We start from the raw sequence: 57,671 nt of genomic DNA on the forward strand, positions 1-57,671 counted from the left end.
CGACGCGTCATCCCGCGTCTGGGCCGAGGAGTTCCAGGGATTCGACGAGCCGACGATGCTCGCCTCCGGCGTCAGCGGCGCGAAATCGGGCATCGGGGCGATCGACGTTCCGATGGCGCCCGACGTCGCCCGGAGGCTGTCCGACCGCGCCGCCGAGCTGCGCGTCACGCTGAACACCGTGGTCCAAGGCGCTTGGGCGGTCCTGTTGGGACAGTTGACCGGCCGACGGGATGTCGCCTTCGGGGCCACGGTGGCGGGCCGGCCGCCCACACTGGCCGGCGCGGAGTCCATGGTCGGGATGTTCCTCAACACGGTGCCGGTGCGGGTGCGGTGGCAGCCGGGCGACACGCTCGCCGAACTGATGGCCGGCTTGCAGCAGCGGCAGAGCACGCTGCTCGAAGACCACCACCATCCGCTGGCCGACATCCAGCGGGCCACCGGGCTACCCGCGCTGTTCGACACCTACGTCGCCTTCGAGTCCTTCCCGCTCGACGGCGCCGGCATGGAGGCGGCGAGCGAGGAGGCCGGAATCGCCTTCACCGGGCTGGACCTCTTCGTCACGACGCACTACCCGCTGACCGTGTTGGCCCTACCCGGCAACGACTCCCTCCGGCTCGTGCTGCACCACCAACTCGCAGCGTTCGACCACGACACCGCCGCGTCCATCGCCAAACGATTCGCAGCGGTGTTGGCGGAGCTTGCTTCCGACCCGCAGCGACGGGTCGACGGGGTCGACCTGCTCACGCCCTTGGAGCGGAGCCGGCTGCTGCCAGCGGTCGGTGAGCCGGCAGCAGGGGAGACGATCCCTGACCGGTTCGAGCGGCAGGCCAGCGCGACGCCGGACGCCGTGGCGCTGGTCACCGAGGACGGTGAACTCACCTTCGGTGAACTCAACGACCGGGCGAATCGGTCGGCGCACGGCCTGATCGCGCTCGGCATCGGGCCGGGGTCGCTGGTGGCGGTCGCGTTGCCGCGAACGGCCGACCTGATCGTGACGTTGCTGGGAGTGCTCAAGTCCGGCGCCGGGTACCTGCCGGTCGACCCGGCGTACCCGAGCTCTCGGCTGGCGGACATCATCCGCGACGCCGGCCCGTCCCTCACCGTCGCCGATGCGTCGACCCGGGACGTGCTGCCCGACAACGACGTCCCCCTGCTGCCCCCGGCCCGGATCGCTGGCCGTCACGCGCACGACCCCGTCGACACGGACCGGATTCGGCCGCTCAGCCCGGACGACGTCGCCTACGCGATGTACACCTCCGGGTCGACCGGCCGCCCGAAGGGCGTGCTGATCACGCACCGAAACGTGACCAACTGCGTGCCGGGACTCGTGGCCAGCCTGGGAGTGCCGCCGGGTTCGCGGATGCTGGCGGCGACGTCGGTCAACTTCGACGTGTCGGTCTTCGAGATCTTCTCGACGCTCTGCACCGGCGGCACCGTCGAGCTGGTTCGGGACGTGTCGGTTCTCGGACTTCGGGGCGGCTGGTCGGGCGGCGTCATCAGCTCGGTGCCGACGGTCTTCGGCGAGCTGCTGGACGAGCTGGCGGGCTCGATCGACGTGCGGACCCTGGTGTTCGCCGGCGAGGCGCTGCCCGGCTCGCTGGTGCGGCGAGTCCGGAACGCGATCCCCGGGGTCCGAGTGGTCAACGGCTACGGGCAGAGCGAAACCTTCTACGCCACCACCTTCTCCCTCGCCGCCGCGGACGGCTGGGACGGCGCCGTGCTGCCGATCGGCACGCCGTTGGACAACGTGCGTGCCTACGTGCTCGGCCCCGGCCTCGCCCCGGTGCCACCGGGAGTGGCCGGGGAGCTGTACGTCGCCGGGGCCTCGGTAGGTCGCGGCTACCACCGTCGTCCGGATCTGACCGCAGACCGGTTCGTCGCGGATCCCTTCGGGCCGCCCGGATCCCGGATGTACCGCACGGGCGACCGCGCCCGCTGGCGCCCCGACGGTCCGCTGGAATACCTGGGGCGGGACGACACGCAGGTGAAGATCCGCGGTGTCCGCGTCGAGCCCGCCGAGGTCGAGGCCGTGCTGGCCGCGCATCCCGACGTCAGCCAGGCGATCGTCCTGGCCCGCGCGGGCCGCGGCGCGAGCACGGCCAAGCGATTGGTGGCCTACGTCGTCGCCGGCGGCCCGGTGGACGGCCTGCGGGAGTTCGTGTCCGAGCGGCTGCCGGACGTCATGGTGCCGTCGGCATTCGTCGAGTTGGACGGCTTTCCCTTGCTGCCCAACGGAAAGCTGGACCGCAAGGCGCTGCCGGAGCCGGCGGCCGCCCACCGCGGGTACCGCGCGCCGCGGACCCCGGGCGAGGACGTGCTGTGCGGCCTGTACGCCGAGGTGCTCGGCCTGGACCGGGTCGGCGTCGACGACGACTTCTTCGAGCTGGGCGGACATTCGCTGGTGGCGATCCGCCTGGTCAGCCGGCTGCGGGCGACGCTCGGCGTCGAGGTGCCGATCCGGACCGTGTTCCGGCACCGCACGGTCGCCGAGCTGGCCCGCGAACTCGACACCGCCGCGGCCGCCGCGAGCCGGCCACGCCTGCGCAAGATGACCGACCGAGGAGTGGAATCGCCGTGATCCCCCTGTCCTTCGCGCAGCGCCGGCTGTGGTTCATCGACCGCTTCGACGGGCCGTCGGCGACCTACAACCTGCCCTTCCTGCTGCGGCTCACCGGCCCGCTCGACGTGGCCGCGCTGACCCTCGCGGTACGTGATGTCGTCGCGCGGCACGAGAGCCTGCGCACGGTGCTCGTCGAAGACGAGTCCGGCGTTCCGGAGCAGAAGGTGCTGCCGGTCGATCCGTCGCTGCCGACCGTGCCGGTCGTCGACGTGCAGCCGCAGGATGTGGACGCCGTGGTGGCCGAGGCGGCGGACTACCGGTTCACCCTGTCCAGGGAAGCCCCGGTCCGGGCGTTCCTGCTGCGTTCCGGACCGGAGCAGCATGTGTTGGTTCTGGTGCTCCACCACATCGCGGCCGACGGCGAGTCGATGGCGCCACTGGGCCGCGACCTGGCCGCGGCCTACACCGCGCGGTTGCGTTCGACCGCTCCCGAGTGGCCGGAACTGGCCGTCCAGTACACGGACTACACGCTGTGGCAACGGGAACTGCTCGGCGACGACCAGGATCCGGGCAGCGTGCTGGCCACCCAGCTCCGGCACTGGCGTGACGAACTCGCCGGCGCGCCCGCCCAACTGCCGCTGCCGACGGACCGGCCGCGTCCATCGTCCGCGAGCCACCGGGGCGACCTGGTCGAGTTCGTGGTCCCCGGCGACCTGCTGACCGAGGTGACGGAGCTGGCCCGTTCGCGGGGCGCTACGGCGGCGATGGCGATGCAGGCCGCGCTGGCCGCCCTGCTGTGCCTGCTCGGCGGCGGCATGGACATCCCCATCGGTTCCACGATCGCCGGTCGCGGTGAGGAGGGACTCGCCGACCTCGTCGGGTTCTTCGTGAACACGTGGGTGCTGCGGGCCGACCTGTCCGGGAACCCGTCGGCGGAGACGCTGATCGACCGGGTCCGCGACAAGGCGCTCGGCGCGTACGACAACCAGGACCTGCCCTTCGAACGGCTCGTGGAGGCCCTGAACCCGGAGCGGTCGCGCGCGTACCACCCGCTGTTCCAGGTGATGTTCACCTGGCAGACCGCCCCGGGACTCGACCTCGACATGCCGGACGTCGCCGCGCGGCTGGAGCCGGTGTGGACGCGGACCGCGAAGTTCGACCTGGAGTTCAACTTCTCCCCGGATCCCGGCGACGGCCTGCGGTGCAGCCTGGAGTACGCCACCGACCTGTTCGACCGCGGCACCGTGGCGGACATCTGCGCACGGTTCCTGCACGTCCTGCGCGGGTTCGCGGCCGATCCAGGCGCGTCGGTGAACGTCATCGACGTGCTCACGCCGGCGGAGCGAATCATGTTGGCCGGCGTGAACGACACGGCGGCACCGACGCCGGATCTGACCGCAGCGGGCGTGGTCGAACGGCAGGTCGCGGTGACGCCGGAGGCTGTCGCGGTCGAGTGCGCTGGCACCTCGCTGACCTATCGGGAGCTCAATGCCCGCGCGAACCGGCTGGCGCATGCGCTGGTTGCTCACGGTGCCGGCCCGGAGGCCCTGATCGGCCTCGCCCTGCCGCGCTCGGCCGATCTGGTGGTGGCACTGCTGGGGATCCTCAAGGCGGGGGCCGCGTACGTTCCGATCGACCCTCGGTATCCCAGCCGTCGCCTCGACCAGATCCTCGACGATGCTCGGCCCCAGTTCGTGCTGATCGACGCCGAGGCCCAGCCGGTGCTCCCGAACGACATTCCGGTGCTGCTGCTCGACGACGTCGACCTGACTGGCGCCGACCCAGGTGCGCCGGCGGGCGGCCCGGGGCCGGACAACCTTGCCTATGTGATGTACACGTCCGGCTCGACCGGAACCCCGAAGGGAGTCGGGATCACGCATCGCGGCGTGGTCAACGGGATCACGCGGCTGGCCGCCGCCGTCCCGGTCCGGCCGCGGGCGAAGGTCCTGGCAGGGGCTTCGGTCAACTTCGACGTGTCGGTGTTCGAGATCGTCACGCCGCTGAGTGTCGGCGGGACCGTCGAGGTCGTCCGGGACGTGCTGGAGCTCGCGGAGCGGGACAGCTGGTCGGGCGGGGTGATCCACTCCGTGCCGTCGGTGTTCGCGGAGCTGGTGGACCAGATCGCCGGTCGCACCGCGGTGGACGTCCTGGTGTTCGCCGGTGAGGCACTGCCCCCGGCGCTGGTGACAAGAGTGCGCGATGCGTTCCCCGGCGTCCGTGTTGTCAACGCCTACGGCCAGAGCGAGAGCTTCTACGCCACCGCGTTCGCCGTTCCCGACACGGCCACATCAGACCTCGACGCAAGCACGCCGATCGGCACGCCGCTGGGCAACATGCGGACCTACGTGCTCGGACCAGGGCTGCGACCGGTGCCGCCGGGTGTGGTGGGCGAGCTGTACGTTGCCGGCGAGGTCGGGCGGGGCTACCACGGCCGCGCCGGGATGACCGCCGAGCGCTTCGTGGCCGATCCGCTCGGACCGGCCGGATCCCGCATGTATCGCACCGGCGACCTCGCGCGCTGGACCGCCGACGGCCAGCTCCAGTACGTCGGCCGGGACGATCAGCAGCTCAAGATCCGTGGACAGCGGATCGAGGTGGCCGAAGTCGAGGCGGTTCTCACCACGCACCCCGGTGTGGCCCAGGCGGTGGTGGCCGCGCGCCCAGGACCTGGCGGCACGCGGCTGGTCGGCTATGTGCTGCCGAGCTCGGCCGCCCGCATCGGCACCGTGGCCAGCCTCGGCGAACTCGACCTCGACCTGACAGCCGGTGTGTCCGCCGCCGAGCTGCGGACCTTCGCGGCGGAGCGGCTGCCGGAGTTCATGGTGCCGGCCGCGTTCGTGATGTTGAACCGGCTTCCGTTGGCGCCCAACGGCAAGCTCGACCGCGCGGCGCTGCCGGACCCGGAGTACCGCAACGCGGCCTACCGCGCGCCGCTGACGACCGAGGAGCAGGTCCTCGCCGACGTCTACGCGGAGGTTCTCGGCCTGCACGAGGTGGGCGTCGACGACGACTTCTTCGCGGTCGGCGGGGACAGCATCCGGTCGATCCAGGTCGTGGCGCGGGCCCGGGCGCGAGGCGTCGAGGTGACCCCCAGGGAGATCTTCCAGTGCCGCACCGTCGCTGAGCTGGCGGCGGTGGTGGCCGGCCGCGCCGACACGTCGCCGGCGCCGGAACCGGAGGGGTCCGGCGTGGGCTGGATGCCGCTGCTGCCGGTGGCCCGGTACCTGACCGAACTGGGCGGCGGCATCAACCGGTTCTCCATGTCGATGGTGCTCGACCTGCCGGACGGCATCGACGAGGACGGGCTCGTCGCGACCATCGGCGCCGTGGTGGACCGCCACGACATCCTCCGGTCCCGCCTGGAGTCCAACGGCCTGCGGGCCGACCCGCCCGGGTCGGTCGACGTCCGGACCTTGATCCGCCGGATACCCCTCCGGGGTAACTGGGAGGAACTGGCGGCCGTCGAGCTGGACGCCGCGACGGGGCGCCTCGACCCCGCGGCCGGTCGTATGGCCCAGTTCGTCTGGTTCGACCCGGGCCGCCTGCTGGTGGTCCTGCATCACTTCGTGGTCGACGGCGTGTCCTGGCGAATCCTGTTGCCGGACTTCGCGCAGGCCTGGGAGCAGGTGCGTGCCGGGCGGACCCCGGTGCTGCCGGACGTCCTGACGTCGGCCCGCCGTTGGACGGACGCACTGATGGACGCGTCGAAGGAGCGCGTGGCGGAACTGCCGTTCTGGCGCTCCGTGCTGGACGGCCCCGACCCGCTGCTCGGCTTGCGAGAACTGGATCCCACGGTGGACGTGACGTCCACTGTGGAGCATCTCTGGGTGCGGCTGCCGGCATCCGTGACCGACGTTCTGCTCACCCGAGTGCCGGCGGTGTTCCACAGCGGCGTGAACGACGGGCTGCTGGCCGCGCTGGCGCTGGCAGTGACCAGGTGGCGGCGGGTGCGAGGCGAGTCCGAACCGTCGGTGCTCGTGCGAATGGAGGGACACGGTCGCGAGGAAGGCATCGTTCCCGGCGCGGACCTTTCCCGCACCGTCGGCTGGTTCACGAGCATGTTCCCGGTCCGACTGCGCACGACACTCACGGACCTGGACGAGGCGTTCGCCGGCGGTCCCGCCGCGGGCCGGCTGGTGAAGTCGGTCAAGGAGCAGCTTCTCGCCGTGCCGGACAAGGGCATCGGCTACGGGCTGCTGCGCTACCTGAACGACGACACCGCCGCGATCCTCGGTGGCTACCCGACCGGGCAGATCGCCTTCAACTACCTGGGCCGTTTCTCGGCCACCGACATGCCGACCGAGCTGCGGGGCCTGGGCTGGACGGAGACCCCCGGCTGCTCAGAACTGGTCGCGCGTCCGGACGAGGACATGCCCGCGCTGTCGACGCTGGACGTCAACGCGCTGGTCACCGACACCGAACAGGGCCCGCAGCTGGAGGCCAGGCTGTCCTTCCCGACCGGCGTCCTCGCCCGGGAGGAGGTCCAGGAGATCGCCGACCTGTGGTGCGCGGCGCTCGCCGGGCTGGCCCGGCACGCGGTCGAACCGGACGCCGGCGGGCTGACCCCGTCGGACGTCACGCTGGTGTCGGTCGGGCAGAGCGAACTGGACGCGTGGGAGAAGCGGTATCCCCGAGTGGTCGACGTGTGGCCACTGACCGCGTTGCAGTCCGGGTTGCTGTTCCACGCGATGCTGGCCGACGCGAAGTTCGACGCGTACCACATGCAGTTGGTGTTCCACCTGTCCGGAACCGTGGATCCGGCCCGGATGCGCGCCGCCGGCCAGGCGATCCTCGACCGGTACGCCAACCTGCGCGTCGCGTTCGCGGCCAACGCCGCCGGTGATCATGTGCAGGTGGTGCCGGACCGGGCCGCGCTGCCCTGGCGGCACCTCGACCTGAGCGACCAGGGCCCCGAAGCGGTCGACCGGTTCCTGGTCGACGACCGCAACGCGCATTTCGACCTGGCCAGCCCGCCGCTCGTGCGGATGTCTCTCGTCACGTGCGGCCCCGAGCGTTCCGAGCTGGTCGTCACCGCCCACCACGTGCTGTTCGACGGCTGGTCGGTGCCGCTGCTCATGCGGGACCTGTTGCAGCTCTACGGATCGAGCGGTGACGCGGCCGCGCTGCCCCGGGCGCGGGGATACCGGGACTTTCTCGGCTGGCTGGCCCGGCAGGACCGCGACGCGGCCACCCGGGCCTGGCTCAGCGAGTTGGACGGGATCGACGAGCCCACACTGCTCGCCGGCGGGTCGGAGGCCGGTTCGGACAGCGGCGACATCGGACAGGTCGACGTGCCGCTGACGGCATCGACCGCCGAGGGACTGGCCCGGCGCGCCGCCGAACTCGGCGTCACGGTGAACACCGTCGTGCAGGGCGCGTGGGCGCTGGTGCTGGGCGGGCTGACCGGCCGCCAGGATGTGGTCTTCGGCGCTACGGTGTCCGGCCGTCCCGCCGATCTGTCCGATGTGGACTCCATGGTCGGGCTGTTCGTCAACACCGTTCCGGTCCGAGTGCGGTGCGCGCCGGAGCAGTCGATCGGCGGGTTGCTGCGTGAGCTCCAGGACCGACAGGCCGCGCTGTTGGACCACCACCACGTCGGGCTGACCGAGATCCACCGGGCCACCGGACTGACCGTGCTGTTCGACACGGTGGTCGTGTTCGAGTCCTTCCCGGTCGACCACGTCGGCATCAGCACCGCGAACACCGCGGCCGGCGTGGCGATCACCGGCCTCACCCCGTACAGCGGCACGCACTACCCGCTGACCGTCACCGCGGACGCGGACCCGAACCCGCGAATTGCCCTGCAGTATCAGCACGATGTCTTCGAGCACGAGTTCGTGCTGGAGATCGCGGACCGGCTGTGCCGCGTCCTGGAGCAGTTCGTCGCCGATCCCGACCGCCGGGTGGCACAGGTCGACGTCCTGGCGGTCGCCGAGCGGGAGTTGGCAGTGGCCGGGTGGAACGCGACCGCGCACGCCGTCCCGCCCGCCACGCTACATGCCGCATTCGAGGCGCAGGTGCGGCTGGGCGCCGGACAGGTCGCGTTGATCTTCGATGCGGAAACGCTGACCTACGGCGAATTCAACGCTCGGGCCAACAGGTTCGCCCACTGGCTGATCGACCGCGGCGTCGGCCCCGGCGCGGTCGTCGGAGTTCGGCTGCCGCGGTCGTTCGACCTGCTGGTGGCGATCTACGGTGTGGTGAAGGCGGGCGCGGCCTTCCTGCCGATGGAGGTCGATCTCCCGCCGGAGCGGGTGGCCTGGATGGTCGAGGACGCGTCGCCGGCACTGGTGATCGAAAGCGTCCCGGACGTGTCGGCCCACCCCGACGAGGATCCGGCTGTCCCGATGTCGGCCGACCACGCCGCGTACATCATCTACACCTCCGGGTCGACGGGCCGGCCCAAGGGCGTGGCGGTCCCGCACCGGTCGATCATGAACCGGATCCGATGGGGACAGGGCCGCTACGGAATGAGCGGCAGCGATCGGATGCTGCTGAAGACCTCCGTCGGCTTCGACGTGTCCGTGCCGGAGTTGTTCTGGCCGCTCCAGGTCGGCGCTGCCCTGGTGATCGCCCGCCCGGACGGGCACAAGGACCCGGCGTACCTGGCCCGGCTGATCCAGGAGCGGGACATCACCGACGTCGACTTCGCGCCGTCCACATTGGCCACCTTCCTGGCCGAGCCGTCGGCCGCCGAATGCCGGACCCTCCGGCGGATCGAGGCTGCCGGCGAGGCGTTGTCGACCGAGCTGGCCCAGCGCTGTGCGACCGTGTTGCCACAGGTCGAGCTGCACAACCTCTACGGCCCGACCGAAGCCGCCGTCGAGGTGACGGCCTGGCAGTACCAGCCTGAGCTCGACGCCACCGGCGCCGGCGTGCCGATCGGGACGCCGGTGTGGAACACGCAGGTGTACGTGCTGGATGCGGCGTTGCGTCCGGTGCCGCCGGGGGTGCGGGGCGAGCTGTACCTGGCCGGCGTCCAGCTGGCCTGGGGTTACGTGCGACGGTCCGGGCTGACCGCCGAACGGTTCGTGGCCAACCCGTTCACGCCCGGGGAGCGCATGTACCGGACCGGGGACGTGGTCGCCTGGCGGCAGGACGGCGCGCTGACCTACCTGGGACGCGTCGACTTCCAGGTGAAGGTCCGCGGGTTCCGGATCGAGCCGGGCGAGATCGAGACCATGCTGATGGCGCATCCGCACGTCACCCAGGCCACTGTCATCGCCCGCGAGGACCAGCCGGGCGACCAGCGGCTCGTCGCTTATGTCGTGCCCGACGTCGACGACTCGGACGGCGGCGCGGACGAGCAGGTCGACGAGTGGAAGCAGGTGTACGACCAGACGTACGCCGACGCCACGCCGGCCGCCTGGGGCGAGGACTTCACCGGCTGGAACTCCAGCTACACCGGCGAACCGATCCCGACGGCGCAGATGCGTGACTGGCGGGACGCCGCGGTGAGCCACGTCCTCCGATGGTCGCCGCGCCGTGTTCTGGAGCTCGGTGTCGGATCAGGGCTGCTCCTGGCCCACCTGGTGCCGGCTGTGGACGAGTACTGGGGCACCGACTTCTCCGCACCCGTGCTCGACGAGTTGCGCCGGCAGGTGGACCGCGCCGGGTGGTCGGATCGGGTTCGGCTGCGGTGCCAGCCCGCCGACGACACGTCCGGACTGCCGGCCGAGGGCTTCGACACGGTCGTGCTGAACTCGGTGGCGCAGTACTTCCCGGACGCCCGCTACCTGGACCGCGTGCTGACGCGGGCGCTGGAGGTCCTCGCTCCGGGCGGTCGCGTGGTGATCGGCGACGTGCGCTACCTGGGATCGCTGCGCGCGCTGCGGGCCGCCGTGCACCGCGCCCACAACCCGGCCGCGACGCCGGCCACGGTACGGGCCGTGGTGGAACAATCCCTGTTGACGGAGAAGGAACTTCTGCTCGACCCGGAGTGGTTCGTGCGTTGGGCCGCCCAGCACGACGACGTGCAGGTCGACGTCCGGCTGAAGCCCGGCCGGGCGCACAACGAGCTGACCCGCCACCGCTACGAGGTCGTGCTGCACAAGGCGCCCGCCGCACGGCGGGATCTGGCGAACTTGCCCGTGGTGGTGTGGGGGTGGCAGGCCGACTCCCTCGACGGGCTGGCGAAAATCTGCCGTGAGAGCGGACCGGTCCGTGTCACCCGCATGCCCAACGCACGCCTGGCGGCGGAACTCGACGCCGCCACAGCCCTGGCGGTCGATCCGCAGGATCTCCAGGACTGGGCCGACGGTCTTGGTTGGGGAGTGGCGGCCACCTGGGCCACCGGCTCCGTCGAGCACTTCGACGCCGTCGTGCTCCCGGACGGCCCCGTGGCCGGCCAGGTGGTCACCGGAGTCTTCACGCCGTCGGACCGCGCCGACCGCACGCTCGTCAACGCGCCGACCGGCGCCCGTCGGATCGGGTCGCTGATCTCCGGCCTGCGCGGCTACCTCCAGCAGCGGCTGCCGGAGTACATGACGTTGTCGGCCGTCGTGCCGATCGCCGAGGTTCCGTTGACCGCCAGCGGAAAGGTGGACCGGCGCGCGCTGCCGGTGCCCGACTACGCCGCCACGTCGACCGGACGTCCACCACGAAACACAGGGGAGCGGGTCCTGTGCGAGCTGATGGCCGAGGTGCTGGGTCTGGACCGGGTCGGCATCGACGACGACTTCTTCGCCATGGGCGGCCATTCGCTGCTGGCCACCCGTTTCGTCAGCCGGGTGCGAACGTCGCTCGGCGTCGAACTGCCCATCAGGGTGCTGTTCGAGCACCCGACCGTCGCCGAGCTGGCGAACGCCGTCGAGGACGGCGCCCGCCCGGCACGGCCCCGGGTCCGCAGGATGGATAGGAGCGGTCACTAAATGATCCCGTTGTCCTTCGCGCAGCGCCGGCTGTGGTTCGTCGACCGCTTCGAGGGCCCGTCCGCGCTGTACAACCTCCCGTTCGTGCTGCGCATGACCGGCGAGCTCGACCTGACGGCCCTGCACGCCGCGATCCGGGACGTCGTGGCCCGGCACGAGAGCCTGCGCACGGTGATCGGCCAGGACGAGGGCGGCAATCCCTTCCAACGGGTGCTGCCGATCACGGAGGTGGCGCTGGAGCTGCCCGTGGTGGACGTCGCGGCGGACGGGGTGCGGGACGCGGTCACCGCCGCCGCCGTCCACCGGTTCGACTTGGCCGCCGAGATTCCCCTGCGCGCCACGGTGTTCCGGTGTGGCCCCGACGAACACGTGCTGGCGCTGGTGATCCACCACATCGCCACCGACGGCGAGTCGATGGCGCCGCTGGCGCGGGATCTGGCCACCGCGTACGCCGCTCGTCGGGACGGCGTGGCGCCGGCGTGGCCGGAACTGCCTGTGCAGTACGTGGACTACGCGCTGTGGCAACGGGAACTGCTCGGCGACGAGGACGACCCGGACAGCCTGCTTGCCGCGCAGGTGCGGTACTGGCGGACGGAGCTGGACGGCGTGCCGCAGCCGCTGCCGCTGCCCACCGATCGACCCCGGCCGCCGGTGGCCGGCCGACGCGGCGACATCGTGGAATTCTCGTTCGACCGGGAACTGATGACCGCGGTGGAGAAGCTGGCGCGGGAACGCGGCGCCACCGCGTCGATGGTGCTCCAGGCGGCGCTCGCGGTGCTGCTGCACCAGATGGGCAGCGGCGAGGACATCCCGATCGGGTCGCCGATCGCCGGCCGCACCGACGACGACCTCGCCGACCTCGTCGGGTTCTTCGTCAACACCTGGGTGCTGCGCGCCGACCTGTCCGGGAACCCGACCTTCGAGCAGGTGCTGGACCAGGTACGGGGCAAGGCGCTCGCCGCGTACGACAACCAGGACGCACCGTTCGAGCGGCTGGTGGAGCTGGTCAACCCGGCACGGTCCACCGCATGTCACCCGCTGTTCCAGGTGATGTTCGCGTGGCAGAACCTCGTGCGGGAGGACTTCGAGCTCCGCGGGTTGCGCGTCACGCTCGAGCAGGCCGCCACCGGCACGGCCAAGTTCGACCTCTTCGTCAACATGGCCGACATCCCCGGTCTGGGGGTGGTCGGCCACCTGGAGTACGCGACCGACCTGTTCGACCGCGGCACGGTCGAGAAGCTCGCCGCGCGGTTCACCGCCGTCGTACGGCAGGTGGTGGCCGGACCGAGCCGTCGCATCGGACTGGTGGACGTGCTGGTTCCCGGCGAACGCGAACTCCTGCTGACCCGGCTGAACGACACCGCCGCGCCCACACCGGAAGCCACCATCCCCGAGCTCTTCGAACGGCAGGCGACCGCGACGCCGGACGCCGTCGCACTCGTCGTCGGCGGCGAATCGTTGACGTATCGGGAATTGAACGCACGCGCCGACCGCCTGGCTCGGGAGCTCGCCCGGCGGGGAGCCGGACCGGAGTCCGTCGTCGGCCTCGCGCTGCCGCGCTGCACCGACCTGGTGGTGGCGCTGCTGGGCATCCTCAAGGCCGGCGCGGGTTACCTCCCCATCGATCCGCGTTACCCGAGCGGACGGCTGGCCCACATCCTCGCCGACGCGGGTCCGTCGCTGGTCGTCACCAACGCGGATGCCGCGGCCGTGCTGCCCCAGGACGACACACCGCGGCTGATGGTCGACGGGCTGGACCACACCGATCCGACGAGCCACGTCGCCCGGCCGAGGCCGGATCACGTCGCCTTCCTCATGTACACGTCGGGCTCCACCGGCCTGCCGAAGGGCGTGGCCATCACCCACCGCAACGTCGTGAACGGTGTGCTGCGGCTGATCGGGGTGACCGGCGCCGGCCCGAAGTCCCGGATGCTCGCGGGCACCTCGATCAACTTCGACGTGTCCGTCTTCGAGATCCTCAGCACGCTGTTCACCGGCGGCGCGGTCGAACTGCTGCGCGACGTGCTCGCGCTCGGCGAGCGTCCGACGTGGACCGGCACGGTGATCAGCTCCGTGCCGTCGGTGTTCGCCGAGCTGTTGGACCAGATTCCCGGTGAGATCGAGGCCGACACGGTGGTCTTCGGCGGTGACGCGCTGTCGGCCGCGCTGGTGCGGCGAGTGCGCGAGCGCGTCCCCGGAATCCGGGTGATCAACCCGTACGGGCAGAGCGAGAGCTTCTACGCCACCACGTTCACCGTGCCCGATGACTGGACCGGAACGGGTCGGGTGCCGATCGGCGCCCCGCTGGGCAACATGCGGACCTATGTGCTGGGACCCGGGCTCGTGCCGGTGCCACCCGGCGTGGTCGGCGAGCTGTACGTGGCGGGCGCGGTCGGTCGCGGATACCACGGTCGGCCGGGATTGACCGCGGACCGGTTCGTCGCGGACCCGTTCGGACCGGCGGGCGACCGGATGTACCGCACCGGAGACCTGGTCCGATGGACATCCGGGCACCAGCTCGAGTACGTGGGCCGCGACGACGCCCAGCTGAAGATCCGCGGTTTCCGGATCGAACCGGGCGAGGTGGAGGCCGCGCTCGTCGCGCATCCCCGCGTGGCGGAGGCGATCACCGTCGTCCGCTCACGGCGCGGCACCGCGCAGCTGGTCGGGTACGTGGTTCCGGTCGACACCGGTGCGGGACGCGGCAGCGCCGACGGCCTCAATCCCGGTGCGTGGGTGTCGGCGACGGAGCTGCGGCGGTTCGTCAGCGGCCGGCTCCCGGAGTTCATGGTGCCGGCGGCGTTCGTGGTCATCGACCGGATGCCGCTGGACCCGAACGGGAAGGTGGACCGGTCCGCGCTGCCCGAACCGGACGTCACCGCCACGGAGTACCGTGGCCCCCGCTCGCCGCTCGAGGAGCACCTGACCGCGGTGTACGCGGAGGTTCTCGGCCTGGACCGGGTGGGCGTCGACGACGACTTCTTCGCCGTCGGCGGGGACAGCATTCGGTCGATCCAGGTGGTGGCGCGGGCCCGGGCGCGCGGCGTCGAGGTCACCCCACGAGAGATCTTCGAATGCCGCACGGTGGCAGAACTGGCCGCTCGCGTGGACGGCCGGGCCACCACCGGCGTGCTGGCCGAGCTGGACGGTGGTGGCGTGGGATGGGCGCCGCTCCTCCCGGCCGCGCGATACCTGACCGAGTTCGGCGGCGGGATCGACCGGTTCGCGATGTCGGTCGTTGTCGACCTGCCGGCCGGCATCGACCACGCTGGCATCGTCGCCACGCTCGGTGCGGTGATGGACCGGCACGACGTGCTCCGTTCTCGGTTGTTGTCGGGTCCGGACGAAGGCCTCGTGGTGGGGCCGCCGGGGTCGGTCGACGTCGCCGAGCTTGTGCGCCGGGTGGGCTGTCACGGTAGGTGGGACGACGAGTGGCTGCGAGTCGCCCGGGCGGAGCTGGACGCGGCGACGAAGCGACTCGACCCGGCCGCCGGCCTGATGGCGCAGTTCGTCTGGTTCGATCCGGCTGAAGCCGGTGCGGGCCGGTTGCTGCTGGTGGTGCACCACTTCGCCGTGGACGGGGTGTCGTGGCGCATCCTGCTGCCGGATCTCGCGGCCGCGTGGGATCAGGTTCGGGTCGGTCGTTCGCCGGTGCTGCCACCGGTGGCGACGTCGGCCCGGCGCTGGGCGCACGCCCTGGCCGACCAGGCCCGATCGGCCGAACGGGTCGCCGAGCTGCCACTGTGGAAGTCCATTGTGGACGCACCGGATCCGCCGCTGGGCTCGCGTCCACTGGATCCCACGGTGGACGTGATGTCCACGGTGGAGCACCGGTGGGTCGAGCTGCCGGTGTCGACGACCGAGGCCCTCCTGACGACGCTGCCGACGGCGTTCCATGGCGGGGTTGACGACGGTCTGCTGGCCGGGCTGGCGCTGGCTGTGACCGCCTGGCGCCGGCGGCGAGGGGTGCACGAGCCCGCGGTCCTGGTCCGGCTGGAGGGCCACGGTCGCGCCGAGGACATCATGCCGGGTGCGGACCTGTCCCGGACGGTCGGCTGGTTCACCAGCATGTTCCCGGTCCGACTGGACATCGAGGACGCCGACCTCGACGACGCGTTGGCCGGCGGCGGCGCCGCGGACGCGATCGTCAAGTCGGTCAAGGAGCAGCTGCGCGCGTTGCCGGACAAGGGAATCGGGTACGGGCTGCTGCGGCATCTCAACGAGGACACCGCGTCCGTGCTGGGCGACCGGCCCGATGGCCAGATCGCGTTCAACTACCTCGGGCGCTTCTCCGCCGCGGACATGCCCGAGCACCTGCGAGGCCTGGGCTGGACCGAGGCCGCCGACACCGCCGACTGGATCTCGGTGCCGGACCCGGACCTGCCGGCGATGGCGACCATCGAGATCAATGCGCTGGTCGACGACGCCCGGGACGGGCCACGCCTGCGCGCGTTGTTCGGCGCGCCCACCGGCGTGCTCGCACCGGACGAGGTGCGGGAGCTCGCCGAGCTGTGGCTGATCGCGCTCGAAGCGCTGGCCCGGCGCGTCTGCGAGGCCGGTTCGGGCGGCCTGACCCCGTCGGACGTCCCGCTGGTGGCCGTGCGTCAACGGGAGATCGAAGCGTGGGAGAAGCGCTACCCAGGGCTGACCGATGTGTGGCCGCTGACTCCGTTGCAGTCCGGCCTGCTGTTCCACACGACGCTGGCTGGTGCGACGTCGGACGCGTATCACGAGCAGTTGGTGCTGCACGTGTCCGGACACATCGACCCGGACCGGATGCGTCTGGCCGGGCAGGCGCTGCTCGACCGGCACGCGAGCCTGCGGGTCGCGTTCGTGCCCAACGCCATGGGCGACCTCGTGCAGCTCGTCGTCGACGACGTTCGACTGCCATGGCGTGGCGTCGACCTGAGCGAGTTGTCCCCGGAGGACCGGACGGCGGCGTTCGAGCGGCTGCTCGCACGGGACCGGGAGGCCCACTTCGATCCGGCCGAACCGCCGCTGGTGCGGATGAGCCTGGTGCGGCTGGAGCCTGAAAGGTCCGAGCTGGTGTTCACGGCTCACCACGCGTTGTTCGACGGCTGGTCGATCCCGCTGATGATGCGCGATCTGCTGGACCTGTACGCGAACGGCGCGGACGGTCACGCGCTGCCGCCCGCCCGCCAGTTCGGCGATTTCCTCACCTGGTTGTCCGAACAGGACGGTTCCGCGTCGACCCGGGCGTGGGCTGACGAGTTGGACGGCGTCGACGAGCCGACGTTGCTCGCGCAGGATGCGGCGGGGGAGGAGAAACTCGCCGGCTTCGACGTTCCGGTGCCGGTCGAGCTGTCCCGCCGGCTGACTCGGCGGGCCGCCGAACTCGGCGTCACGCTGAACACCATCGTGCAGGGGAGCTGGGCCGTCGTGCTGGCCGGGCTCGCCGGACGTCAGGACGTCGTGTTCGGGAACACGGTGTCCGGCCGGCCGGCGGCGGTGCCCGGTGTGGACGCCGTGGTCGGACTGTTCATCAACACGCTGCCCGTGCGGGTGCGGTTCACCGCGTGGGACACGCTCCGACAGATGCTGAATCGGTTGCAGGACCGACAGAGCGCGTTGCTGGACCACCATCATGTCGGGCTGGCCGACATCCAGCGCGCAGTCGGCCTCACCTCGCTGTTCGACACCGTCGTCGTGTTCGAGTCCTACCCGTTCGATCAGGCCGGCATCGACGACGCCGGAGCCGAGGCGGGCATTCGGATCACCGGCATCGGCTCGACCAACGGCACCCACTATCCGCTGGGCGTGGCGGTCGGCGCCGACCCCGACATCCAGGCGGCGGTGCAGTACCAGGAAAACCTGTTCGACCAGGACTTCGTACGAGACATCGCCGAGCGCTTCGTGGAGGTCCTACGGCAGGTGGCGGACGATCCCGACCTGCCGATCGGGCGGGTGGACGCCGCGGCCCGACGGGGCCTGCCGCCGGCCGTGCACGACCCCGCGCCGCAGGTGCCCGAGGACACGATCGCGGCACTGTTCGAACGGCAGGTGGCCGCGACCCCGGACGCCACGGCCGTCGTCTTCGAGGACCGCGTTCTGACCTACCGCGAGCTCGACGAGCAGGCGAACGGGCTGGCGCACACCCTGATCGGACGCGGGGTGGGGCCAGAGTCCGTGGTGGCGGTGTCGCTGCGGCGGTCGCCCGAACTCGTCGTCGCCCTGCTGGCCGTCGCGAAGGCGGGTGGCGCATACCTCCCGGTGGACCACACCTATCCGGCAGCGCGCATCGCTTTCGTGCTCAAGGACTCTGCCGCCGGACTGGCGATTGTGGACGACGAAACCGAAGCGGCGATCGCCCAGAACTCGATCGCCACCTTGAGGGTTGAAGAGTCCCTAGTGGATGGTGAACCGGTGGCAAGTGCCGCGACGCTGGACAACACCGCCTACGTCATCTACACGTCCGGCTCCACCGGCCGGCCGAAGGGCGTGGCGGTGACCCACCGCGGCGTGGCCGCGCTGGCCGCCGCGCACGTCGAACGGCTCGCGGTGACGCCGGAAAGCCGCATGCTGCAACTCGCCTCGCCGAGCTTCGACGTCTCACTGTGCGAGCTGTTCACCGCGCTGCTGTCCGGCGCCGCCGTTGTGTTGGCCGACCTCGACCGACTGGCACCGGGGACTCCGCTGGCCGGGGTCATCGAGGCACACCGCGTGACCCACGCGATGATCCCGCCGGCGGTGCTGGACGTCATGCCATCCGATGCGCTGACCACCGTGGTGTCCCTGGTCGTCGGTGGGGAGGTGACGTCGCCGGAGCTGATCGCGCGATGGTCGGCCGACCGCCGGATGGTCAACGTGTACGGCCCCACCGAGTCCACCGCCTCGGCCACCATGAGCCGGCCGCTCACGCCGGACGTCCGTGTCCCGCCGATCGGTGATCCCATCCCGAACACCACGGTGTACGTGTTGGACGCGGCCATGCGCCCGGTTCCGACCGGTGTGGCGGGGGAGTTGTACATCGCGGGTTCCGGTGTGGCGCGCGGATATCTCGGCCGGTCGGCACTGACCGCAGAGCGGTTCGTGGCCTGTCCGTTCGGCCGGCCCGGCGAACGCATGTACCGCACCGGTGACGTGGTCGCGTGGACTCGTGACGGCGAACTGATGTTCCGCGGCCGCGTGGACGACCAGGTCAAGATCCGCGGCTTCCGGGTCGAGCCGGGCGAGATCGAGACCGCCCTCGCGGCGCACGCCGACGTGGACCGCGCCGTCGTGGTGGTGACCGACGACCGGCGTTTGGTCGGCTACCTGGTCCCGGCGGCCGGCCGGGCCGACGGGGTCGCCGAGCGAGTGCGGGAACACCTGGTGGAACGTCTTCCCGGTCACATGGTGCCGTCGGCGCTGATGCTCATCGACGATGTGCCGCTGACGCCCAGCGCCAAACTCGACCGCCGGGCCCTGCCGGCGCCCGACTTCGCCGCCCTGCCCACCGGTCGGGCCGCGCGAACTACGCAGGAGGACATCCTGTGCGGGCTGTTCGCCGAGGTGCTGGGTGTGCCGCGCGTCGGTATCGACGACAGCTTCGTGGCGCTGGGCGGACACTCCCTGCTCGCCACCCGGCTCATCAACCGGATCCGCACGGTGCTCGGCGTCGAACTGCCGATGCGGCTGGTGTTCCAGGCGCCGACCGTGGCGGAGCTGGCCGCCCATCTGGCGTCGGACGGGCGGTCGGCCGACACCGCCGATCCGTTCGCCGCGGTGCTGCCGATCAAGCCGGACGGGGATCGGGAACCGCTGTGGTGCATCCACCCCGGTGGCGGAATGTGCTGGGTGTACCTGGGTTTCGCCGCGTTGGTGCCGGCCGACCGGCCGGTTTACGGCGTGCAGGCGAAGGGCATCGACGGGCGGACGGCGCGACCCGGATCGCTCGACGAGCTGGTGGCCGACTACGTCGCCGAGGTGCTGCGGGTCCAGCCGGAGGGCCCGTTCAACCTGATGGGGCTGTCCATCGGCGGCACCATCGCCCACGCGATGGCCGCGGAACTGCGGCAGCGAGGCCACGAGGTCGGGCTGCTGGCGCTGTTGGACAGCGTGCCGAGCACGTACCTCAACTCGATCGCGCCGCCCACGCCGACCGAGATCCGGGAGTACTTCGAGGAGCACTTCACCAGCCTCGTCGGCGCGGACGAGTACGAGTCCTTCGTGGCCAACGCCGTCGCGGTGGTGGTCAACCAGACGTCCCTGATGCCCGGATTCACCTCGCCGGTCTTCGACGGCGACGCGCTGTTCTTCGCCGCGGCGCCGAACGCCGGCGACGACTACGCCGAACTGTGGCGGCCGCACGTCCGCGGCGCGATCCGCCGGCACGACATCCGGAGCGCGCACGGCGACATGTACCTGCCGGGGCCGGCGGCGGAGATCTTCCAGGCCATCAACCGCGAACTCACGGGGGACTAGCCGATGACGCGACCACCGGACGATGCCCCGACAACTCGAGCGGCACGAGAGGACCATCTCATGGACACACGTGGGTCGGAGACGTACGACGTCGTGGGCATCGGGTTCGGACCAGCCAACCTGTCGCTGGCCATCGCGCTGGAGGAGAGCCCGCAGCGGCTCACCTCCGCCTTCTTCGAGCGGCAGCCGTCGCTGGGCTGGCACCGCGGCATGCTGGTGCCCGCCGCGAAGATGCAGGTCGCCTTCCTCAAGGACCTGGTCACGTTCCGGAACCCGACGTCGACCTTCAGCTTCGTGTCCTACCTGCACGATCGGGGCCGGCTGGCGCGGTTCGTCAACAACCAGGACTTCTTTCCCACCCGCCGCGAGTTCCACGACTACCTAGAGTGGGCCGAGTCCCGTGTGTCGCACCGGGTGTCGTACCAGTCCGAGGTCACCGCCATGCGGCTGCCGTGCGCTCAGCGCCCGGGCGAGGACGACCACGTCGAGGTCGAGGTGCGCGACCGCACCGCGCCCAGTGGGTCCCGCACTGTCGCCGCGCGCAACGTCGTCATCTCCACCGGGCTCGTGCCGCGCATGCCGGCGGGCCTGCAGACCGACGAATTCGTCTGGCACAGCTCGGAGTTCCTGCACAAGTTCTCGCGAGCCGACCACAGCGGGCTGAAGCGGGTGGCCGTCGTCGGGGCGGGGCAGAGCGCCGCGGAGATCGTGCGGTTCCTCTACGACATGCTGCCCGACGCGAACGTGTTCGCGATCATCCCGTCCTACGGCTACTCCATCGCCGACAACACCCCGTTCGCCAACCAGATCTTCGACCCGGCGGCGGTCGACGACTTCTACGCCGGGTCGGATCAGGCCAAGGACGCGATCTGGCGCTACCACCGCAACACCAACTACTCGGTGGTCGACGACGAGGTGATCAAGGACCTCTACCGGCGCCAGTACGACGACGATCTCGGCCGCCCCGGGCGGCTGGCCTTTCTCAACCTCTCCCGGGTCCTCGACGTGAAGCGGGTCGGCGAGGACACGAGGGTCACGGTGCACTCGACGGCCACCGAGCAGGCCGCCGACCTCGACGTCGACGTGCTGGTCTGCGCCACCGGCTACAGCCCGATGGAGCCGGCCGACCTGCTCGGCGACCTGGCTCGGTACTGCGTCTACGACGGCGACGGCCGGTACCAGGTCGACCGCGACTACCGGCTGGTCACGCCGGATCTGGACTGCGGGATCTACCTCCAGGGCGGCACCGAGCACACCCACGGGCTGTCCTCGTCACTGCTGTCGAACATCGCGGTGCGCAGCGGCGAGATCGCCGCGTCGATCGCGCGCCGGCGGCTGTCCACCAACGGAAACGGAGTCCACGCATGAGCACCAACCCGTTCGACGACGAGAACGGCCAGTTCTACGTGCTGGTCAACGACGAGGAGCAGCACTCGCTGTGGCCGACCTTCGCCGAGGTGCCCGGCGGCTGGCGGGTCGTGTTCGGCGCGGAAGGCCGGTCGAACTGCCTGAAGTACGTCGAGGAGAACTGGACCGACATCCGGCCGAAGAGCCTGCGCGACGCGATGGCGGCCGACGGCGCCGCGTCGGCGCGCTAGTCCGACCACGAAGGGAGATCCGATGAGCAGCGTCGTCGACCGGTGGGACATCCACCCCGGTCACCCGTGGCTGCGCGGGCTGCGGCCCGAGCTGCCGGTCCAGTTCGACGAGAACATGGGCCTGTGGGGCGTCTACGGATATCAGGAGGCGTTCGACATCCTCAACGATCCGCGGACGTTCTCGTCGAGGACGGCGCACCTCGCGCCGATCACGTACGACGAGTCGCTGAACGACGGCGACCTGACCCAGATGGATCCCCCGGACCACACCAGGTACCGCAAGCTGCTCAGCCACGCGTTCACGCCGAAGGCCATCGCCGGGCTGGAGCCGCGCATCCGCGAGATCACCGCCGAACTGCTGGACGGGATCGCCGGCCGAGACCGGTTCGACCTGGTGACCGATCTGGCCTATCCGCTGCCGGTCGTCGTGATCTCGGAGCTGCTGGGCGTGCCGAGCAGCGACCGCGACCTGTTCAAGAAGTGGGCGTTCCGCATCATCGACGACCTGAACGGGATGGCCTACCTCACCGGGGGCGAGGACGAGCAGAAGGAGGTCGACGAGGCGACAGCCGGCATCCAGCCGTTGCTCGACTACCTGCTCGAGCACGTGCTGGAGCGGCGCAAGCGCCCCCGCGAGGACATGCTCAGCCAGCTCGCATCGGCCGAGGTGGACGGGGTTCGCCTGACCGACAACGAAATCGTCAACATCGCGAACATCCTGCTCGTGACCGGGCACATCACCACGACCATGCTGCTGGGCAACACGATGGTGTGCCTCGACGCCTACCCGGACCAGGGAGCACGGGTGCGGGCGGATCGCTCTCTCGTGCCCACGGCGATCGAGGAGGCGCTGCGGACGCTCACCCCGTCGGCGGCGATGTCCCGGCGCACGACCCGGGACGTCGAGATCGGCGGGGTTGCCATTCCGGCCGACAAGATGGTCCTGGTGTGGCTGGGCGCGGCCAACCGCGACCCGCGGCAGTTCGCCGAGCCGGACGCGTTCGACGCCGGCCGCGATCCGAATCCGCATCTCGGGTTCGGCCGTGGCATCCACTTCTGCATCGGCGCGCCGTTGGCCCGGCTGGAGGGTCGGATCGCGCTGAACGCCCTGCTGGACCGCTATCCCGGCCTGGCCGTCGATCCGGCGGACCCGCCGGTGTTCTTCCCGTCCCCGGACATGATCGGCGTCCGCGGGCTGCCGCTCCGCGTCGGATGACGACCATCGCGGAGATGATCGAGCGGCAGGTCGCCTCCGCTCCCGACCGGGACGCCGTGGTCTGTGGCGACGTGGGCCTGAGCTACCGGGAGCTCAACCGCCGGGCAAACCGGCTGGCGCGTGCCCTCGTACGGGCCGGTGTCGGGCCGGAGTCGCTGGTGGGACTGGCTTTGCCGCGGTCGGCCGACCTCGTGGTGGCGTTGGTGGGCATTCTCAAGTCGGGGGCCGCGTATCTGCCGATCGATCCGCGGTACCCCAGCCGCCGGTTGCGGGTGGTGCTGTCCGAGGCGTTGCCGGACCTGGTGCTGACCGATGCCCGCACGGCGGGGGAGTTGCCGGTCACGGACGCCCCGCACCTGCTGCTGGACGCCCTGGATCTCGCCGCTCCGGGCCAGGAGGGCAACCTGGCCCAGGGCGAGCGCCTCTCGCCGCTGCGGCCGGGCAACATCGCCTACCTGATGTACACGTCCGGCTCGGCCGGGCGGCCTAAGGGCGTGGCCATCACCCACCGGAACGTCGCCAACGGGATCACCGCGCTGGCGCGGGTGATGGACGTGCGGCCGCGTTCCCGCGTGCTGGCCACCACCTCGATCAACTTCGACGTGTCCGTGTTCGAGGTGTTCACGGCGCTGGCCCACGGCGCGGTCGTCGAGGTGGTACGCGATGTGCTGGTGCTCGCCGAACGGACCGGCTGGACCGGCGACGTGGTGCACACCGTGCCGTCGGTGTTCGCCGAGATGCTGGACCAGATCGCTGGCAAGGTCCGGACCGACACGGTGGTGTTCGCCGGGGAGGCGCTGCCGGGGACGCTGATCGGGCAGGTGCGGGCGGCGCTGCCGGGGGCGCGGGTGGTCAACGCGTACGGGCAGACCGAAAGCTTCTACGCGACCACGTATCGGGTCCCGGTGGACTGGGCCGGCACGGGCAGTGTGCCCATCGGCGTTCCGATCGACAACATGCGCGCCTACGTGCTCGACGCGAGGCTCGCGCCGGTTCCGCCAGGCGTGGCCGGCGAGCTCTATGTCGCGGGCGAGGTGGGGCGCGGTTATCACGGGCGGACCGGGCTGACCGCCGAACGGTTCCTCGCGGACCCGTACGGCCCACCCGGGCATCGGATGTACCGCACCGGCGACCTGGCTCGCCGGAACGCGGACGGCGACCTCGAGTGCATCGGCCGCGCCGACTTCCAGCTCAAGATTCGCGGTTTCCGCGTCGAGCCGGCCGAGGTGGAGGCCGCCCTGGTGGCTCATCCGCAGGTGGCCGCGGCCGTGGCCGCCACCGGTCGCGGCAGGCTGGTCGGCTACGTCGTGCCGGCGGGCGCCGAGACCGTCGACGTGCGGGACCTGCGCCGCTTCGCGTCGGTGCGGCTGCCGGAGTACATGGTTCCGTCGGCGTTCGTCGTGCTCGATCGGCTTCCGCTGACCCCCAACGGCAAGCTCGACCGAGCCGCGCTGCCCGACCCGGCACGCGGCCGGGCAGCGGTGGACCGCGGAACTCAACCGTGAGTGCCGCCCGGCCGCGCCGTCACGCGTCGTGCGCGGCGCCGGCCGTGTGCGCGGCCGGGCCCACCGGCGTCCCGCCGCCGGCCAGCCGGACCGCCAGGCCGTCCAGGATGGTCTGGAGGCCGTACTCGAATCCGTTGTCCGCCGGCGCCTCGCCCTCGTCGTCCCAGTCCGCCATCCGGGCGCGCATCCGCGGGAACTGCATGGCGATCTCGGTGATCTTCTCCATCGACTCGTGCATCTGCTGCTGCTCGTCCGCGCTGCTCCGCCGCAGCCGCCGCTGCCAGGCCAGCTCGGCCGACTCGCCGAGGGCCCGGCCGAGAACGAACATGAACACGGTGTTCAGCGCCCAGTCGGCGTCCCGGCCGCTGAACCCGGCCGTCTCGTAGAGCCGGAGGCAGTGGTCGTCATGGCGGGCTTTCCTCGGGCCGTAGATGAGATGGGTGCTCATGGCGGGCACCAGCCACAGGTGCCGGTTGATCATCGCGTGCAGGCCGTGCGCCATCGTCGTGGCCGCGGTCCGCCAGTCCACCACGCCGAGATCGGGCAGCTCGATCTCGCTCCACACCTCGTCGCCGGCGAGCACGACGAGGTTGTCCTTGCTCTGCACGTGCCAGTAGACGGCCGTCGCCGCGCAGTTGAGCCGTTTGCCGAGGGCCCGCATGTTCAGCCCCTCCAGTCCCTCGGTGTCCAGGACTTCGACGGCGGCCGACACGATCTGTTCCCGGGTCAGCGTTTCGCGAGGCATACCCGCAGGATAAGGCACGCCTCGGGCATGATCGACTCCGCCACTTGCACGCAGTTCAAGTAGTGCCCTACACTCGCCTGGACTTGAACACCATGCAACTCCTTTGCGGCTAAGAATCTCTGGATAGAAGGAAACATGGCGATCCCCACACCGCCCCTGGCGATCTCGGTCGCGCAGTTACGCAAGTCCTTCGGCGAGCAGGTGGTGCTCGACGGCATCAACCTGTTCGTCGAGGAAGGCACGATCTTCTCGCTGCTGGGTCCGAACGGCGCCGGCAAGACGACCGTCGTGAAGATCCTGTCCACCCTGCTGGCCCCCGACGACGGCGTGGCGACCGTCGGCGGTCACGACGTGGTCCGCGAGCCGGACGCGGTGCGTGGGGCGATCGGCGTGACCGGCCAGTTCTCGGCCGTCGACCCCTTCCTCAATGCCGAGGAGAACCTTCGCCTGATGGCCAGGCTGTGGCATCTGAGCCGCGCCGACGGCCGTCGCCGGGTGGCCGAGCTGCGCGAGCAGTTCGACCTGGGCGACACCTTCGCCAAACCGGCGCTCACCTATTCGGGTGGTATGCGGCGCAAGCTCGACCTCGCGATGACCCTGGTCGGCTCGCCGCGCATCATCTTCCTCGACGAACCGACCACCGGCCTGGACCCGCGCAGTCGCCGGACGATGTGGCAGATCGTGCGCGATCTCGTGGCCGGCGGCGTGACGGTCTTCCTCACAACGCAGTACCTGGAGGAGGCCGACCAACTCGCCGACCGGATCGCCGTGCTCGACAAGGGCCGGCTGGTCGCCGAGGGCACCGCCGAGGAATTGAAGCGTCTCGTCCCTGGCGGGCACATCGTGCTGCGGTTCGCCACGGTCGCCGACCTCGACCGGGCTGCCCGGGTGTTCGCCGGCGAGGGAACGCGTGACGACGACGAGCTCACGCTCCAGATTCCCGGCGACGGCAGCGTCCAGGCGCTCCAGGCGCTGCTCGGCCGGCTCAACAGCGCGTCGGTGACCGCGCAGAGCCTCTCGATCCACACCCCCGACCTGGACGACGTCTTCCTCGCCTTCACCGATCAGGCGCGGCTGGAAAGGATGGTCCGCGGATGAGCACTCTTCCCTACGCCGTCAGCGATTCCGTCACGTTGCTGGGGCGCAACCTCAAGCACATCCTGCGCTACCCGACCACCGCGGTCGCGGTCGTCGGCATCCCGGTCATCTTCCTGCTGCTGTTCGTCTACGTCTTCGGCGGCGCGCTGGGCGTCGCCGCTTCCGGCGCCGCGCACGGGAACTACGTCAACTACGTGGTGCCCGGGCTGGTCGCCATGACCACGGCCACGGGCGCCGTGGGCACCTCGACGTCGGTCAGCGTGGACATGACCGAGGGCATCGTCACCCGCTTCCGCACCATGGCCATCTTCCGGCCCGCCTTCCTGATCGCACGGGTCGTCGCGAGCATGCTCCAGACGCTGGTCAGCATCGCCCTGGTCATCGGGGTCGCGCTGCTGATGGGCTTCCGCCCGACCGGCAGCGCGGCCGGCTGGCTGGGTGCGATCGGCATCCTGGCGCTGATCTCGTTCGCGCTCACCTGGCTCGCCGTCGCGTTCGGTCTCACCGCGAAGACGCTGGACGCGGCCAGCAACGCGCCGTTCCCCCTCATTCTGCTGCCGATGATCGGCAGCGGCATCGTGCCGACCGACTCCATGGCGCCCGGCGTGCGGCAGTTCGCCGAGTACCAGCCGTTCACGCCCGTCATCGAGACGGTCCGCGGCCTGCTGATGGACACCCCGGTCGGCTCGAACTGGATCATCGCCGTCGGCTGGTGCCTCGTCATCACCGTCGCCGGATACCTCTGGTCGGTGCGGGCGTTCAACCGCGATCGGGCCAGCCAGGGCGGCGGCATGGCACAGGTCGGGGCCGCCGCCGGCTGACGGCCCCGAACCACCGAGAGACAACAGCGCGACACCGCCGACGGTGTCGTGTGGAACGACGCTGCCCGTAATCGGTCAGGGAAGTGAGGAATAGTCGTGCTAGGGCGCCTTGGGGGCTGGGTGGCACGCCACCCGTGGTGGACCATCGGCGGCTGGCTGGTCGCGGCCGTGCTGATCGTGCTGCTGGCGCCGCCGCTGCCAACCCAACCCAACCAGAGTCATGAACTGTCCGACGACTACCAGTCGGTCCAGGTGGATCGCCTCCAGGAGCACGCCTTCCCCGGACGGCAGGAGGCGTACACCGGCGTGTACGTCATCCTGCGGCATCCCGGCGGCGGCTCCGTCACGGACGCCGACGTCGTGAAGGCGGGGCAGGTCGGCGACGCCCTGCGCGGCAAGAAGATCGTGTCGGTGACCGGGGTCGACCCCCAGACGACCGCGCCTGACCGCTCCCTGGTGTGGGTTCCCGTGCGGATGATCCGCAGCACGGTGGCCAGCGTGCTGGTGCAGCAGGCCGACGCGGTCACCCAGATCCGCGCCGCACTGCCGGAGCTGCTGGCCGGGAGCGATCTCCAGGCGAAGGTGGGCGGGGACGCCGCGGCCTACCTGGACGACTCGAATTCGCTGAGCCAGTCGCTGTCCATCGTCACCATCGCCACCCTCGTGCTGATCATCGGGCTGATCCTGCTGATCTTCCGTGGGCCGCTGGCCGCGGTGCTGCCGATCATCGTGATCCCGGTGACCATGGAGGTCGCCCTCAGCATCGCCGCGATGGTCGCGACGCCGGCCAACCTGGTCTTCGACCAGAGTCTCCAGATCGTGGTGCTGATCCTCATGTTCGGCATCGGCGCGGACTACTTCCTGTTCCTGCTGTGGCGGTTCCGTGAACGCCTGCGTGCCGGCGACGACCGGGCGACGGCGCTGCGGTACGCGGTGGAACGGGCCGGTCGGGTCATCATCGGCACCGCGCTCACCACGATGGGGGCCGTCCTGGTGCTGCTACTGGCCTCCTTCCGCCTGTTCCAGGCGTGGGGACCAGCGCTGGCGATCGCCGTGGGCACGATGGCCGTCACCGCGCTGACCCTGATCCCGGCGCTGCTGCGGCTGCTCGGGCCGGCCATCTTCTGGCCGTCCAAGGGCTGGCAGCGGCAGCCCAAGGGCCGGACTGCTGCCCGCCTCGGTCAGCTGGTGGCCCGCCGTCCCGCGGTGGTGGCGGTCGTGTCCGTCGCGTTGATGGCGGTGCTCGGCGCCGGCGTGTTCACGTTCAAGCTCAGCTACGACGTCCAGGGCGGATTCCCGACCGACACCGAGTCGTACCAGGCGCAGCAGCAGTTCGAGAAGGTCGTCCCGGGCGCTGCCGGCCTGAACTATCCGGCGGAGGTGATGCTGCGCAGCAAGGACGGGTCCCGACTCGGACCTGAGCAGTTGACCGCGTTCGTTGCCGCCGTCCAGCACCTGCCCGGGGTCGGGGTGGTCGAGCCGCCGTCGGTCGGCACCGCGGACCCCTCGGTGGCCCAGGTGGACATCCGGCTCCAGCAGGACCCGTTCTCCGACGACGCCATCGTCCACATGCGAGACACGTTGCGACCGGCGATTCTCGCCGCGGCCCCGGCCGGCACCAACGTTTACGTCGGCGGAATCACGTCCGGCTACGTCGACATCGACCACGCCACCCGGCGGGATCTGCCGGTGATCCTCGTGGCGGCGGCCGTGCTGATCGCCCTGATCCTGGCGCTCGTCGTGCGGTCACTGGTGGCCCCGCTGCTCCTGGTCCCGTCGGTGCTGCTCGGCTTCGCGGCCGCGCTGGGCGCGGCGGTCTATGTGTTCCAGGACGCGCTCGACAAGCCGGGCCTGAACTTCCAGCTGCCGTTGCTGCTCTACCTTTTCGTGCTCGCCATCGGCACCGACTACAACATTCTGATGGTCTCCCGCTTGCGGGAGGAGATCTCGATGGGGCATGGTCCGCGGGAGGCCGCGGGACGGGCCATCCAACACGCGGCGCCCATCGCGGCGGCGGCCGGTCTGATTCTCGCCGGCACGTTCTCGGTGATGTTGCTGGCGCCGGTCACCATGATGCGGCAGCTGGGGTTCTCGGTGGCGCTCGGCATCGCGATCAGCGCTTTCGTGATGGCGCCATTCCTCGTGCCGGCGCTCACCGTGCTGGTCGGCCGGGGATTCCTGTGGCCGTCCAAGGCCGCGCGTCAGCAGGACGGGCGCCACACGGATCGGCTGAGCATGGCCGAACGGTGAGCGCGGTGCGACAGAGGGGGACACCCCGTGCGGGGAAGGAAGGACTATGAGCGATTTCGCTGATCGTTGGGGTCTCAATCCGGCCCACTTCTGGCTGCGTGGCAAGGAGCCGGAGCGGATCGTCGAGCACGACGAGAAAATGGGCATCTGGAACGTCTACGGCTATCCGGAGGCAGCGGAGATCATCGGTGACCCGGTGACCTTCTCCTCCGACTCGTCGCGGCTGCTGCCGGATGCGGAGGACAAGGACGAGTACTCGGAGGGCGATCTCCTGCAGATGGCCGAGCCGGAGCACACCAATCTGCGCAAGCAGGTCGGCCGCGTGTTCAGCCCGGCCGCGGTGGCCAAGCTCGGCGCCCGGATCACGGAGCTCGCCACCGGGATCCTGGACGAGCTCGCCGGCCGCGACCGGATCGACCTGATCAAGGACTTCGCCGACCCGATGTCCGGCATCCTGTTCTGCGAGATCCTGGGCATCCCGCCCGGCGACCGCGAGCTGTTCCGGCTCATCCAGCAGTCGATCGACAGCCCCGTGCCGATCTCGACGGTGCCGCCCGAGGACGGCGAGGAGAGTTACCTCGAGGCCCAGCTGGCGCACCTCCAGCCGCTGCGCGAGCGACTCGCCGAACACGTCGACGGGCATCGCAAGAACCCGAGCGACGACCTGCTGGGGGTGCTCACCGGGCTCACCAAGCTCGACGGCACCGGCCTGAACGACAACGAGGTGACCAACTTCGCGATCATCATGCTCGGCGCGGGCCACCTCACCAGCACTGTCCTGATCGGCAACACCGGTCTGCTGCTGGACGAGTTCCCCGACCAGGCCGCGCGGGTGCGGGCGGACCGGGCGCTGGTGCCGAGCGTGATCGAGGAGTCGTTGCGCTTCCTCACCCCCGCCGCGGCCACCTACCGGGCCACCACGGCCGAGGTGAAGGTCGGCGACACGGTGATCCCCAAGGACCAGATCGTCCAGGTCTGGTATGCGGCGGCCAACCGCGACCCGCGCCAGTTCGAGCGCCCGCACGAGTTCGACCCGGGGCGCGACCCCAATCCGCACTTCGGGTTCGGCCGCGGCATCCACTACTGCCTCGGCGCCCACATGGCCCGGCTGGAGGGTCGCATCGTGTTCAACCTGCTGCTGGACCGCTTCCCGGCAATGCGAACCGACCCGGCCGACCCGCCGAGCTTTTTCGGCGCGCCGGACTTCATCGGCCTGCACTCCCTGCCGGTGCGCGTGAATTGATCGGCCACGGCGCCCGGTTGTCCCGTCGACAGGACAACCGGGCGCCATAACTTCCGTCACTCTTGACCATGCTGGATCAGTGGATAGGCTTGGCGTCGCGAGGTGTTTTTCCCTTATCGCACAGGCCTGTCGCCGATCGGATTCCGCGACGGCCGATACCAGAATCCGATTGTCTTCGCGGTGGAAGACGGCGAGGAGGTCGCCCCCGATGTCGCAGGCGCAGATGAGTGACGAGACGGAACACGCGGCGGACAGGACCGAGATAGTGACGGCCGCGGTGGAGTGGTTGCGCACCGAGTTGAACGATCCCGACATCACCGGTGCCGAGAACTTTCTGGACGTCGGCGGTCATTCGTTGACGTTCTCGAAGCTGAACATCTTTCTCGGCGGCACGTTCGGCGCCGAGCTCGACAAGAAGCTCACCTATGAGCGTTCGCTGAGCGAGGCGGTGGCCGGGATGACGCCGGTCGACCGACCCGAGACGATCGAGAAGTGAGGACAGCGTCGTGACGTCGAACATCGAGCGGACAGATTTCGCTCTGAGTGCCGAAGAGCTGGACTTCTTCCGGGAGCGGGGCTACATCGGGCCGGTGACCGTCTACTCGCCGGACGAGATGGACGAGATCTGGAAGACGGCGCAGCGGCAGACGCTCGACCGGTCGCGCGCGGCGTACGCCGAAGAGGGCGCGATCGCCGGCACCACCAACATCGCGAACTATGACCGCCACCTGGACGTCGACGCGCTGGCGCGCCACATCTGCAACCGGCGCATCATCGACCGCGTCGCGTCCATCCTCGGCCCGGACCTGCTGTGCTGGCGCAGCGAGTTCTTCCCCAAGTACCCCGGGGACGAGGGGACCGACTGGCACCAGTCCGACACGTTCGCCAACGCCAGCGGCAAGCCCCAACTGCTGTGGCCGGGGGAGTCGGAGGACGACTTCGGCGCCGGCACGCTCACCGTGTGGACCGCGTTCACCGACTCCACGCTGCGCAACGGCTGTCTCCAGATCATCCCGGGCACGCAGCACCAGATGAACTACGACGAGACCAAGCGGATGGACTACCGGGCCGAGCAGATCAACCAGGAGACCAAGAACGGGATCCAGCGCGGCTTCTTCGGCTACGACTACCGGCAGCTCCAGTTCGACCCGAACTGGAAGCCGAACGAGGACGACGCCGTGTCGCTGGTCATGGAGCGCGGCCAGTGCGTCATCTTCTGGTCCACCCTGATGCACGCGTCGCTGCCGAACGTCAGCTCCGGCAAGGACTATCGGATGGGTTTCGCGTCCCGGTACGTGCCCACGAAGGTGCGCATCTACCCGAACACCGACCGCATCTACGAGTACGGCGGCAGCATCTCCCTGGACAAGTGGGGCGCGGTGCTCGTGAACGGCCGGGACGAGTACGGCCACAACAAGATCGTCACGGAGACACTGCTGGGCACGCCGTTCACGGCCTGAGCCGGGTCATGTCGGATGCACGCCCCGTCGTCGCCTTCATCCCGCCGTCGGGCTGCGGCGCCGGCTACTTCCGCCGGGTGCTGCGGGCACTCGACGGCGTTGTCGAGTGCCGAGCGGTAGAGCTGCCCGGCCGAGGCCGCCGCTATCGCGAACCGCTCCTCACCGACGCGGACCTTGCGGTGAACGACCTCGTGCAGCGGCTGGGCGGCCCAGTGGACGCGATCTACGGCGAGAGCCTGGGCGCGTACCTCGGGCTGGCGGTGGCGGCGTCCGTCGAGCAGGACCGCACCCCGGTCCTGCTCGCGGCGTCGAACGCCCCGCCGTGCGTGCGGGGCCCCGTCGGGACCGGCGAGGTGGATTCCGTCGCCGACGCCGTGGCCGGATTGGCGGCGCTGGGCGGTGCCAGCCCGTCGGAGGTGGTCGAGGATGCTCTTCCCTTGCTCCGCAGCGATCTCTACCTGTCCCGGTCGCTCATCACAGCGCTGTGCGGAGCGACGGTGAGTGCGAATATCTGGGTGCTCGCCGGTGAGCAGGATGCCGGGCTTGTCCGCCCGGAGGCGTGGGCTGAGCACACCACCGCGCAGACGACGATCATTCGCCTGACCGGCGAACACCTGCTGTCGGCGACGAATCCCGCCGGCGTCGCCCAGGTGGTGCAGAATGCGCTGGCTCAGTAGTCGTCGCGGTCGGACCGCGGTCCTCGACGGTACCGCCGCATGTAGCTGCGGGTGTAGTTGCGCGTGTAGCCCCGACCGTACCAACCGTAGCGGTCGCCGTCGTAGTACGCGTCGTCGTCGCCGTCGAGGTCCCCGTCGTTCCAACCGGAGCGTCGGGGATCCCGGCTGCCTCGAACCAGCGCGGCGCCGGCGACGCCGAGCAGCACCGGAATCGCTATGAGCAGCCACAGGTGGGCGACGACGAGCACCACGACCGCGATCCCGAGAATCGGTGCCGCGACCCGCGTGATCACACGCGTGCCGTTCGGCCGCCGCTCGCGGACCGCCGCCTGCGGTTCGGGAGCGGGCGCAGGGACCGGTGCGGTCGAGTCGAACGTGGGATGCGGCTGGGGCAGGTCGTCGAACAACGCGGCCAGGTCGCGACGCGTCACCGCGGCCGCCACCTGTGCGCTGCGGTCGTCGAACTCGCTGAGACCCAGCCGACCGGTGCCCATGTGCTCACCCAGCGCAGACAGCGCGGACTCCCGTTCCGCATCGCTGACGCGCACGTCGGAGAACTCGACCATGCTGTCATTGTACAGCGTTCAAGTGGTCGCTCGTCGAGTGTCGACGGAAGCTCACGTCCGCACTTGAACATAGTACAAGTATCCGTTACGATGTGGCATCGTGGATTCGATCTTCTATCTCGGTCTCGTGCTGTTCGCCGTAGGCGCGTGGCAGGCCATCCGGCGATACTCGCATTCCTTGGCCATCGGCGTGATCCTGCCGGTCTACCTGGTCGGCGCGGTCCTGACGTTCGCGGGACTGGGTCGGATCGGCAATTTCGTCAGCTATCTGTTCGTTGCCTGGTTCGTGCTCCTGCAACTACTCGTCGTCTCCAGCAGGCGCAAATACTTCTTCCATCTCGTGCCGTTCGCCGTCCTCTATGGCGCGGCCGTCGGCTTCTTCGTGAAATTCTACGCACTGCAATCCTTCTTCTGGCCGACGGTGGCCCTGACCGCCCTGTTCCTGCTTGTGAACCTGGTCGTGCAGCTGGGGAGCAAGGACGCCGTGGAGGCGCACGTCCAGCTCAAGAAGGCCGTGCTCGCGGAGATCAAGGAGAGCGACATCCGACAGAAGGTCCAGAAGGAGCTGGGCCATCGCACCCTGGTCGTGCAACACGTTGTGATGTCGGTGCTCGCGTTCGCCGGCGCCTGCGTCCTCGTCTTCTACCTGGTCAACGGCAGCCTGTGAGCATCTTTCGCCGGGTCCCGTCCCTACCAAGTGGGACGGCCGAAGACAGGCAGACGGACGGTGACGTCGAGCCCGCCGGTGGGCCGGGCGGCGATGACGAGCTCGCCCCGATGGGCGGCGACAATGGCGTCCACAATGGACAATCCAAGGCCGGCGCCCCGGTCGGTGTGGATTCGCGCGCCCTCGCCGCGGACGAAGGGCTCGCGCAGCCGTGCGACGGTCGTGGGCGCGATGGGCGGCCCGCTGTTCGCGATGCGGAGGAACGCCCACCGGCTCGCGATGCCGGTGGTCAATTCGACGTGGCCATCGGAGTGGTTGTGGCGGATGGCGTTCTCGAGCAGGTTGCCGCACATGCGTTCCAGCAGAACAGGTTCACCGATGACCGGTGCTGGTCGCAGGTTGGCGCGCACGGTGAGGTCACCGTCGTCCAGGCTGGTGGCGCCGAATTCGACGAGGTCGGCGAGGTCGATGCGGTGCCGCGGGCCGGCGCCGGCCTGGCTTTGGGCCAGGGCGAGTAGCCCCTCGAGGGTGCGCTGGCCCTGCTCGACGGCGGCGCGTACGTCGGCGGTCATGGCGAGTAGGTCCGCCGCGCTGGGCCGGCTGTCGAGTGTGACGTCGATGGCCGTGCGCATGATGGTCAGCGGAGTGCGCAGTTCGTGGGCGGCGTTGGCGGTGAACATGCGCTGGCTCGCGAGAACTCGGTCACGCTCGGCGACGCCTTCCTGTATGCGGTCCAGCATGTCGTTGATGGTGCCGGCCAGGGTGGCGAGCTCGTCGGCGGGCGTGGTGACGGGCACCCGCTCGGACAGGTCCTCGGCCGAGAGGCGCCGGGCTGCGGCGGAGATCGTGCGGATGGGTCGCAGCACCCGCCCGGCCACCAGCCAGCCCAGTGCCGCGGCGAGCACCGTGACCACGGCGAGCGCGACAGCGGCCTGGGTGAGGAAATCGACGAGGGTGACCTCCTTGACTCCCTCGGGCAGCGCCGGCGGCGCACCGGATCCTGGCGACGGGCTGAGGACGATGACTGACTGCCGGCGGCCGGCGTTGCTGCGCATCAGCAGGTACGTCAGGCCGGTGAGCACGATGCCGGCGGCGAGCACCAGTGCGGTGTAGAGGATTGCGAGTCGGCCGCGCGCGGTCATGGGATGGTCCGGTAGCCCGCGCTCGGCACGGTCTGGATGAGCTGCGGGTCGCCGAGCTTGCGTCGCAGCGTGCCGACGGCGATCCGGACCGCGTTGGTGAAGGGGTCGGCGTGCTCGTCCCACACCTTGTCCAGCAAGGTTTCCGCGCTGACCACGGCGCCGCCGGCGGCGAGCAGGTGCTCGAGCACGCCGAACTCCTTGGGCGTCAGGTGCAGGAGCCGTCCCGCGCGCTCCGCCGTGCGGCGCACCGGGTCGAGCACCACGTCGCCGGCCCGCAGCAGCGGCGGCGTCGCGGGTGCGCTGCGCCGGGACAGCGCCCGGACCCGGGCGACGAGCTCGGAGAACGCGAAGGGCTTGCCCAGGTAGTCGTCCGCGCCCAGGGTGAGCCCGTCGACGCGGTCCTCGACCGTGCCGGACGCGGTGAGCATCAGGATCCGCGCCGTGCCGCGCTCGGCCAGTTCCCGGCACACCGTGTCGCCGTGCACGACGGGCAGATCTCGGTCCAGCACGACGACGTCGTAGGGCGTGACCACGCATTTGTCCAGCGCTGTGCGCCCGTCGAACGCGACGTCGACGGCGAACCCGTGCTTGCGCAGGCCGGCCGCGATGTACTTGGCCAGCGGTTGCTCGTCCTCGACCAGCAGCACCCGCATCCGGCCAGTGTCCCCGCCACGACATATGGATCACGTATGGATCGGGCATCGGCCCCCGATCGTGCGGGATCGGTAGATCTTCGGCCATGACGACCACGACACGACGATCGGTGCTCGGCCTGATCGGCGCTTCCGGCGCGGTGCTCGCCACCGGCGCGCTTGCCGGCGCCGCCTCGGCCGCGACGCCCGGTGACCTGCGCGCGTTCGACCAGTTCCTCCGTGATCAGGGGTTCTCCGGCAGCTACCTGTTCGTCCACAGAGGACGAACGGTGGCGGCCGGGTCCTACGGCCGCGCCAACGACGCCGCGCTCAACGGACCGGACACCCGGTTTGCCATGGCCTCGGTGACCAAGCTCTTCACCGCGGTCGCCATCGCCCAGCTCGCGCAGGCGAGGAAGATCGGATACGGCGACAAGCTGGGCGCCTTTCTGAGCGGATTCCCGGCCGGCATCGCGGAGACCGTGACCGTGCACCACCTGCTCACCCACACCTCCGGCCTCGGCGACGTCTTCACGATGCCCGGCTACCTGGCCGAGGCGCTGTCGTGGACCAGCGTCGACCAGGTGATGAACGGCACGACCGACTACATCCGTCGAGCGACGCTGGGGTTCCCGCCGGGGGCCGGGTTCGAGTACAGCAACGCCGGTTACCACCTGCTCGGCATGATCGTCGCCCGGGTCTCCGGGCAGTCCTACTACGACTACGTCCGCGAGCAGGTGTTCCGGCCAGCCGGCATGACCAGCACGGACTTCTACCTCCGGCCGCAGTGGCACGCCGATCCTCGCATCGCCCACCCCTACGCGGTCCAGCCCTCCGGCGAGTACCTCGATTCCATCGACCGCCGGCTGTACGTCGGCACGCCGGCCGGCGATGCCTTCTCGACCTGCGCCGACATGGCCCGTTTCGCCCGTGCGCTTCAGGGTTCGACGCTGCTCGACGCCGCCTTCACGCCCCTCACTCTCGGCGGCAAGGTGCCGCTGGGGCCGCCGACGACCGGGCCGGCGCCCGCGGTCCCGCCCGTCGCCTTCCAGTGCTACGGACCGATGAAGACGCTGGCCAACCACCAGTGGGTGACGGGCCACAGCGGGGGCGCACCCGGCACGTCGACCGACTTCCAGATGTACCTCGACAGCGACTGGGTGTCGGTGATCCTGAGCAATCGTGACTTCGGCGCCGGTGGGGTGCCGCCGTGGCCGGCCAAGGCACGCGAACTCATCACCGCGTGACGCCGCCACAGCGCCGTTCATGTGGATCAGTTGAACGGAGATTCGAGCACTGGCGGGTCGCCGCTGCCGCTGGAGTCCGTTCCGTGCAGATCGATGCCGTCGTCAGCAACGTGGAGGAGGAGCCTCGTGCACTCGACACCGGGCCCGCTCCTCATGGCCGGCCGCCATGAACATCAGTCGGGCGCGGCCAGCAGGTCGGCACGTGGGCGGAGTCGTCCCACTCTTGACTCATTTCGGAAGATGTTGTGCTGCCCAGGTTTCGAAGCTGGTGACCGGGATGTCGAAGGCCCGGGCGAACTCCGGTCGGGCGGGCTGGCCGACCGCGTTTATCCGGTCGTGGGCGGCGCCCATGGGCGGCATGCCGGCGGCGAGGGCTTCGGCGATGGTCATGTCGGGCGCGGAGAGAGGGTGGCCCAGCACGCGGGCGAGGATCGCGGCGACCTCGTTCATCGAGCGGTAGTCGCTGGCCAGTTCGAGCTCGACCCGGTGGAAACGGGTGGGGTCGGCGATCGCGGCAGCGGCTGCGACGCCGATGTCGTGGACGGCGACGAGGGACAGCCGGGTCTGTGGCTTGAGCACGGTGACCAGGCCGCCGTCGATGCCCCGCGGGAACAGGAAAGCCATGGAGGGCAAGAAGTTCTCCATGAAGAAGCCGGGCTTGAGCAGTGTCCACAGGGGAAAGTCGGCGGCCCGGAGGTGGTCCTGGATGGTGCTCTTGGCGTCGAGGCTGGGGATGGCGGTGCCCCAGGCGGGATCGCCGGCGTGTTGGCCGGCGCCGGTGACGGAGGTGTGGACGAACTGCTGGACGCCGGCCGCCTTCGCCGCCTCGATGAGGTTGATGGCTTGTCTGACCTCGCCGTCGAAGTCGGGCCCGGTCGAGGTGAAGGCGGGCATCTGCACGGAGAAGGCGGTGCGGACGCCGTCGGCGGCGCGGCGTAGGGAGTCGAGGTCGTGCAGGTCGCCGACAACCAGCTCGGCGCCCTGAGCGGCGAGGGCTCGCGCCCGGTCGGTGCTGGGGTCGCGGACGAGGGCGCGGATGGGCACGCCGGCGGCGAGCAGGGCGCGGGCGGTGGCGCCGCCCTGCCGGCCGGTCGCGCCGGTCACGAGAACGTCGGGCATGGGTACTCCCTCGAGGCTAAGTGGCGGGGCCCGCCGGTTATCGTCCGGTACGATATGGCGGGGCCCGCCACTTAGCAAGAGGGGATGCCATGGCCGAGCAGCAGCGCGCCGACGCCCGGCGCAACTACGCGCGCATCCTCGCGGTGGCCGAGGCGGAGGTGTCCGCGCACGGCGCCAACGCGTCGCTGGAGCAGATCGCGCGGGTGGCGGGCGTCGGCTCGGCGACGGTGCGGCGGCACTTCCCGACCCGCCACGCGCTGCTCGCGGCGGTCTCGCACGAGCGAATCGAAGCGCTGTGCGCACGAGCCCACGAACTGGCCGACGAGACCGACAGCCGGCAAGCGCTGCTGGCCTGGCTGGCCGACGTCGTCAGCTACTCCGTCGCCGCGCGCGGCCTGGCTGCCGCGTTGGCCTACGACGGCGACGTGCACCGCAACTCGTGCTCGGCCGCGCTCGAGGAGGCAGCCGATCCGTTGCTGCGCAATGCGATTCGCGACGGGGCGCTGGCCGAGGAGGTCGCCGCCGTCGACCTGATCACGTTGATCGTCGGCATCGTGTTGGCCACTGAGCACTTCCCGGACCCCGCGGCCGAGGCGCGCCGGCTGTTCGGCCTGGTGGTCGCCGGCCTGAGCCCGGACGGACGGCGCTAGCCCGCTGGCACGCCGGCACCGTCCGGGCAAGGGTCTCCCACATGATGAACGGGCGGCGACGTGCCTTGTTGCCGCGGATTGCGCCTGCAAGCATCGGTGCCGCGGTCAAGGAAATCCTCTTGTGCCGTAACGGTTTCTCGCGCCACCGAGAAGGATCACCGTCATGCCCCAGCACGTCTTCCCCCGTCGGGCCCTGTTACGCGGCGCCGGCGGCCTCGGGTTGGCCGCCGTGCTCGCCGCGTGTGCGGCCGGCACGGACCCGGGCGGCACGCCGGCCGCCGGACCGGCGAAACCGGGCGGGACACTGCGGATCGGCATGCCGGTGCCGCCGACGGCCGTCGATCCGGTGACGATGCACGACGGTTCGGCGATCGCCATCGTCCAACTGGTGGCGGACTACCTCATCTGGTTGGACAGCGACTTCAGCCTCAAGCCGCGGCTGGCCGAGAAGTGGAGCGCGGAGAAAGGCAACCAGCAGTGGGCTTTCACGCTGCGCCAGGTCGTCACGTTCTCTGACGGCACGCCACTGGACGCCGCCGCGGTCAAGGCCTCGTTCGACCGGCTGCTCGACCCGGCGAAGAACTCGGCGGCGCTGGCCGCCTTCAAGACCGTGCTGGCCCAGGGCGGGGTCAGCGTCCGCGACAGCGCGACGGTGGTGTTCACCTTGCAGCGGCCGTTCTCCGACTTCCCGTACCTGGTGTCGGCCGGCAACTACAACGCGGTGATCCTCAAGTCCGACTACGCCGGCGGCTTCACGTCCAAGGCGATCGGCACCGGGCCCTTCCTGCTCACCGACTACAACCCATCGACCGGGGCAACGCTCACCCGCAACCCCAAGTACTGGCAGCGCGGAAAGCCCTACCTGGACGGCGTTCGGGTGAAGTTCTACGCCGACGCCCAGGCCGAGCAGTTGGCATTGCAGGGCGGCGACATCGACACGCTGGCGATCACCGACCCGTCGGTGATCCAGGAGGCCGGCGATGTCGTGCTGGACAGGGCGCCCGCGACCAGCATGACCGCCCTGACCCTGCGGGTCGACCAGCATCCCTTCGACCGCAAGGAAGTCCGCCAGGCCATCGCCTACGCGCTGGATCGGCCGGCGGTCAACGACGCCGTCGACAACGGTATCGCCCAGCTAGCCAACGACCACCTGTTCGCGCCGTTGTTCCCGAGCAGCCCCAAGGAGCCCAGCTCGCGGCACGTCCAGGTGGCGGTGGACGGCGTCGTCGTGGCCGACACCCGGCGGCCGGTGCTGGTGTTCGAGACCCGCTTGCCGGTGCGGTACTACATTCCGCCCGAGGACGTGGACCTGAGCCGGCTGGTCCGCAGCGTGTTGCGGACCCGCTGCCCGTACAAGGGAGAGGCACGGTACTGGTCGGTGCGTGGCGGCCCGGACAACGTCGTGTGGACCTACCCGGACCCGATCCCGGCCGCCGCGGCAATCCGGAACCATGTGGCGTTCTACAACGAGGTCGTCGACATCACCGTGGACGGTGAGCCGGTTGAGCGCCCGGTCACCGTGTTCACCGAGCGCTTGACGACCCGTTAGGGCTTGGCCGCCGGTGCCATTCCTCGGTGAGCTGCTGGTGGGACCGGACCCGGTCGGCTACTTGGGCCGCGATGGCAGTGAAGGCGCAGGGCCACCGTCTGGTGTTGGCCAGCTCGGGCAAGCCGGAGCATGTGGAGCACTACCTCGATCTGTTGCGCGCCAGGACAGCCGAATCTGTGCGGCGGGTGCGTCCGCCGACTACCCCGATCACGCCCCACAGCACGACGAGCAGGCCGATCGAGACGACCAGCAGCGCCCTGATCACCGGGATCTCGGCCGGATCGACGAGGTCGCCGAGCCGGGGTGCGAGCACGCCGGCCGGGTCCTCCACGACGTCCACGTGGTCACCGGGGTCCGGCCGATCGTCCACCGCGACCGTGTCGCCGATCAGCGAGCCGTCCGGCCGGCGCAGACGGGCCGCGCAGGCCAGGCCGCCGCCCTTGGCGCGCTGGCAGCTGGTGGACACCACCGTCGCGGTGATGCGCGTGCCGTGGTCGGCCAGGTACCACAGCGAGCTCAGGCCGACCATGGCCATGCAGAACCAGGTGGCCAGCACCGTCGGGAACAACGGCCAGACCCGGCGGGTGAGCACGATCGCGACACTGGCCGCGATCGCCCCGCCGAGCACGCCCAGGATGAACGAGAAGACCTGCACGACGCCGCTGTCGCTGGTCGCGCCGACCCCGATCAGCCCGCAGACAAGCAGCGTGGTCAGCAGGCAGAGGCCGACGCGCACGGTGGTCCGGCGCCAGCCCCACGGGGCGAGCCGGTCCGATCCGGTCCGGGAATGGAAACGCGTGTCTTCGGCCGGCATTCGTGGATTCTGGCACGTCAGTGCCCCACCAGGGCGCAGAACCGGAATTCCCTACCGGCCAGCCCAGGAGCAGCCGGCCAGCTCGCAACCAGCGTGCGCCGGACGTCCTGAACGCACCCTCACGCCGCCGCGCGTGTGTGGCCTTCCGCTCCTGTCGATGGGCGGATGCATGCGAAATCGCGAGTGGGGACGGGAACGTCAGTCAATGCTGCCACCTATGGCCGGCTGGTGGCGGTTCGAGGCGGCGAGATCAGCAGGCGTGCCTTGCTCGAGAATGTGCCCGACCAGGTCCGTGGTCCATTGGACGTATTCGACTTCCACGCCGTCGGCGTGCCCGGCGTAGAGGAAGCCGCCGGTAGGCGACGGTGTCGGTGGTGCGGTGATGGTGGCGTCCGCGTCGGTCAGGATGGCGTGCACGGCATCGAGATCGTCGACGACGACCGTGGCGGAGGCGTGTGCGTACTTCGCGCGTTCCTCGGCGGGACCGGCGATTACCAGGAAGTCGCCGATCGCCGCCAGCTCGATCGCGTGGAAGGGCAGTCGGAGGTGTGGTCGTTCGCCGGCGAGCCGCTGTAGCAGCGGGAGCGCGTCGTCGAGGTTGTCGCTCCACACGCGGGCGTAGGCGTTGAGGATGGTCACGTTCGTCGGTCGCTGGCCCATCACCAACGACATCGCCGAAGCTGTCGCGCCCCAGTCGGCGACGCCATCGCCGATGTCGCGCTCACCTCGGCCAGCTCCTCAACTTGCCAGACTCTCCGGCCGCGCCGCTGGACCCGCCAGCCCCGACGTCAACCGCCCGATGCCGTGTTCGAGCCCCTGGCCCGGACACTGCTGCCCGACGCGGTCATCGTCGCCGAATCGCCAACCGCCCCTCTGTGTCATCTGGGGCACGCTGCCATGGGAGATCAGTCCCGCGAGCGCCGCCACCCACGGCCCCTGCACCTGTCAAGATCCGGCCGGCGACGCATGCCCGGGAATAGCGCCGCGAGCCAGGACGTTCGGGTCCACATGCCGAAAGCGTTCACCGAGGCCGAACGTCAGCAGTTCCTCGCGGGAAAGCACGTCGCCGTGCTGTCGGTTGCCGCCGACGGCCGCCCGCCGGCCAGCGTCCCGATCTGGTACGACTACACCCCAGGAGGGAACATCCGGGTCAACACGGGCGTCTCGCGGCGCAAGGCCAAGCTCATCGAGCGGGCCGGCGCGGTGACCCTTGTGGTTCAGCGCGAAGAGTTGCCCTACCAGTACGTGGTCGTCGAGGGCACCGTCGTCGAGGCCACCACGCCGTCACCGGCGGAGGCTCGGGAAGCTATCGCCATCCGTTATCTCGGCGAGGAAGGCGGACGCGAGTTCGCGCACCGCGTCGACGGTAGCGACAGTGTGTTGTTCACCGTCCGCCCCGACCGCTGGTTCACTGCCGACTTCTCCGCCGACTTGTAGTCCGGCCATGCCCGACCGTGAGCCACGGGGGGTACGGGGTTGAGGGGCATCAGCGGCAACACTGACCGCACGCTCATAGCTGCGAGCCTCCAGGCATCGCGAGGACAGCAGAGCGTCGAACACCTAGTCGACCGCAGTGCGAAAGTCGAGAGGTGATGTCGTGGACCGGCGTGATGGCCGTGGGGAGGACGACCAGCCCGTCCAGCACCACGCGGCTGCCGCTCACCCTGGTCAGCTGGATTGTATGGCCGCCAGGGGTGAACCCTGTGACGGACACCAGGGCCTGCTCGGCGGTGCGGGTCACCCGAGCCGGCTACGGACACCGCCTGGTTCAACGCGCCGTCCACATACACGTTGATGCTGCCCTCGTCGCTGTTCAGGCCCGGCGAGTCGGTCGAGGACCTGGTGTGGGACCTCGAACAGGGCTTCGCCCACCTCGCCGCCACCGTGCGGGAGGAGGTCCCGTCGGCATGACCGTTCCTGAGCGCTACCAGGATCCGCTCGAAATTCGGCGGGTCCTCGACACCGCGCGGACCGTCGCGATCGTGGGCCTGTCGAACAACCAGCTGCGCGCCGGAACAAAGGGAAGTTCGACCGCCGGCGAATAGGTCCCGGTGACCCGGGAGACGTCGGCATGGTTCACCCCTGCCGCGGTGACGGCCACGACGAGCCGCCCGTCGCCCGCCACGGGCTCGGTCACCGCGAGTGCCTCAGGGCCACCGAACGGCGTGACCTGTATCGCCCGCATGACATCGCACGATAGGCGCAGTCGGCCCGTACCACCCTGACGTCCATATTATGGGAGTTTCAGCCTTGTGGTCTGCGGCAAGAGGTAGACGTGAGGTTCCCGCATGGTGGTCAGGCGCTTCGATGGGCATGCCGTTGGGCTGTAACCGGGGCATGACTGCATCGCTCGATCTCGAGCACCTGCGGACGCTGGTCGCGATCGCCGAGTGCGGCGGCTTCGGCAAGGCAGCGGCGGCGCGGCACATCAGCCAGCCGGCGCTGAGCCAGCACGTGCGGCTGCTCGAACGGGGCCTCAAGCGCAAGCTGTTCGAGCGGGACGGGCGGCACATGCGCCTCACCCACGACGGCGAGCAGGTGCTGGCCGAGGCGCGGCGGATCATCGACGTCCACGACGCGGCGCTGACGCGCCTTGCGGCAGAGCCGGACAAGACGATCGTCGTCGGCTCGACCGAGCACAGCGCGGGCCAGATCCTGCCGGAGATGATTCGCGCGCTCAGGGCCGCGTTCCCCGACAGCGCCACCCGGTTCGAGATCGGTCGGTCCACCCAGCTGGCCGAGGCGGTCGGCAAGGGGACGGTCGACTTCGCGTTCGTGCTCGACCCCAGCGGCCGGGGAGCGGGACATCTGGTGGGGCAGCTGCCGCTGGTCTGGTACGCGGCGCGCGGATGGACGCCGCCGACGGATGGCCAAGCGTGGCCGCTGATCGCATTCGAGGAACCGTGCGGCCTGCGCGACCGGGCGCAGTCGACCCTCGTCGACGATGGGCTCCGCGTCGAAGTCGTGGCTCAGTCGACGACGCTGGAGGGCGTGCTGGCCGGCGTCCGCGCCGGTCTGGGCGTGGCCCTGTTGCCCAACGCGGGCGGGCGGGCGGAGGGACTGAGCGTCCAGGGCGAACTGCCCGACGCCGGCACGGTGCACCTCCGGATGGTCGTGCGCCGTGGCCTGGCGCCGGCGGTCGAGCAGACCGCGCTCGCGGGCGGCACCGAGTTCTTCACCCAGCGACCCCACCTGCATCTGGTGCGGGGCGCGTGAGGTCGATAAGGCCGGGCTATCGAAATCGATCGCGCACTTGTCTTGGACGTGGCCAGCACGGCCGCCATACGTTCCCAGCGCGGCACCCGGCACCACAGACAGGGGATCGGAACCGTCATGACCAGCGCGCCCTCCTTCGACCAGGCGATCCCGGCGACCGCCGCGCGGAAGGTCGAGTTCATCAGCCTGTCGCACCTCAACCCGTCGACGGAACTGAACCCGGTCCCGACCAGGGGCATCGACGTGGCGTACTTCCGCACCTACGTCCAGGCGCTGGAAGAAGGCGGGTTCGACTACACGCTGCTGCCCTACGGGGCGGCGGGCGCGGACTCGTTCGTGGTCGCCTCGGCGGTCGGCCAGCTCACCGAGCGGATCAAGCCGATCGTCGCGCTCCGGCGCTGTTGAGCTCCTGGCCGGGCGCGGCCACCGGCGTGAACGAGCTGGCCTTGCCGCCGAGCTGCCACAGGATCCGGCCGTCCCAGCGGGAGATCTCGTAGCTGGCCCAGGTCAGGAGATCGTAACGACCCCGTCGACGCCAACGGCACCGCGGCCGGAGTCACACCTGGCTGCACCCCGCCGGCCAAGGGGTGCACAACCTACGGCCACGACGCGTACGGCAACGTCCCGCGGACCACTGACCCCCTCAACCACACAGCGACCGCAAGCTTCGACGCCGACGCCGACGCCGACGCCGACGCCGACGCCGACGGCGACAAGACGTCGACACCGACGCCAACAACCACTCCGTCACCACCACGTACGTCCCGGCCGGCCGGGCCATCAAGGTGACCCACGCCGACAGCACGACTCAGATCAGCGACTACAACCCCGACGGCACCCTGGCCGACACCATCGACGGCCTGGGCGCCAAGACCAGCTACGGCTACACCGGCAACTCGATGTGGACCTACGACACGTTCGGCGAAACGACGGCGCAGACGCAGGGATCCGGTGCATCGGTCGGATACGGGTACGACAACGGCGGCAACCTGACGTCGATCACCTATCCCGGCCAGACACCGCCGGTGCAGCGCGGCTACGACGACGCCGAACGGCTGCACTCGGTCACGGTCTGGAACAACAATCAGACCGTCTTCGGCTACGACGCCGACAGCCAGGTGCGTGCCACGCAGTACCCCAACGGGACCACGGTCATATCTCTCGTCTGGCGGTGTCGGGCTGATGTGTGATCGAGGCCGCGCCGGACTCGGACGTCGCCGCTCAGGGAATGAAGGTCACCTCCGGGTACCGACGGGATGGACCGTCCAGCAGGTGGCCCTGGTGTCGAAGCTGCAGGTCGAAGAATGCCAGCGGATAGGCCCGCTGCACCGCCTCGACGCGTTCCGGCCGGGGCGTGCCGATCTGCTTGTCGATCTCGTCCTGGGACCAGCCGAGCAGCGGCGCGATCTGCGGCACGATCAGCTCCTCGTCCCCATAGGAGACGTGTGCCGCGCCGGGAAGTCCGGTGTTGAGCCGCCAACCACGCAGGTTCGACCAGAACGTCTGCTGGTCGGCCAGCAGCTTTCGGCTGGTACGGTTGGCGTCCATCAACATGAACGGCCGATCAAGCCCGCCGGTGACCACCGGACCGAACATCGGACCGTCCATGCTGAGGCCAGCCCTGATCCGCCGATCCTCGAACATGGTGTTGGCGGTGGCGCTGCCGCCGGCGGACTCGCCGAACGTGCCGATGCGGCACAGATCCAGCGCACCACGGAGGCCGTCGGGCAGTCGGCGGCGTTCGGCGTCGGGGTTGCCTCCGGTGTTGAGCAGCCGCAGTTGGTCGAGCACGAACCGGACGTCAGCCACCCGCGTCCGCGCCGGATCAGCCTCCACACCGTCGGGCAACCCCCGCACCACGTGGCCGTCGGGGAACTCCACCACCTCCGCGTCGTAGGTGTGGTCGATCGTGACCACCAGATAACCCCGACTCGCCAGCTCCTCCACCACCACCGTGCTCGCCGACCGGACGGAGCCGTGGCCGGGCGAGTACACCACGATCGGCAGCCGGCCCTCGTGCCGGTCGACCGGAGCGCCCTCGTGGCCGTGGGTCAGCGGAACTCGGACCTGACCAGGGGTGAGCCCGTTGTCGGCGAGAAACCGGGCCGCCGCCCCCGCCGGAAGCCAGGGCACCACCGGATACCCTCCGATACGGCCGGTCGGGTACCACAGGCTGATCATCAGTTCCCGCGGCGCGTTCCGGGCGGCCGTCGGGTCATGCCGGGACGGGTCAACGAGATGCAGAGACACCGTGCCGACCGAATGGGGTCCGGTGGGCGGCGGCAGGGTGAGCTGGAGTGGCCCCGCCGCCGGGGTGGCGTTGGCCGCGTGGATGGATCCCACCACGCACAACGCGCCGATGCCCAGGGCCGCGAGGCGTCCCATGCGGCTTGCTTTCACACGCTCTCCTCGGGTTGTGATTGTTGCTGTCATTGGCCTTTGGGGTCGCGGCCACCGAAGTGCCAAGCCCGGGCTCAGACGTCGTGGTGGGTCAGGCGCCAGGCCGCCGCCGTGACGCTGACGGTGAGGTAGGTCAGGCAGACGACCAGGGCGAATCCCGCGGTCGGCCAGTCGGGGTCGTGGAACGTTGTCCACGTCAGGCCTTCTGCTGCCGCGGCCGGAGCCCAATGGATCAAGGCCGTGGAGCCGTCGGGGGAGATCGCCTTGAACACCATGGTGGACAGGAACAGCAGGCCGGTGGTGAGTGCGATCGCGCCCGCGGTGTGCCGGAGCAGGGTGCCGATCGCGGCGCCGAGGATCGTGACTGTGCCCAGGTAGAAACCCTGGCCCAGCACCGCGCGCAGGACGTTCGGGTCGCCGAGTGTGACGTCCAGGTGCTTGCCCGCCAGCACGCACTGCCCGGCGAAGAAGGCGGCGAACGCCAGCGCCTCCCCGACCACCAGCGCCACGGCGCCGAGGACGAGCAGCTTCGCCGCGAGCACCTGGCCGCGCCGGGGCGCCGCGGCGAAGGTCGAGCGAATTGTGCCCGTGCCGTATTCCGTGGTGACGGCCAGGATGCCGAGCAGCCCGAAAGCCAGCTGTGCCACCTGGAATCCGGTGAGCGTCGTGAACACGGGATCGAACTCGGCGCGGGCGCGAGCTGCCCAGCCGTCCCATGCGCCGACTGTCGAGCGGGCCTGGAACACCGCGATCCCGATGGTGGCGACCGTCGCGACGGCGAGGATCAACGGTGTCGACCGGACCGAGCGCAGTTTGGTCCACTCGGCGGCGACCAGGCTGGTCGGGAACAGGGTCATCGGGCGTCCTCCCGGTGTGGCTCGGCGCGGTACTGGAGTTCGGGATCGGTGATGCGGCGGAAGACTTCCTCGAGCGACGGCGCGCGCGGAGTCAGTTCGACAAGCGCGATGCCGTGCGTGGCGGCCACCGCAGCGATCTCGCCCGGGTCGAGACCTGTCACCGCCAGGCCCTGGCCGGGTTCCGGCGCCACCGTGGCCCCGCGAGCGGTGAGCAGCGCGGCGAGCGGCGTGTCACCGGCGGCGCGCACCAGCACGTCGCCGCAGCCCGAGCGGACCAACTCCGCCATGCCGGAGTCCGACAGCAGCCGGCCGCGGGCGAGGATGAGCACGTGGTCGGCGGTCAGCTGCATCTCGCTCATCAGGTGGCTGGAGATCAGCACCGTGCGGCCCTCGGCGGCCAGCGACCGGATCAGCCCGCGGATCCAGTGCACGCCGTCGGGGTCAAGGCCGTTGACCGGCTCGTCGAAGATCAGGATCTGCGGGTCGCCGAGCAGGGCCGCGGCGATCCCGAGCCGCTGCTTCATCCCGAGCGAGAACCCGCCGACACGCCGATGCCCCACCTCGGCCAGGCCGGTCAGGCGCAGCACCTCGGCAACCCGGCCGTGCGGGATGTCGTTGGTCTGCGCGAGCCAGCGCAGGTGATCGCGGGCGCGGCGGCCGCCGTGGACGGCGTTCGCGTCGAGCAGCGCGCCGACCTGCCGCAACGGCCGGTCCAGCCCGCGGTAAGGCCGCCCGTCGACCCGCACGCGGCCGTGTGTCGGCGAGTCCAGGCCGAGGATCAGCCGGATGGCGGTGGATTTGCCCGCACCGTTGGGTCCGAGGAATCCAGTCACCCGCCCGGGCAGGATGCGGAAGGTCAGCTGGTCCACCGCGCGGCGGCGGCCGTAGGTCTTGGTCAGCTCGTCGGCTTCGATCATCGGCACTCCCTTTCTGGCCGCTCCACCGTGCCGGGACGGCGGGGGAGCCGTCATCGCCGCACGGGCAGGCACCCTGCGGCCTATACCCGTGGGCATACGTCCGGAGAGTGATGCGCGCGGCGGTGACGCCCGACTACGGTCGGGCGATGGGGATGGACGTGCGCCCGCCGCTGCTGCGGCGGCTGCGGCCGGGACACTGGTTCGCGCTGGACTGCGTCGCGGCCGTCGCGGTCGCGCTGGTGTGGGGCGGCACGCTACTCGGCGGGCACAGCGACGCGGCGCCGGCGTCGCGGTGGGTCGGTCTGCTCGGCGCCACTCTCCTTGCCGTGCCGCTCCTGCTGCGCCGACGGTGGCCGTGGGTGGCGTTCGGGCTGGGTATCCCGGCGTTCGGCATGTCGCTGGCGACGTCGGTGGTGCCGGTGGTGCCGTTCGCTTCCGTGCCGATGGCGCTGGTCGCGTATTCGGTCGCGGCGCGGGGTTCCCGCCGCGCGTACGCGGCGCTCGCGGCGATCCTGGTCGCGGTCGCCGCCGCAACCGTCTGGAATGGACAGTGGGTGACGGTGCTGCTCCCGGGTGCCGTCGTGGTGATCGGGTGGGGTGCGGGGTCGTTGCGGGCGCAGTATCGCGGGTACGCGGAAGCCCTTGCGACGCAGCGGGAACGCGAAGCCGACGCGCTGGTCGCCGACGAGCGCCTGCGCATCGCGCGGGAACTGCACGACGTCGTCGCACACAGCATGAGCGTGATCACCGTCCAGGCCGACATGGGCCGGCTGGTGTTCGACCGCAAGCCCGCCGCCGCGGCCGCCGCGCTCGGCGTCATCGAGACCACCGGCCGCGATGCGCTGACGGAGCTGCGCCGGATGCTGGGTGTGTTGCGGGACACCGACTCGCGGGGCGTGCTCGGACCGGCGCCGGGCCTGGCCGGGCTGGACGGCCTGGTCGCGCGCACGGCGGCCGCCGGAGTCAACGTCGACGTGGTCGTGCGCGGCATGCCACGGCCGCTGCCCGCGGGGGTCGACGTCTCGGCATACCGGATCGTGCAGGAAGCCCTGACGAACGTGGTCAAGCATGCTGGGACCCCGACGTGCCGCGTCACGATCGCCTACGGGCAGGACGCAGTGCTGCTGACGGTCACTGACGACGGCCGTGGCGGGCCGCCCGGCCCAGGCGGGCATGGGCTGGTCGGGATGCGCGAGCGGGCCGCGCTCTGCGCCGGCGAGCTGCGCGCCGGCCCGGTGCCCGGCGGGTTCGAGGTCGCCGCGCGGCTGCCGGACGGGGACCGCTGGTGATCCGGGTGCTCATCGCCGACGACCAAGCCCTCGTCCGGGCCGGGTTCCGCGAGATCGTCGGCTCGGCCGACGATCTCGATGTCGTCGGGGAGGCCGCGAACGGCGTGGAGGCGGTCCGGCTGGCGGCAGTGCACCGGCCCGACGTCGTCGTGATGGACATCCGGATGCCGGAGCTGGACGGCATCGAGGCGACCCGGCGGATCACCGCGGAGCTGACCGGGGTGCGGGTGCTCGTGCTGACCACGTTCGACCTGGACGAGTACGTGTTCGAGGCCCTGCGCGCCGGTGCGAGCGGCTTTCTGCTCAAGGACACCCCGTCGGCCGAGCTGCTGGCGGCGATCCGGGTGGTCGCGGCCGGAGATGCGCTACTCGCTCCTGGCGTGACGCGCCGGCTCATCGCGGAATTCGCGGCCCGGCCGGTCGGGCCGTCCCCGCGCGCGGACCTGCCCACCACGATCACCGCGCGGGAACGGGAAGTCCTCGCCCTGGTCGCGGCCGGGTTGTCCAACGCCGAGATCGGGCTACGGCTGCACATCACCGCCGGGACCGCGAAAACCCACGTCGGGCACCTCATGCTCAAACTGGCCGCGCGCGACCGTGTGCACCTGGTGATCCTCGCCTACCGGGCCGGGCTCGCCGCGATGTGAACGAGGAATGGACGAAAATTCCCATGGTTCGCGCCCGTGGTTTGCCGACGACGGCGGGCGGGCAGCCAGCGCTCGTGCGGAAGAGTCTGCTCACTCTGGTGTGCCTGCTGCTCGCTGGTTGCTCCGGCCAGGCTGTGATCTCCCCGATCGGAGCGCAACCTGCCGGTGTGAACACCCGGCACACCGCGGAACTGGACGTGGTCGGTGGTGCGAGCTCGGTGCTCGTGCGCTCGGCGAACCTGGGTACCGCGTTGTACCGGACCCAGGATCCGGCCCAGGTCGAGGTCCAGGGCGACGTGGTACGGGTGTCGGTGCGGTCGGCCGGACCGGGGAACGTGGTCATCGACCTGAACTCTGTTGTGGTGTGGCGGATCGCGTTGGACGGCGGGGCCAATGAGGAGAACGTCGACCTGTCCGGTGGACGGCTCGCCGAACTCGACTTGCATGCCGGGGCCGGCCGGATCACCGCGGTGCTGCCACCGCCGCGGGAGACCGTGCCGGTGCGGATGACCGGCGGCGCGTCCAGCTTCGAGGTCCGGCTGCCCAGTCGGGTCGAGGCGCGGGTGCTGTTCGCCGGCGGTGCCGGGGAGGCCACCATCGACGGCACGGTCCACACAGGCATCGCGGGCTCGACCGCGCTGGCCACGCCGGGTTGGAACACTGCGGCCAACCGGTACTCGGTGGAGAACGCGGCTGGCCTCTCGTCGTTCACCCTGGGCCGGAGTTGACCCGCTGCGGTCTCACCACTCGGGTAGCGGTCTCGCGGTTGAACATCCACCGAGAGCGGTTGGCGGATCACGCACCGTGCAGAGAAACTCGCCTGCTTCCAGAATGATCCCAGTTCCGTGTTGGGGGCGCAGCGCACGTCTGTACTGTTCGTCCACGCACGCGGCCGGGAACTTCGCTGGAGGATGTCGCACGTGGCCACACCGGAGACGCAACGGCTGGTAGCCGGGAGATACGCACTGCTGGCGGAGCTGGGCCGCGGTGGCATGGGGGTGGTGTGGCGCGCCGAGGACCGGGTGATCGGACGGCAGGTCGCGGTGAAGGAGCTGCGGCTGCCCGACGGCCTGAACGGCGAACGCCGCGAGGTGCTGGAGGAACGGGTCCTGAGAGAGGCCCGCAGCGCCGGCCGGCTCAACGACCCGACGGTGGTCACGGTGTTCGACGTGGTGGCCGACAACGGCAGCCTGTTCCTGGTGATGGAGCTGGTCGAGGCCCCGACGCTGACGCAGTGGGTGAACGCGAACGGCCCAATGCCGCCGGCTATGGCGGCGGCGCTGGGCACGCAGGTGCTCGCGGCGCTGGAGAGTGCGCACGCGGCCGGCATCGTGCACCGCGACGTGAAGCCCGGCAATATCATGGTGTTGCCCTCGGGTCGCGTGAAGCTGGCAGACTTCGGCATCGCGCGGATCGACGACGATCCCCGGCTGACCAGCACCGGTGCGGTCGTCGGATCACCGGGTTACCTTGCGCCCGAACGGATTCAGTACGCCGTGGCGTCGCCGGCGACCGACCTCTGGGCGCTCGGTGCGACGCTGTTCTTCGCGGTGGAGGGCTACGCCGCGTTCGAACGTCCCACCACCGCCGCCACCCTGTACGCGGTGGCGAACGAGGTGCCGTACCTCAGTCGCTGCCGCGGGCCGCTGGCCTCGGCGGTGATGGGCCTGCTGATCGCCACGCCGGACGCGCGGCTGTCCGCCGCGCAGGCGATGCACCTATTGGGACTGGCCAGCAGCCAGGTCCAGGCGGGTCCCACCACCCAAGTGGTTACCAAGCAGGCTCAGGTGCCGGGCAGGCGGTTCACGCGGACGGCGGTGCTGGTCGGCTCGGCGGTGTTGCTGGCCGCCGTGTGCTTTGGTGGCGGGTGGCTGACCGGTCGGTTCGGCGTCACGGCGACGGCCGTCAGCTCTCCGGCCCTGCAGACGACGTGGACCTACGGCACGGGCGGCCAGATTCCCCAGTTCAAGCTGTACACGGGCAGCTGTGCCGGCGGCAGCCTGCAGACCGGCCGGGCCTACACTGCGGCGATCTCGTGCGACCAGCCGCACGACATCGAGGTCTTCGGCAGCAACACGGAGTTGGACGCCAACTACAAGGGCGGCTACCCGGGTCAGGAGGTGCTGGCCCGGGATGCCGAGGGGTTCTGCGGGTTGCTGTTCGCCAGCGCCAAGATCGCGCCGGTGGACAAGGACAGCTCGCTGCGGTTCCGTGCGTTGGTGCCCGACCAGCAAGCGTGGGACCACAAGAAGACCGAGGCCGAGCCCGAGGACGGCGCTCGCGACGTGTTCTGCGTGGTCTCCTCCGCCGACGGCACTCAGCTGAGGAACACCGTCATCGCCAAGCCGTCCTGACCGGTCAGCAGCCCGGCACGACCTGGTAGTAGCCAGGCGGCGCTCGGACTGGCTCGTCACCATGGCAACGTTCCACAGCCCCATGGCGTCGTTGGAACCTGTGGGGCTCGGTAAGTCATCGCTGCAGGTGGCAGTTGGGAACCTGACCTTCCGGTAGTGGCTGGGGCGCTGCCCGGATGATCGTCTCGCTGTTGTACCGAGCAACGCGTGCACTGCTGTCCGTGCCGGTCGTGTTGCTGCGGTGGGAACCGCCAAAGGCGCCGAACTGCTCGTGCTGCGGCACGAGAACGCAGTCCTGCGACGACAGCTCGTGAGAACCCGGGGTGGGGGCGCCGCAGAATCCAGGGGGGAGCTGGCCCTGCTATGGCACCGGATCGCGCGTCCACGGTCTGGAAGATCCTGAATGCAGCCGGCATCGACCCGGCACCGCTCCGCACTGGCCCCACTTGGCGCGAATTCCTCACCCGCCCAGGCCGAAGGATCATTGCCGCAGACTTCTTCCGCCTGGACACGATCGCCGGCAATCGGCTGTTCGCACTGGCGTCCTCGAGCATCGAACACGGAAGCTCTACGTCATCGGCCTCACGGCACATCCGACCGCGCAGTCGACGCTGTCTTCGGGGCCGAGGAAATGAAGGTGCTGCTCAGCGCACCCCAGGCGCCGCGCATGAATGCCCACTGCGAGCGGGCTACCGGCACCATCGGCGCCCGTCCTCGGCCGTGAACTCATAGTGAAGGCGCATCACCGATGAGCGTGTTTCCCCGCCGCTCGGCGCGTTGACTTCCGCGTACGGCGGCCGGCCGGCGGCCCAGCGGCTGCGCCGCGCAGTCAACGGCCACTTGATGACCAAGCTCAGGCGAGGGCGGAGGCCAGCAGGACGAAGGCGGCGATGAGGACGGCGACGCGGACGTAGTGGTAGCGGTCCCAGCGGTTCATCTGCTCCTTCCAGTCCTCGGGCCGGTTCTCGGGGGTCCACGTCTTGCCCCGGTTGTTGATCGGGACGAGCAGCAGCACCGACATGATCACGCTCACGATCAGCAGCGCGGCGGCGATGACGACGAGGACGGCGCCGGGGCGATGCCATCCGGCGACGGCCCAAACCGCGCTCAGGACGAGCGAGCCGATGTACCAGAACGGCATGAGGGCTCCGAGCATCCGGCCCCCGTGGGCGCGGCCGAGTTGATCACTGTCGGCGGGGAGTGCGTTGAAGATCCGGTTGAGAACGAAGGCGACGGAGAACTCCACCCCAACCATCACGCCGACGACCACGATCGTGATGACCTCGAGCGTGCTGAGCATGGTGCCCCTCCAGAAACCTAGCGCTGCTAGCCGGTGAGGCAACGCTAGTACTAGCGGCGCTCGATTGTCTAGCGGTGCTAGATTGAGCTGATGTCGGCACCGGAACGTGGTGCTGGCGGTGGCCGTCACAGCCGGTCCTCCTGGCTGTGCTGCCTGGGCCGACGCTGCTCCTGGTGATGTCAACCACGACTTGACCTGTGGAGGTAGAGCTTCGGTGGGTGGGACGGGTGACGTCGCAGCCGTCCCATCCGTCACACGGCCAGGTTCGAGGACCCACAGGCGCCGATGAGCTCCTTCAGCGCCCGGCGCGCGATGTCGGTGAGCTGTTCGTCGGTGAGGTCTCCGGAATCGTGGCCTCGTCGAGCAGATCGACGTATGACGCGGCAGCGGGGTTGACGCGTCGGCATGCTCGCGTTTGAGCGGCCAGGGGTACCACGCATGCCCCGAAGCGGCGGACAGAGCAAGGGAATGCGGCCATGTCGAGCAGACCCGCACTGTTCCATGTACCTAGTGTCCTTTTTGGAAAACAATTTCCAGGCGTAACGTAAGGATGCTTCAACGACGTCGGGATCCCAACAGCGTTGCACTCGCGGCCCGGCGTTGTGACCCACCGCCGGAGGCGCCGGACTCGCCTTCAGTTGGCCGTGGCGAGGGGCCTGTGGCGGTCTCTGACTGCTGTGTGGGAGAGGACGCTGCGATGAACACGTCGAGTTGGCTGCCGCGCGCTGCGCTGCTCGCGCCAGCATTGCTGCTCGGGAGCTCGATGGCCTCGGGCGCCGGGATCCCGAGCCACCCGGCCAATGCCCAGGCGGTCCGTCCCGCCGCCTGTCCGGCGCCGGTGGCGTTCGGCTCGCTGCCGACGTTCGCTCACATCAACGGAGCCGACGACATCACCGTGGGGCAGGACGGCAACGTCTGGATCACCAACGTGACCGGCAACCAGGTCACCGAGCTGAACGCGCAGGGCCGTCTCGTCAAGACCTTCGCCGACGCGCGGAATCCGGAGGGCGTCATCCAACTCCCCGCCGGCCAGTTCGCACTCGCGGAGCAACGCTCGGATCGGGTGGTCGTCTTCGATCCGGTGAGGAACACGAAACAGGTGTGGGTCCAGCTGACGGCGAACGGCAACCTGGGCGTCGATGGCCTGGGGCTCGAGCCCGGCATGCTCCTGCTCCCGGACGCCGCCCAGGGCAGGCTGGACACGGTGCCGCTGCCGCCGTTCAGCGGCGGGCCGAAAGTGGTGGCCAGCAACCTCGGGCGTCCGGTCGCCGCGGCGCCTGTCGGTGACGGCACGATCCTGGTCGCCGTCGAAAACCGGCCCGGCCTCGACCGGGTCAACCCGAACACCGGGCAGGTCACGGCGATCGGCAGCTTCGGCTCGCTCGACGAAGTCCTTGTCAGGAACGGGATCGCCTACGTGGCCGACCTCAGTACCGGCCAGCTGGACGCGGTGAACCTCGCCAGCGGTGCCGTCAGCGTGCTGGTGACCGGCGCCGGGGCGCCGCAAGGCCTGACCTTCCGGCCCGACGGCCACCTGCTCCTCGTCGACGAGAACTCGGGGAACGTCGCTGTCGCGACGGCCTGCGCCTGACCAAGTCAACGTCTCACATCGCTTCTCGACGGTGACCGGCGCGGACCTGATCCTGCTCCTCGACAAGGGGAAGCTCAGTCGCGCGCCGGACTGGGTGACCGTGGCGTTCCACGAGTTGGCGACGGTCTGGCTGCCGGGGAACCTGCCGTTGACGGTCCAGGAGTTGATCGGCGCCGTCCCGCTGTTGGTGACGGTGACACTGGCCTGGAAACAGCCGGGCCAACTGCTGGTGGTCGACTCGCTCGCGGTGCCCCCACCGGGCGGCGTCGTGGTGGACGAGGACGGGGGAGTGGTCGTCGTGGTGCCACCGCCACCATTGCCGGTCGTGTAGCTGACCTGTAGGCCGCGGCGCACTGCGTGCCGCAGGACGCCGGCAGTGAGAACGTGTACACCCGCCCGCCGTTGATCAGCGTGTCGTTCGCGTCCAGCACGCGGATCTGGAACTGGGTGCCACTCGCGGTCGTGGGGGACAGAATGTACGGGTCACTGGCTATCCGGCTTGCGGGCCTGGGGAGTGTGCTGGGCGGCGCGGCCGGTGCCGGCATGATCAGTTGGTGTTCGGCCGGCCGAAGGTTACGGTGACGTTCTTGAAACCCAGTGACTCCAGCAGGCTGACCAGCATGGCCTTGGTGTTGCGTTCGGCGTCGGCGGTCAGCTCGCTCTTGCCGGCTGCCTGTTGGATGTCGCGCTGTGCCAGTTCGTAGAGCGCCTGCTGGGAGTTCGGGTTGCCGTTGAGGAAGTCGTTGATCCTGGTGAACAGTCCCTGCTGCTGCGCGTAGACGTAGGACTGTTTGACGTCCAGTGCCGCTGGCGCCAACTGGGCGTGGTCCAGTGCGATCGTGGCGGACAGCCGGTCGTCGGACACGTGGACGGCGTTGCCCGTCAGGTGCGAGAAGTCGACGTATGCGTTCACGGTGCCGACACCGACGAACATGGTGTCGCTGCCCTCGAGGAAGCTGGGCAGGAACGAGTTGCCCGACGAGATGTCCACGACCACCTGGAAGGTGCCGCTGGCGGCCTCGTACCGGGACATCTGAACGATCGACTGGAGCAGAACGGGCCCGGACCGCTCCTGCGTCGTGTCCGCGAATGGATTGCGCAATTGGGGTAACAGTTGTACCGCCGACCCGACCAACACGGCCCCCAACAGGACGATCGCGGCGACAATCGCGGCGACGGCCCGTTTGTGCCAGGTCCCCATGCGCACTTGACTCCCTCGCTGCCAGTACCGTGCTGTCCACGGTTTGATGACGCGGGCGTACGGATATTCATCGTAGGGGAAACACGGGGAGGTGCAGTGCGTAGATCGATCTGGCTGTGGTTGCTGCTGGCTGTCCTCGTGGTGCTGTTGCTCGGCCTGCTGTTCGGCGGCTACCGCAAGGGTGCCGTGGTCAACGCGCCGAGTCCAACCTCCCCGGTGCCATCGCACACTGTCGTCTACGAATAGGGTGAGAGGGCGGACTCATGCGGCGTCGGGCCGGCCTCGACCGCGCGGCTGACCATCAGGATTGACCGCGTCCCGGCCGTGGTACTCGCAGTCGTGCGCCTCTTGGACGTGCTCGACAACCAGCTCGGTGACGGGTTGGAAGCGGTGCTCACCGCCCACCACGTGCGGCGGTTGCGGTGGCTGGGCTGGGGCGATGTGCTGCCGGCGACCGACGACGAGGGCTTCACGCCGCATCGCGACCGCCGCATGGGCAACCGGGCCACTGTGCTGATCGACGGCGAGAAGGCGCTGGCGTCGATGGCGGCGGCGATCCAGGCCGCCCGACGCCAGGTGCACATCGCGGGCTGGCATTCGAGCCCGGAGTTCCGGCTCACCCGGGAACCCGGCGCGCCGACGCTGCGGGATCTGCTCGCCACGACGGCCGAGCGCGCGGCGGTCCGGCTGCTGTTGTGGGCGGGGCCGCCGCTGCCGGTGTTCCAACCCACCAGGCGCAGCGTGCGTCGTGGCTGCGCCGAGTTCACCCGGGACAGCAAGGTCCGCTGCGTCCTCGACACCCGCGAGCGGACGTTGCACTGCCACCACGAGAAGATCGTGATCATCGACGACGAGCTGGCCTTCGTCGGCGGCGTGGACTTCACCGCGTTGCAGGGGGATCGGCACGACAGCCCCCGTCATCCCGCCGACCGGCCGATCGGCTGGCACGACGTGATGATGCGGATCGAGGGCCCGATCGTCGCCGACGTGGCCGAGCACTTCCGGCAACGGTGGACCGAGGCCGCGGGCGAAGGTCTGCCGACGCC

General features: G+C 70.1%; 41 protein-coding genes and 2 pseudogenes (2 of these 43 cut by a window edge). 29 read left to right on the forward strand and 14 right to left on the reverse strand.

Going from position 1 to position 57,671, the window contains the following annotated elements; all coding sequences use genetic code 11:
- The 7 genes and pseudogenes from BCF44_RS54740 to BCF44_RS18660 all read left to right on the forward strand — a co-directional run.
- Positions 1 to 2,578, forward strand: the 3' portion of a protein-coding gene (locus tag BCF44_RS54740; RefSeq protein WP_170217600.1) for a non-ribosomal peptide synthetase. Its footprint begins 3,857 nt before the window's first position; 2,578 of the gene's 6,435 nt are visible here — the last part of the coding sequence; the start codon falls outside the window, past its left edge; its stop codon occupies positions 2,576 to 2,578.
- On the forward strand, positions 2,575 to 11,430 hold the full coding sequence (locus BCF44_RS18635) for a non-ribosomal peptide synthetase (protein ID WP_170217601.1): 8,856 nt from the start codon (positions 2,575 to 2,577) through the stop codon (positions 11,428 to 11,430). Before BCF44_RS54740 ends, BCF44_RS18635 begins: the two co-directional genes overlap by 4 nt.
- On the forward strand, positions 11,431 to 19,854 hold the full coding sequence (locus tag BCF44_RS18640; RefSeq protein WP_170217602.1) for a non-ribosomal peptide synthetase: 8,424 nt from the start codon (positions 11,431 to 11,433) through the stop codon (positions 19,852 to 19,854).
- A gap of 60 nt (positions 19,855 to 19,914) precedes the next feature.
- Positions 19,915 to 21,222 (forward strand): lysine N(6)-hydroxylase/L-ornithine N(5)-oxygenase family protein, encoded by a 1,308-nt coding sequence (locus tag BCF44_RS18645; protein ID WP_116175608.1) that lies wholly within the window; start codon positions 19,915 to 19,917, stop codon positions 21,220 to 21,222.
- Positions 21,219 to 21,452 carry an MbtH family protein gene (locus BCF44_RS18650; protein WP_116175609.1) on the forward strand — a complete coding sequence of 78 codons (234 nt, stop codon included), beginning with the start codon at positions 21,219 to 21,221 and terminating at the stop codon, positions 21,450 to 21,452. The genes BCF44_RS18645 and BCF44_RS18650 overlap by 4 nt, the downstream gene beginning before the upstream one ends.
- Before the next feature lie 22 nt (positions 21,453 to 21,474).
- Complete coding sequence (locus tag BCF44_RS18655) at positions 21,475 to 22,668, forward strand: cytochrome P450 (RefSeq protein WP_116175610.1); 1,194 nt, start codon at positions 21,475 to 21,477, stop codon at positions 22,666 to 22,668.
- A gap of 14 nt (positions 22,669 to 22,682) precedes the next feature.
- Positions 22,683 to 24,131 (forward strand): annotated as a pseudogene (locus BCF44_RS18660) (amino acid adenylation domain-containing protein); the annotation flags it as partial.
- A gap of 61 nt (positions 24,132 to 24,192) precedes the next feature.
- On the opposite strand, the gene BCF44_RS18665 reads toward BCF44_RS18660, so the two are convergent.
- Complete coding sequence (locus BCF44_RS18665) at positions 24,193 to 24,918, reverse strand: TetR/AcrR family transcriptional regulator (RefSeq protein WP_116175612.1); 726 nt, start codon at positions 24,916 to 24,918, stop codon at positions 24,193 to 24,195.
- 135 nt (positions 24,919 to 25,053) lie between these two features.
- On the opposite strand from BCF44_RS18665, the gene BCF44_RS18670 reads away from it, so the two are divergent.
- The 7 genes from BCF44_RS18670 to BCF44_RS18700 all read left to right on the forward strand — a co-directional run bounded on the left by BCF44_RS18670 (position 25,054) and on the right by BCF44_RS18700 (position 32,467).
- Entirely contained in the window at positions 25,054 to 26,016 is a 963-nt protein-coding gene (locus BCF44_RS18670) for an ATP-binding cassette domain-containing protein (protein ID WP_116175613.1), read from the forward strand.
- A complete protein-coding gene (locus BCF44_RS18675) occupies positions 26,013 to 26,837 on the forward strand; it encodes an ABC transporter permease (RefSeq protein ID WP_116175614.1) in 825 nt (274 codons plus the stop codon). The genes BCF44_RS18670 and BCF44_RS18675 overlap by 4 nt, the downstream gene beginning before the upstream one ends.
- Positions 26,838 to 26,957: 120 nt before the next feature.
- The gene (locus BCF44_RS18680; RefSeq protein ID WP_211353093.1) at positions 26,958 to 29,087 is read left to right on the forward strand and encodes an MMPL family transporter; all 2,130 of its coding nucleotides are present in this window, start codon (positions 26,958 to 26,960) and stop codon (positions 29,085 to 29,087) included.
- A gap of 46 nt (positions 29,088 to 29,133) precedes the next feature.
- Complete coding sequence (locus BCF44_RS18685; RefSeq protein WP_116175616.1) at positions 29,134 to 30,330, forward strand: cytochrome P450; 1,197 nt, start codon at positions 29,134 to 29,136, stop codon at positions 30,328 to 30,330.
- 208 nt (positions 30,331 to 30,538) lie between these two features.
- On the forward strand, positions 30,539 to 30,826 hold the full coding sequence (locus tag BCF44_RS18690; protein ID WP_116175617.1) for a hypothetical protein: 288 nt from the start codon (positions 30,539 to 30,541) through the stop codon (positions 30,824 to 30,826).
- 10 nt (positions 30,827 to 30,836) lie between these two features.
- A complete protein-coding gene (locus tag BCF44_RS18695; RefSeq protein WP_246015251.1) occupies positions 30,837 to 31,790 on the forward strand; it encodes a chlorinating enzyme in 954 nt (317 codons plus the stop codon).
- Positions 31,791 to 31,798: 8 nt separating this feature from the next.
- Positions 31,799 to 32,467 (forward strand): thioesterase II family protein, encoded by a 669-nt coding sequence (locus BCF44_RS18700; protein ID WP_116175618.1) that lies wholly within the window; start codon positions 31,799 to 31,801, stop codon positions 32,465 to 32,467.
- Here the strand turns inward: BCF44_RS18700 and BCF44_RS18705 are convergent.
- Positions 32,461 to 33,033, reverse strand: a complete 573-nt coding sequence (locus BCF44_RS18705; protein ID WP_116175619.1) for a DUF1707 SHOCT-like domain-containing protein — start codon at positions 33,031 to 33,033, stop codon at positions 32,461 to 32,463. The genes BCF44_RS18700 and BCF44_RS18705 overlap by 7 nt on opposite strands.
- 100 nt (positions 33,034 to 33,133) lie before the next feature.
- Here BCF44_RS18705 and BCF44_RS18710 point away from each other — a divergent pair, with 100 nt between their 5' ends.
- A complete protein-coding gene (locus BCF44_RS18710; RefSeq protein ID WP_116175620.1) occupies positions 33,134 to 33,700 on the forward strand; it encodes a hypothetical protein in 567 nt (188 codons plus the stop codon).
- Between the two features lie 23 nt (positions 33,701 to 33,723).
- Here the strand turns inward: BCF44_RS18710 and BCF44_RS18715 are convergent, their stop codons facing one another.
- Both BCF44_RS18715 and BCF44_RS18720 read right to left on the reverse strand, forming a co-directional pair.
- Positions 33,724 to 34,842, reverse strand: coding sequence for a sensor histidine kinase (locus tag BCF44_RS18715; RefSeq protein WP_116175621.1), 1,119 nt, complete (start codon positions 34,840 to 34,842; stop codon positions 33,724 to 33,726).
- Positions 34,839 to 35,495: a response regulator transcription factor gene (locus BCF44_RS18720; RefSeq protein ID WP_116175622.1), complete on the reverse strand. Its 657-nt coding sequence runs from the start codon at positions 35,493 to 35,495 to the stop codon at positions 34,839 to 34,841. Before BCF44_RS18720 ends, BCF44_RS18715 begins: the two co-directional genes overlap by 4 nt.
- Before the next feature lie 86 nt (positions 35,496 to 35,581).
- Between BCF44_RS18720 and BCF44_RS18725 the strand changes: the two genes are divergently transcribed.
- Positions 35,582 to 36,721 (forward strand): serine hydrolase domain-containing protein, encoded by a 1,140-nt coding sequence (locus tag BCF44_RS18725; protein WP_116175623.1) that lies wholly within the window; start codon positions 35,582 to 35,584, stop codon positions 36,719 to 36,721.
- A gap of 228 nt (positions 36,722 to 36,949) precedes the next feature.
- Here the strand turns inward: BCF44_RS18725 and BCF44_RS18730 are convergent, their stop codons facing one another.
- On the reverse strand, positions 36,950 to 37,840 hold the full coding sequence (locus BCF44_RS18730) for an NmrA/HSCARG family protein (RefSeq protein ID WP_116175624.1): 891 nt from the start codon (positions 37,838 to 37,840) through the stop codon (positions 36,950 to 36,952).
- An 89-nt stretch (positions 37,841 to 37,929) separates the two neighbouring features.
- Here BCF44_RS18730 and BCF44_RS18735 point away from each other — a divergent pair, with 89 nt between their 5' ends.
- Together BCF44_RS18735 and BCF44_RS57590 are read left to right on the forward strand one after the other, a co-directional pair.
- Positions 37,930 to 38,490: a TetR/AcrR family transcriptional regulator gene (locus BCF44_RS18735; RefSeq protein WP_116175625.1), complete on the forward strand. Its 561-nt coding sequence runs from the start codon at positions 37,930 to 37,932 to the stop codon at positions 38,488 to 38,490.
- A gap of 163 nt (positions 38,491 to 38,653) precedes the next feature.
- Complete coding sequence (locus BCF44_RS57590; RefSeq protein WP_116175626.1) at positions 38,654 to 40,039, forward strand: ABC transporter substrate-binding protein; 1,386 nt, start codon at positions 38,654 to 38,656, stop codon at positions 40,037 to 40,039.
- A 139-nt stretch (positions 40,040 to 40,178) separates the two neighbouring features.
- On the opposite strand, the gene BCF44_RS18745 is transcribed toward BCF44_RS57590, so the two are convergent.
- On the reverse strand, positions 40,179 to 40,853 hold the full coding sequence (locus BCF44_RS18745) for a hypothetical protein (RefSeq protein ID WP_116175627.1): 675 nt from the start codon (positions 40,851 to 40,853) through the stop codon (positions 40,179 to 40,181).
- A 198-nt stretch (positions 40,854 to 41,051) separates the two neighbouring features.
- Positions 41,052 to 41,525: a VOC family protein gene (locus tag BCF44_RS18750; protein WP_211353094.1), complete on the reverse strand. Its 474-nt coding sequence runs from the start codon at positions 41,523 to 41,525 to the stop codon at positions 41,052 to 41,054.
- A gap of 132 nt (positions 41,526 to 41,657) precedes the next feature.
- On the opposite strand from BCF44_RS18750, the gene BCF44_RS18755 reads away from it, so the two are divergent.
- A complete protein-coding gene (locus BCF44_RS18755) occupies positions 41,658 to 42,290 on the forward strand; it encodes a pyridoxamine 5'-phosphate oxidase family protein (protein ID WP_246015253.1) in 633 nt (210 codons plus the stop codon).
- Between the two features lie 487 nt (positions 42,291 to 42,777).
- Here BCF44_RS18755 and BCF44_RS55525 read toward each other — a convergent pair whose 3' ends face one another.
- Positions 42,778 to 43,038 (reverse strand): hypothetical protein, encoded by a 261-nt coding sequence (locus BCF44_RS55525; protein WP_170217603.1) that lies wholly within the window; start codon positions 43,036 to 43,038, stop codon positions 42,778 to 42,780.
- 152 nt (positions 43,039 to 43,190) lie between these two features.
- On the opposite strand from BCF44_RS55525, the gene BCF44_RS18765 reads away from it, so the two are divergent.
- The 3 genes from BCF44_RS18765 (at position 43,191) to BCF44_RS18775 (ending at position 45,259) form a co-directional block, all read left to right on the forward strand.
- Positions 43,191 to 44,069, forward strand: a complete 879-nt coding sequence (locus BCF44_RS18765; RefSeq protein ID WP_116175629.1) for a LysR family transcriptional regulator — start codon at positions 43,191 to 43,193, stop codon at positions 44,067 to 44,069.
- A gap of 117 nt (positions 44,070 to 44,186) precedes the next feature.
- A complete protein-coding gene (locus BCF44_RS18770; RefSeq protein ID WP_246015256.1) occupies positions 44,187 to 44,474 on the forward strand; it encodes an LLM class flavin-dependent oxidoreductase in 288 nt (95 codons plus the stop codon).
- 380 nt (positions 44,475 to 44,854) lie between these two features.
- Positions 44,855 to 45,259: an RHS repeat domain-containing protein gene (locus tag BCF44_RS18775; RefSeq protein WP_116175630.1), complete on the forward strand. Its 405-nt coding sequence runs from the start codon at positions 44,855 to 44,857 to the stop codon at positions 45,257 to 45,259.
- A 31-nt stretch (positions 45,260 to 45,290) separates the two neighbouring features.
- On the opposite strand, the gene BCF44_RS18780 is transcribed toward BCF44_RS18775, so the two are convergent.
- From BCF44_RS18780 to BCF44_RS18790, 3 genes are all read right to left on the reverse strand, one after another.
- On the reverse strand, positions 45,291 to 46,469 hold the full coding sequence (locus BCF44_RS18780) for an alpha/beta hydrolase family protein (protein WP_211353095.1): 1,179 nt from the start codon (positions 46,467 to 46,469) through the stop codon (positions 45,291 to 45,293).
- Positions 46,470 to 46,543: 74 nt separating this feature from the next.
- Positions 46,544 to 47,326: an ABC transporter permease subunit gene (locus BCF44_RS18785; RefSeq protein WP_116175632.1), complete on the reverse strand. Its 783-nt coding sequence runs from the start codon at positions 47,324 to 47,326 to the stop codon at positions 46,544 to 46,546.
- Complete coding sequence (locus BCF44_RS18790; RefSeq protein WP_116175995.1) at positions 47,323 to 48,243, reverse strand: ATP-binding cassette domain-containing protein; 921 nt, start codon at positions 48,241 to 48,243, stop codon at positions 47,323 to 47,325. The genes BCF44_RS18785 and BCF44_RS18790 overlap by 4 nt, the downstream gene beginning before the upstream one ends.
- A 146-nt stretch (positions 48,244 to 48,389) precedes the next feature.
- On the opposite strand from BCF44_RS18790, the gene BCF44_RS18795 reads away from it, so the two are divergent.
- The 4 genes from BCF44_RS18795 to BCF44_RS18810 all read left to right on the forward strand — a co-directional run bounded on the left by BCF44_RS18795 (position 48,390) and on the right by BCF44_RS18810 (position 52,533).
- A complete protein-coding gene (locus BCF44_RS18795; RefSeq protein ID WP_170217604.1) occupies positions 48,390 to 49,532 on the forward strand; it encodes a sensor histidine kinase in 1,143 nt (380 codons plus the stop codon).
- Positions 49,529 to 50,179, forward strand: a complete 651-nt coding sequence (locus BCF44_RS18800) for a response regulator (RefSeq protein WP_116175634.1) — start codon at positions 49,529 to 49,531, stop codon at positions 50,177 to 50,179. Before BCF44_RS18795 ends, BCF44_RS18800 begins: the two co-directional genes overlap by 4 nt.
- 167 nt (positions 50,180 to 50,346) lie before the next feature.
- Positions 50,347 to 50,907, forward strand: a complete 561-nt coding sequence (locus BCF44_RS18805; protein WP_147328536.1) for a hypothetical protein — start codon at positions 50,347 to 50,349, stop codon at positions 50,905 to 50,907.
- Between the two features lie 183 nt (positions 50,908 to 51,090).
- Positions 51,091 to 52,533: a serine/threonine-protein kinase gene (locus tag BCF44_RS18810; protein WP_116175636.1), complete on the forward strand. Its 1,443-nt coding sequence runs from the start codon at positions 51,091 to 51,093 to the stop codon at positions 52,531 to 52,533.
- 853 nt (positions 52,534 to 53,386) lie between these two features.
- Here BCF44_RS18810 and BCF44_RS18820 read toward each other — a convergent pair.
- Entirely contained in the window at positions 53,387 to 53,833 is a 447-nt protein-coding gene (locus BCF44_RS18820; protein ID WP_116175637.1) for an anthrone oxygenase family protein, read from the reverse strand.
- 697 nt (positions 53,834 to 54,530) lie between these two features.
- Between BCF44_RS18820 and BCF44_RS57595 the strand changes: the two genes are divergently transcribed.
- Complete coding sequence (locus tag BCF44_RS57595) at positions 54,531 to 55,424, forward strand: NHL repeat-containing protein (RefSeq protein ID WP_246015260.1); 894 nt, start codon at positions 54,531 to 54,533, stop codon at positions 55,422 to 55,424.
- Positions 55,425 to 55,556: 132 nt separating this feature from the next.
- Here BCF44_RS57595 and BCF44_RS59180 read toward each other — a convergent pair.
- Positions 55,557 to 55,778 (reverse strand): annotated as a pseudogene (locus BCF44_RS59180) (cellulose binding domain-containing protein); the annotation flags it as partial.
- A gap of 193 nt (positions 55,779 to 55,971) precedes the next feature.
- Positions 55,972 to 56,625 (reverse strand): DUF4230 domain-containing protein, encoded by a 654-nt coding sequence (locus BCF44_RS18830; RefSeq protein ID WP_211353096.1) that lies wholly within the window; start codon positions 56,623 to 56,625, stop codon positions 55,972 to 55,974.
- A gap of 96 nt (positions 56,626 to 56,721) precedes the next feature.
- Here BCF44_RS18830 and BCF44_RS55530 point away from each other — a divergent pair, with 96 nt between their 5' ends.
- Together BCF44_RS55530 and BCF44_RS18835 are read left to right on the forward strand one after the other, a co-directional pair.
- Positions 56,722 to 56,871 (forward strand): hypothetical protein, encoded by a 150-nt coding sequence (locus BCF44_RS55530; protein WP_170217606.1) that lies wholly within the window; start codon positions 56,722 to 56,724, stop codon positions 56,869 to 56,871.
- A 93-nt stretch (positions 56,872 to 56,964) separates the two neighbouring features.
- A protein-coding gene (locus tag BCF44_RS18835) for a phospholipase D-like domain-containing protein (protein WP_116175638.1) crosses the window boundary here: on the forward strand, positions 56,965 to 57,671 show its 5' portion. It continues 706 nt past the right edge of the window; 707 of the gene's 1,413 nt are visible here — the first part of the coding sequence; the start codon lies at positions 56,965 to 56,967; its stop codon lies beyond the right edge, outside the window.

It is taken from the genome of Kutzneria buriramensis (assembly GCF_003387475.1).
GTDB classification, from domain to species: Bacteria; Actinomycetota; Actinomycetes; order Mycobacteriales; family Pseudonocardiaceae; genus Kutzneria; species Kutzneria buriramensis.

Coding starts and splice junctions, on each gene's coding strand:
- BCF44_RS18640 (WP_170217602.1), top strand. CDS start 11,431: ATGATCCCGTTGTCCTTCGCGCAGCGCCGGCTGTGGTTCGTCGACCGC.
- BCF44_RS18645 (WP_116175608.1), top strand. CDS start 19,915: ATGGACACACGTGGGTCGGAGACGTACGACGTCGTGGGCATCGGGTTC.
- BCF44_RS18650 (WP_116175609.1), top strand. CDS start 21,219: ATGAGCACCAACCCGTTCGACGACGAGAACGGCCAGTTCTACGTGCTG.
- BCF44_RS18655 (WP_116175610.1), top strand. CDS start 21,475: ATGAGCAGCGTCGTCGACCGGTGGGACATCCACCCCGGTCACCCGTGG.
- BCF44_RS18665 (WP_116175612.1), bottom strand. CDS start 24,918: ATGCCTCGCGAAACGCTGACCCGGGAACAGATCGTGTCGGCCGCCGTC.
- BCF44_RS18670 (WP_116175613.1), top strand. CDS start 25,054: ATGGCGATCCCCACACCGCCCCTGGCGATCTCGGTCGCGCAGTTACGC.
- BCF44_RS18675 (WP_116175614.1), top strand. CDS start 26,013: ATGAGCACTCTTCCCTACGCCGTCAGCGATTCCGTCACGTTGCTGGGG.
- BCF44_RS18685 (WP_116175616.1), top strand. CDS start 29,134: ATGAGCGATTTCGCTGATCGTTGGGGTCTCAATCCGGCCCACTTCTGG.
- BCF44_RS18690 (WP_116175617.1), top strand. CDS start 30,539: ATGTCGCAGGCGCAGATGAGTGACGAGACGGAACACGCGGCGGACAGG.
- BCF44_RS18700 (WP_116175618.1), top strand. CDS start 31,799: ATGTCGGATGCACGCCCCGTCGTCGCCTTCATCCCGCCGTCGGGCTGC.
- BCF44_RS18705 (WP_116175619.1), bottom strand. CDS start 33,033: ATGGTCGAGTTCTCCGACGTGCGCGTCAGCGATGCGGAACGGGAGTCC.
- BCF44_RS18715 (WP_116175621.1), bottom strand. CDS start 34,842: ATGACCGCGCGCGGCCGACTCGCAATCCTCTACACCGCACTGGTGCTC.
- BCF44_RS18720 (WP_116175622.1), bottom strand. CDS start 35,495: ATGCGGGTGCTGCTGGTCGAGGACGAGCAACCGCTGGCCAAGTACATC.
- BCF44_RS18725 (WP_116175623.1), top strand. CDS start 35,582: ATGACGACCACGACACGACGATCGGTGCTCGGCCTGATCGGCGCTTCC.
- BCF44_RS18730 (WP_116175624.1), bottom strand. CDS start 37,840: ATGCCCGACGTTCTCGTGACCGGCGCGACCGGCCGGCAGGGCGGCGCC.
- BCF44_RS18735 (WP_116175625.1), top strand. CDS start 37,930: ATGGCCGAGCAGCAGCGCGCCGACGCCCGGCGCAACTACGCGCGCATC.
- BCF44_RS57590 (WP_116175626.1), top strand. CDS start 38,654: ATGCCCCAGCACGTCTTCCCCCGTCGGGCCCTGTTACGCGGCGCCGGC.
- BCF44_RS18745 (WP_116175627.1), bottom strand. CDS start 40,853: ATGCCGGCCGAAGACACGCGTTTCCATTCCCGGACCGGATCGGACCGG.
- BCF44_RS18750 (WP_211353094.1), bottom strand. CDS start 41,525: ATGTCGTTGGTGATGGGCCAGCGACCGACGAACGTGACCATCCTCAAC.
- BCF44_RS55525 (WP_170217603.1), bottom strand. CDS start 43,038: ATGCGGGCGATACAGGTCACGCCGTTCGGTGGCCCTGAGGCACTCGCG.
- BCF44_RS18765 (WP_116175629.1), top strand. CDS start 43,191: ATGACTGCATCGCTCGATCTCGAGCACCTGCGGACGCTGGTCGCGATC.
- BCF44_RS18770 (WP_246015256.1), top strand. CDS start 44,187: ATGACCAGCGCGCCCTCCTTCGACCAGGCGATCCCGGCGACCGCCGCG.
- BCF44_RS18785 (WP_116175632.1), bottom strand. CDS start 47,326: ATGACCCTGTTCCCGACCAGCCTGGTCGCCGCCGAGTGGACCAAACTG.
- BCF44_RS18790 (WP_116175995.1), bottom strand. CDS start 48,243: ATGATCGAAGCCGACGAGCTGACCAAGACCTACGGCCGCCGCCGCGCG.
- BCF44_RS18795 (WP_170217604.1), top strand. CDS start 48,390: ATGGGGATGGACGTGCGCCCGCCGCTGCTGCGGCGGCTGCGGCCGGGA.
- BCF44_RS18810 (WP_116175636.1), top strand. CDS start 51,091: ATGTCGCACGTGGCCACACCGGAGACGCAACGGCTGGTAGCCGGGAGA.
- BCF44_RS18820 (WP_116175637.1), bottom strand. CDS start 53,833: ATGCTCAGCACGCTCGAGGTCATCACGATCGTGGTCGTCGGCGTGATG.
- BCF44_RS57595 (WP_246015260.1), top strand. CDS start 54,531: ATGAACACGTCGAGTTGGCTGCCGCGCGCTGCGCTGCTCGCGCCAGCA.
- BCF44_RS18830 (WP_211353096.1), bottom strand. CDS start 56,625: ATGGGGACCTGGCACAAACGGGCCGTCGCCGCGATTGTCGCCGCGATC.